Here is a 51,782-nt window from a genome sequence, read left to right as displayed (position 1 = left end):
TAACCGCACACTAAGTAACCCGAACCTTTTTGGGTTTTTTATGATCGTTCGTCTTTCATTATGAACAAATTAGATTTGTCCCAGCCTCTTTTGATATGTTTATAAAACGTCTAGCAAGGTGGTAGTGGATAGACAAATCAATATCAATAAAGCGTCGAAGTTTTTATCCGGCTGTTAAAGGAGCAAAGTAAACTAAAAATAAACGCTGAATAGGAAGTATGTCGTAATAATAAGAGATAACAGTAATTGTAATCAAAAAGAAAAGTGGTAAGTAATATGTTTGATTTATAGAATGATGATACAATTAAGGCATCATAAGATCGGCGGTATCTGAGCTTCATTATAAGGAGGAAATATGTCTGAACTGTATGACACACGTGTAATGCTCTTAAACCGATTATATAGATAAATTGATTTGTAAGGAAGGAGTACACCTCATGAAACATAACCTCGATCAAACTAAAGCAGATCATATCATCCAAATTTGTGCCTGTGCGAACCTTCGAATGGTTTCGGGATCTCTTACGCAGCTGTACAATAAGCTTTTGAAGCCTACGGGATTAAAAATCACTCAATACTACATGCTTGGAAATATTTATCGTTATCCATATATTTCAATAAGTAAGTTGGGGGAAATCATGTTGCTGGATCAAACTACAGTGACTCGCAACTTGAATATTTTAAAGGAGTCTGCTTATGTGGACATCAAGAGGGCCGAGCATGATTCCAGAACAAAAGTTGTTGCGATAACAGAATTAGGTTATGAAAAATTAAATAATGCTACTCCCATATGGTCACAAGTACAAGGTGAAATTGAAGACTCTATCGGTAAAGATGAGTATAGGGATTTATTAAGCAAACTAGAGGAATTGCAGCAAGTAATAGATCAGTATGAAAGCTGAAACAGCGAGAATAGAAGGGAACATCGTAAGAGTTATTTTATAAATTGATTGACAATTCGTGATAAACAGTTACAATACATGTATATACATGCATTGTAAGATTGCTTATACAACGTAGTTGTTTTCAAGGAAATGTACATACGCTGATAAGAGTCAGAGTAAATTGTGAAGAACTCCTGTCATCTTGAAAACAGCTACTATAAAGTTGTTTGAAAGCGCTTACGTGAAAAGGAGAGTTAATATGATGAATTTACAAGAATTGAAGAAAAGTATGAGAATCCCCGTAATTGGATCGCCTATGTTTATTATTAGTAATCCGAAGCTTGTGATTGAGCAATGTAAAGCTGGAATTATCGGCTCTATGCCGGCTCTAAATGCAAGGCCATCCTCTCAATTTGATGAGTGGCTTGCAGAAATCACGGAAGAATTAGCAGAATATAATACGAAAAATCCTGATCGTCCGGCAGCACCTTTTGCAATCAACCAAATTGTTCATCGGTCCAATGAGAGACTGGAAGAGGATATGGAAACTTGTAAAAAGTATAAAGTGCCGATCATTATTACATCGCTCGGTGCAAGAGAAGATGTATACCAGGCAGCACATAGTTACGGTGGTGTCGTGTTACATGATGTGATCAATAATATGTTTGCGAAAAAAGCGATTGAAAAAGGGGCAGATGGTTTAATTGCAGTAGCGGCAGGCGCAGGAGGGCATGCGGGACCAAAAAGTCCATTTGCACTTATTCAAGAAATTCGTGATTGGTTCGATGGTCCGCTGGCACTTGCAGGTTCAATTGCAACCGGAGGCAGCATTTTAGCGGCAGAAGCGATGGGTGCTGATTTTGCATACATCGGCTCACCATTTATTGCTACTGAAGAAGCGAGAGCTGTTGAAGAATATAAGCAAGCGATTGTAAAGGCGAATTCCGATGACATTGTTTACAGCAACTATTTCACAGGAGTGCACGGGAATTATTTAGCACCGTCCATTCGAGCTTCAGGATTGGATCCAGATAACTTGCCTGAAAGTGACCCGACCAAGATGAATTTTGGAGGAGACGCTGGACAAAAAGCATGGAAAGATATTTGGGGCTGCGGACAAGGAATCGGTGTGATTGACCAAGTGCAGTCGACAAAGGATTATGTTGCACAATTAGAAGAACAATATAACGAAGCCAAAGAAAGGCTAGTAAGATAATAGATTAAAAAGAAAGTACTAAAATCATAGAGGAGTGAAACAATGCAACCTATGTTATTTAGTGATCCAATTAAATTGAATGCAGCGCGGTACCAAGACAGAGAAGCTATAACATTTAAAGGACTGCAATTTACTTACCGGGATTTCAACGAGAGAATTAATCAACTGGCTCATGCACTGCAAGATATCGGAGTTGATAAAGGAGATAAAGTGGCATTCATGCTGATGAATTGCCACCAATTATTTGAAGTGATATTTGCTTGCGGGAAAATAGGCGCTGTTTATGTACCGATCAACTCTCGATTTGTCGGTCCAGAAATTCAACATGTCCTGGATGACTCTGAATCTGTCGTCCTAGTAGTAGACTCACGCTTTATTAATGAAGTAGTCCCTTTCATTGAAAAGTATAGAACAGCAAAACAATTTATCACGGTAGGAATAGATGAACAAGCTGAGTTTTTGAACTATGAAAATTGGATCTCTGCATTCTCGAAGGAGGAACCTGTACCTTCGTCACCCCTTAATGAATTAGATACTCTCTCCATCATGTATACGGGCGGGACAACCGGTTATCCGAAGGGAGCAGTGCGTTCTCATCGCACCATGTACTTAGTCAGTTTATTGTTCAGTATTGAATTTAACATAGGTAGACTTGGAAAAGGGTTAGCAACTGGCCCTTTATATGGCGCGGCCGCTTTAAGTATTTCGCTACCTAATCTATTCGTAGGAAACAGCGTTCACATTTTGGAGAAATTCCATCCGGTAGAAGTATTGAAGGCTATTGAGCAAGAGAAGACGACTACTACATTTTTAGCACCACCTATGTTAGAAGCAATCTTTTCATTGCCTGAAGAGATCTTGCATCAATTTGACGTCACTTCATTAAAATCATTAATTTCAGTTGGCGCACCTTTACATACGAGCACGAAGGAAAAGGTGTTTGAGTATTTTCGTACAGTTGAATTGAATGAATTTTATGGAGCCACCGAGTTAGGCGGTGCCGCTAATTTATTCCCGGAAATGCAGATGGAAAAGGATCGATCGGTTGGAGTGCCGATGTTAGGAATGGAAATTGAATTACTTAATGACGAGGGGGAACAGGTGCAAGTGAATGAAGCAGGGGAATTCTTTGTCAAAGGAATTACTTTATGCGATGAATACTATCAAAGACCAGAAGCGAACAAAGAGTCGTTTAAGGGTGATTGGCTCAGTTTAGGCGATGTAGGGCTTCAAGACGAAGATGGATATTACTATATCGTGGACCGAAAACAAGATATGATCTTATCCGGTGCAATCAATGTCTATCCCGCGGAGATTGAAGGTGTACTGCATGAACATCCTAAAGTGGAAGACGCTGCAGTGATCGGGATTCCGGATGAAAAATGGGGAGAAGTACCATTGGCAGCAATTGTGCTGCGCAAGGGTGAACAAGCCGAGAAAGAAGAAATTATTGAATTTTGTAATGGCAGATTAGCGAAGTTTAAAATACCGTATCACATTGATTTTGTAGAGGAATTACCGCGAAGTTTGCAAGGGAAATTATTAAAGTTCCAAATACGGAAAAAGTATGAGTGAAACAGAGCCACTCATACAGAAATATGCAAACAAAAAGAAGTGCTATTTCGTACTCTGGTTTTCATACGTCTTAACTAGTTTTTTAAAGGTCTAAATAAAGTGAAAAAACTGAGTTTGCCGATAATGTGCAAACTCAGTTTTTTATTAGAGAAGCCATTCTTCGAGATACAATAGATGGTATTTATATGCCTGTGCTCATGAAGGGAGAATTTTGGGGATTTTTTATAAAGAAAAAGATAGAATCGTATTACTGAATATTGAAATAATGATATGATGTTAATAGAACAGGACGGTAAATGATAGTGGTCGGTGATTAGAATATTATCCTCGGCTCAATTCGTTAATTCAAAGTGTTTTCATCTTGTATTGAATTAAAGATGGGTCCATTTCGGGATTAATTGGCACTATCTTATCATAGAAGGAGAGGAATCAGATGTCTGTAGTTATCAATGAATGTACAATTGAGGATATACATACTCTTCAAGAAATCAGTTATAACACCTTTTATGAGACTTTTTCTCATATGAACTCGGAAAAAAACATGAAAACCTATTTGGAAAAAGCCTTTAATACAAAGAGGTTAGAAAAAGAAGTTTTAACTCCCTTTTCAAAATTTTATTTTCTATATTGGGATGAGAAGCTCGCAGGTTATTTGAAAATAAATGTCAATGAAGCTCAAACAGAAGAAATGGGTAAAGAAGCGTTGGAAATTGAACGGATTTATATTAATAAAGAATTTCAAAAAAAGGGACTTGGAAAATTTCTTTTAAATAAGGGAATTGAACTTGCGAAGGACCAAGGTAAAAAGAATGTATGGTTAGGTGTGTGGGAAAACAATCTAGGGGCAATTCAGTTTTATCAAAAGATGGGGTTTGTTAAAACAGGCGCTCACTCTTTCTATATGGGAGATGAACAACAAACAGACTTTATTATGATGAAAACAATTGAGTGACCAACGCGAATGATGCGGTCTGGCTAGTATGTTTTTCTTGAAAATTAATAAACGATTGCTGTGCGAAAATAATGCTTAGTGTAAAATTTGGTAAAAGAGTAAGTATGGAACAAAGCTTATTTTCTTACCGGAATTATTTCAATCTAAATACGAGCGACATACAAATGATTACAGTTGAAATGGTAAAGCGAATCAAACAAGTTACCATGGAACTGAATAACCTTCGCATGTATTCCTTCCAGTGACTCCACAAGAGAATACGATAAAAGAGCAAACCAATATGAATTGGTTTGCTCTTTTAAAGTTACATCTGAACTTAACAGCGTATTTGGAACAAGTCTTGTAAAACAAACGCCTTTTCTTTGGCTGAAAACGTCGAGGTTCTTCGGTTTCCATCTGCCATAACAATAGGTCGCGCCCACATCAGATTGCTATGTGTCCCGCATTAGTCCTTCACGTTTTTCACATAACTCCACTTTTCATTGTCGGTTAATATGTTCATTTTCACTTCTAGATTGCCACCTAAATAAACATTCTGCCCTTTTATGGAAACAACCATTGCTTGCATGACAGGATCACTATCATTTCTTTGATATACATCGCCGATTTTAGGTATATATGTTTCCGGTAAATCGGTTTCTGCCTGTTGTGATTCCTGGTTCTCAATCATTTCGCTATCTGGATTTTGAAAGTCGATAATCGTCGCGCCCTCCTCAAGTCCAGGCACCATTACCCAGTATTCATCATGTCTGATTCCATTTGACTGATTACTAATCACGCCATTTCTTTCAACTGACGATACGATTTCGATGGCGTTGAGATAGTGATGATCCATCGAATCAGGTTTTGGATTGATCACTAAAATGTAATCACCCACTTTCGCTTTGACATTTTTATCTAGTGTATAACGTTTATGAGTGTAAACGAAACTATCTAAGTGTTTAGGTTTATAAAAATCAATATCTTTCGCTGTAGAAAGTTGTTGTTCAAAATCTTGCAGGCGAATGAGGTGAATGGACCGTTTGAAAAATGTCTTTACAGAATACACTTTATGCAATTGATTTTGATAATAAACAAATTGGCCTTTACGAACGTTTACTAACTTCATTTATAATCCCGCCTTACTAAAAGTATTGTTAAGCCGTTCCCAATCACTCGGTACGTTTGATTGTTTTGTAAAACGATATGACCATTAGAATGAGAATAATGGAAAAAGGGAGTGCTGCAATAATGAGCATGTTTTGAAAACCGTCAAGTCCGCCAGAGTACATGACAATTGCAGCCATCGCTGAAAGTATCAGTCCCCAAATAATTTTCACAAAATTTGATGGGTTAAGTTGTCCACCTGTACTAAACATACCGAGTACAAATGTAGCTGAATCGGCAGATGTAATAAAAAATATCGCAATTACAATTATCGTCAAAAAAGATAGTATCATGCCTATTGGATAATATTCAAACATTCCGAATGTCACGGTTTCCGTAGCCAATTTGGAGAGTTTAGCAATGCCGTGTTGTTCTAAATTCAATGCGGACCCACCAAAAACAGCGAAAAAAATAAATGTCACGAGTGTAGGGGCGATTAATACACCAATAATAAATTGTTTGATTGTACGCCCTTTTGATACACGAGCAATAAACATCCCGACAAATGGTGCCCATGATATCCACCATGCCCAATAGAAGATAGTCCAGTCGTTAATCCATTCCCTCTGACCTTCGTTTATCGGTTTTAATTCGAAACTCATTTGAATAAAGTTATTTATATAATTTCCAATTGTCGTTACAAACATGTTTATAATATACATTGTTGGTCCTACGATAAATAATGCGCACAATAGTATGATCGCGAGCCACATATTAATCGAACTTAAGTATTTGATGCCGTTGCCAATACCTGACCATGCAGATATGATGAAAATGACAGTGGCTACAACTAATATAATGAGTTGAAACCAAAAAGCTTTTGGCGCGTTGAATAAAAATGTTAACCCACTGTTGATTTGAGCCGAGCCAAAACCAAGCGTGGATGCAACACCCACAACTGTTGCAAAAATAGCAAGTGTATCGACTAATTGTCCGGTTGAACCACGCATCACTTTCTTTCCGAATAACGGTTCTAGTGTTGCGCTAATTAACCCCGGAGCACCGACACGAAATTTAAAATAAGCGAAGACAAGTGCGACTACAGCATATAATCCCCAACCGTGGAATCCCCAATGTAGGGAAGTATATTGAAGAGATTCTAAAATTGCTTGCTCTGAACCTGGCACCACATTTGGTGATTTAATGAAAGCATGCGAGATAGTTTCTGCTGTCGAAAAGAACATAAGCCCAATTCCCATGCCAGCACTAAATAACATCGCAAACCAAGCAGGCAAACTGAAATCGGGTTCATCATCATCTTTCCCCAGCTTAATATTACCAAAACGTGAGAACATCATATAAATACAAAAACTAATCATTGCAATGATGACAACCATATAAAACCAACCAAATTGATTGTAAATAAAACCAGTAACAGACGCGGTTAATTCATTTAAATGGTCAGGGGCAAGAGATCCCCAAAGTACAATTGCAATACATATGACAACGGCATACCAGAATACGTTTGTAATATGCAATAAGATCCCCCCATTCTTTCCTATGAATAGGATGGGCATTTTTATCGGTGGCCATTCATTTAGATTTAAATGAACTTGTCCACGTATTCTTAAGTGTTGCGACTGCCACATTTATATAAATCGACAAACTCAAAAAAAATCGGCTTACCTGTCAAACTGTTTAAAGTGAATTTCTCGGTTACAATTGCAGAGTGATCCTCTGTATGAAGTATGTCCTAATCATATAAAAAGTCTGTGAAAGTTGAGTTAATTAAATAGGTTAGGAAGGCAAAATCGATCAAAAAGAAAATAAGGTCCACGAAATTAGTTAAGTAGTTTTTCAATCAATTTTACATCTCCATCTGAAGGAACATATTAAGAACACAAAAAATCCGAAGCGCTTGATAAAAGCACTTCGGATTTTCTTCCTTATATTATCTTTCAGTTTCATCAGTCGCCGCAATTTCACTCGTTTTCGATTCAATAGGGTCTGGCTTTGTACGAATCACTTCATTCGTCAGCTCCTCAATACTTGAACGAATATTTCCTTTGCCTGAATAATTTTCCAGCATCTCTTTCACGTCGATACCAGAAGAAGCTTTAAGTGTCTCTTGCAACGTAGACATTAGATCTGTCGCATAGGAAGTGACTTTATTGGCACCGCCGCCTTCACCGCCACCTGTATCCACAACAGTGATTTTGTCGATATTGCCTAGTGGACTTGCGACTTCTCTTGCGTATTCAGGCAGCATTCTGACAATCATATCAAGCACAGCAGCTTGCCCGTACTGTTCAAAGGCTTCTGCAATTTTGCGTTTTGCTTCGGCCTCTGCAAGACCTTTCAGTCGGATGATGTCGGCTTCTGATTCACCTTGCGCACGTTGGGAATCTGCTTTAGCCATACCATCGAGTCGAACTTTTTCGGCATCGGCTTTGGCACGTGCTTCAATACGGTACTTTTCTGCATCTGCCTCCGCTAATTGTCTTGATTTTTCAGCTTCGGCATTTTGCTCGATTGCGTAGCGGTCCGCGTCCGCTTTTTTCTTCACTTCGGAGTCATATTGCTTCTCACGACGTAAAATTTCTTTTTCTTCCAATTCGATTTGTTTCTGACGTTCAATAATTTGAATTTGCATTTCTTGCTCCGTTACTTCTTGTTTGGAGCGAGCGGTTTGCAATTCATACGCTTGGTCAGCACGTGCTTTTGCGACGTCTTGCTCACGGCGGTATTCTGCAACTTTTAATTGGTTTTCTTTTTCAGCTTCGGCAATTTCCGTCGCACGTTCAATTTCCGCTTTTTGTGCTTCTTTAGATGCTTCAGCGTTTTTAATGCGTGTTTCCTTTTCTGCTTCAACCGTTGCAATGTCTGCATCACGTCTGACTTGCGCAATACGCGGCTTACCGAGTGAATCAAGATAGCCGTTTTTATCACGCACGTCTTTAATGGTGAAGGAAACAATAACAAGGCCCATCTTGGCAAGGTCTTGAGAAGCGACACGTTGAACTTCTTGTGAGAACTTATCGCGATTCTTGTAAATTTCCTCTACTGTCATAGAACCTAAGATGGAACGAAGATGACCTTCCAATACTTCCTTTGCTTCATTCTCACGATCGGCTTTTGATTTTCCTAAAAACTGCTCTGCAGCCGTCGCAATTTCAGATATGGAACCACCGATTTTAATGATTGCCGTTCCGTCCGCCATAACCGGAACGCCTTGTTCGGTATAGACTTCAGGTGTGGTGACTTCCAGCTTGCTTGATAATAAACTAAGCGGTTCGGCTTGTTGGAAAACCGGGAAGACAAATGTACCTCCACCCCGAATAATCTTAATTCGATTTCCTGATTCATCTGTATGCACATTTTTCGAACCTAAATAACTTCCTGTCACAATCAATGCTTCGTCTGGTCCAACTGTACGGTATTTCAGAACATATACACCAATGACAGCTAGTAACACAAACGCTACGATTCCTATTGCAATTAATCCAAAACCCATTCTGATTTCCCCCTTTACTTATTTGAAGCGGAATGGCTCATACTCTTTTACGAAAAATGTTCCATTTTCCACTTCGATTAATAATACTTCTTTTCCATACTCAATGGCTTCATTCTCATAGCCGGCAGCACGTTTCGCTAAATTGCCATTCACCGTTTCGATAATGATCTCGCCATATCCGTCTACTGGGATCGGAACAATGACTTTGCCAACAAGACCTGTAAGTGATTGATCTGTGTAGGCAAGCGAAACTTCGGCGGATCTGAGCGGAACTAAAACGAAGAAATAGAGTAAGAAGTCTAAAACAATAGCAACGACTGCCGCAATGAGTAAGATGCTCCCACTATTTAATGATGTCATAAGTTCTAATAGATATGCGGTAGCCGAAGTAAATGTTATGAACGCAAGAATGACAGCTGGATCGAGAAATGGGCTTAGTTCACCAACTCCATCAGCTAAATCACTGATCAATACATACACAAGGCTTATGATACCTGCGATGATTAAGATATATAAATATAGCTGTTGAACTTCGATTCCGAACAGCTCCATATCCATCCCTCCATTTCTATATTCTTTCGTTTCTTATTCTACGGATAGGTAAATGAAAGGTTTCAATTTTATCAAATTGGTGACTGATAAATTCTATGGCAGGACCTGAAGGGAAGTGGGAGAGGTGAAACGTGCATAAACAAAAACAGACTTTCTCTTACAGCGCAGTTCTTTGATACGTACATTCTACACCGGCAGCCCTAAAAATATGAAAACCGATTAGTTGACCGTATACGGCTAGGGGTATATACTATAGATATTAACAAATGAAAAGGGGTTTTTAATTATGACTGCAAAAGCAACGGTTTATGTTTCGTCGACTTGTCCTTACTGTACGATGATGACAAATTATTTAGATGAAATTCATGTGCCTTATGAAACGATCAATGTGACGATAGATCCGGCAGCTGGTCAGCGCCTGGTGGAAATGACAGGGCAAATGGGTGTGCCGCAAACGCAGTTAAACGGTAAATGGATATTAGGGTATGATCCGGCAAGTGTTCATGCTGCATTAGACGCATGAAACGAATGAAGCAACTCTTCACATGCAAAACATGTACGGTTCAAACAGCGGAAGAAATGGAAAAGAAATTTTTTCCTCGATTTTGCATTGGTCATGTAGCGTTCGTCGTGATGGGTGTAATTCTAGTCATTGTGGAATTGACCAACTAAGCAGCGGGGGGAGGAAATTATATTGGGATGGATCATCGCCGTCGCAATTGTCGTATTTTTCATTTGGCGAATGAAGCCCGCTAAAGATATCAGCACCATTTCGACAGATGAATTGAAAGTAATCTTGGGAGATAAAAAAATTCAGTTCATTGACGTGCGCACACCGGCAGAATATAAAGGTAAACATATTAAGGAATTTCAAAATATTCCACTGCACGTATTAAATAGTAAGGTCGCCAGTTTGAAAAAAGAACAGGAAGTTGTAGTCATTTGTCAAAGCGGAATGCGCAGCTCAAAAGCAGTCAGTCAATTGAAAAAGGCAGGATTCACTGTCACCAACGTACGTGGCGGAATGAGCGCATGGCGTGGCTAACTATAACAAACGTTTCGGGCATAAAACCCGGAACGTTTTTTTATGGTTAGAAAATTGCATATGAGCGCTTGCTGCATGTGAAGACCGATAGATTCAAAGTAACGTTTTTTCCGAAAATACATAAGGTATGATACACTATTCTAAAGATTGAAGGAGGGGACTTTCCATGATACACATCGGCTTGACGGGATGGGGAGATCACCCGAGCCTATATAATGAAAAGACGGCAGCAAATAAAAAGCTCCTTGATTATAGTCAACATTTTCCGATTGTGGAGTTGGATTCGACGTTTTATGCAATCCAGTCTGAAAAGATGATGCGAAAGTGGACGGATGAAACGCCCGCTGATTTTCAGTTTATCGTCAAAGCCTATCAAGGGATCACAGGTCATCAGCGTGGTAAGATTCCTTATGATTCAGAGGAAGAGATGTTCTCGTTATTCAAACTATCGATGAGTGCGTTTGTGGAAGCAGGGAAGCTCGCAATGGTGCTCGTACAATTTCCACCTTGGTTTGATTGTCAAAAAGAAAATGTAGAGCGGATTCGCTTCGTGCATGAGCAGTTGCAACCTTTACCGATAGCGGTGGAGTTTCGCCATCAATCTTGGTATTCACCAGCCTATCGCGAGAAGACTCTAGAATTTCTGCGTGGTCTGAATATTATCCATGGCGTCTGCGATGAGCCGCAAGTAGGTGATGGCAGTGTGCCGCTCGTTCCGGTTGCGACGGACTCCAAGGTATTATTGCGTCTTCACGGACGTAACGACAAAGGATGGGTCAATACAACGGGAGACAGCAAGGCGTGGAGGAAGGTTCGTTATTTATACGACTATAATGAAGCAGAGCTAGAGGGGTTGCGAAAAGTTGTCCAGACATTGGAGCAGCAAGCGCAAGATGTATATATCATTTTTAATAACAACTCGGGTCAGCATGCAGCAAAGAACGCGAAACAGTTCGCAAACCTTTTCAACATAGAGTATGGTCAGCCGCCCACCAAGCAGTTGGATTTGTTTGAGGAGGATCACTAATGGAATATGCAATCCTGGCATTAATCGGCTTGGCTTCAGGTGTCATCGGCTCCATAGCGGGTCTAGGCGGCGGTACGATTCTTGTGCCTATCACATTGTTCGTCGGTCTGAATCTCGGAATGATTCCAGACATCACACCGCAAAGCGTAGTTGGTTTGTCCGTCATTATGATGATCGCGAACGGGCTTGGTTCGACGCTTTCTTATATGAAAGTGAAAACGATTGACTATCGCAGTGCCTTTTTATTTTTCATAGCGAGTATACCCGGCATCGTAGTAGGGGCTTGGATCAACAAGAGCTTAAGCATTCAATCATTTAATTTATATTTCGGTATTTTACTGATCGTATTGTCCACCCTGCTACTGACTAGGAAGTACTTGAAGCCAATTCGTTGGTTTGTCGATAACGGCAAAAAGATTTCATTTACCGATCCGCAAGGTGAGACACATCTGTATGGCTATCCAATTTGGTTTGCTGTCTTATTGTCGCTGTTCATCGGTCTGACATCTGGTTTATTCGGAATCGGCGGAGGTACGATGATCGTACCTGCAATGATATTATTGTTCTTATTCCCGCCGCATGTAGCGGTAGCAACGTCGATGCTGATGGTGTTCTTGTCGGCAGTCGTCAATTCGATTTCGCATATTTCACTTGGAAATGTGCCGTGGCTTTACACCATACCAGTTGTCCCGGGAGCATATCTCGGTGGAATGCTAGGCGCTTATTTAAATGGCAAAATGAAATCAGATACATTGGTTTTAGTCATACGTATCATTTTACTCGTCTTTGGATTGCATTCAATCTATGAGGGGATTTGGGGATGACCTATATGAAAGAAACGGTAGCTACGATTCACATTTATCATACCAACGACATACATAGCCATTTCGAAAATTGGCCGCAGATCAGACGTTTTCTGAAGCAACGTAAAGAGCAGGCGGAAGAGGCAGGCGAGGCTTGTTTCATTTTTGATATTGGTGATCATGTTGACCGATCCCATCCTTTTACAGAAGGAACGGACGGCAAGGGCAACGTGAAGTTATTGAATGAAGTAGGATATGATGCCGTGACAATCGGCAATAATGAAGGGATCACCATGTCTAAACAGACGCTTGAAACGTTATATGAAGATGCTCTGTTTGATGTATTGATCTGTAATTTGAAAGAGCTAAATGGAGAGCAGCCAGTTTGGGCAAAGTCTTCTGAAATATTTGAAACGACAGATGGCGTGAGGGTTGGAGTGATCGGAGCCACTGCACCGTACTATGCTTTTTATCGACAGCTTGGCTGGAAAGTGACAGAGCCGCGTAAAGAAATCCGGGAACAGTTAGTTCGTATTCGACAACAAGCAGATCTCGTGGTTTGCTTATCACATTTAGGCATCAATGAAGATCGCCTTCTGGCGGCGGAATATCCGGCATTAGATATTATTTTAGGAGGACATACCCACCATTTATTGAAGGACGGAGAATGGATTGAGGATACATTGCTTGGTGCGGCAGAGAAGTTTGGTCATTACATCGGCCATATCCAAGTCGAGATCGATCGCATGACGAATCAGGTTGTCCATATGGAGGCCGGTGTGTTTCCTACCAATACGATGGAGCAAACAGCAGAAGATGTTGAACAGGTGAATGCCTATCTTTCTGAAGGAGAGGAAGCTTTGCAAGTGCCTGTCTTCTATAACCCTTCCCCGCTGGCTCAGAAGCTGACAGCAGAAAGCCCGCTTTCATCCTTTTTCGGACGTGCGCTTTTAGCTTATACGCATGCGGAATGTGCACTTTTTAACGCCGGGATTTTCCTTGGAAGTCTAGACGAGGGTTGGGTGACAAGAGGTGATTTACATTCGTTGTTGCCGCATCCGATCAATCCTTGCATCGTACACTTGGACGGTTCGGAATTACTTCAGGTTTATGAACAATCACTTGATCCGAAGTGGACGGAATTGGAAATCAAAGGTTTGGGATTCCGGGGAACATTCATGGGAAGCATGGTTCATGAAAGATTATTCCGCAATCAGGACGGACAATTATTTGCAGGCAACCGGGCAGTGGAGCCTGGCGAAACGTATAGGCTCGCTACATTGGATATGTTTACATTCGGATTTTTCTTTCCTCTATTAAAGGATGTTCCTAAAGAATATATCATGCCTGAGATGATTCGCGATGTCCTAGGCTGGTATGGAAAAAAATATTTTAATGAGAGCTAGTATGTCCGCCTCCTGATTCGCATAATGTGAAGCAGGAGGCGTCGTTTTGCGGTTTTATACGAATCAAAAAAGACCGAGAAAAAGAAGTTATGCGAGAAATTGGCTGAGGTTGATCATTCCGACGATTTTCATAGCAGTCGCCTTATTTTTTTACTCAGTCAATAAACAGCTGACCCCAATCTATACGCAATATGCTGAAAAACAAACGCAGAAAATAGCCAGCCATGTAATCAGCCAAGCGATCAATGCACGATCTACGAGCGTGTATGATATCAATGAAATAATTGAAAATGTGCCGGATGAGACACGAGATACCGTCACGACGAAATTTAATACGGAAATCATCAGTCAGGTTATGGCGGAAGTTCATCAATTGGTTGAAGATCACCTTGAACGTGCAGAAGGTGGCGATCTAGACATGCTGCCGCCGTTAGGTGATTTGGAGTATAATCCTGAAATGATGGCGAAAGAGCAAGGCGTCGTTTTCTTTGTCCCGCTCGGGCAAGCGACCAATATTCCGTTGCTCGGCAACTTGGGTCCGAAAATTCCGATCCGTTTTCATGTCATGGGAAACGTCCACACCGATGTGGAAACGGATATACAGGAATTCGGGATAAATAATGCCTATGTAGAAGTGACCTTGCTGGTGAACGTGAATGTTCAGATTATCGTTCCGCTTGCAACGAGTAAGAGCGTAGTAACGCAGAGAATGCCTGTCGCGATGGGCTTGATCAGAGGAAAAGTTCCGCAAATTTATTCGAAAGGAGAGCAGACGCCGGCACAAATAGAGGTCCCGTTGCAAGAACCGGAATAAAAGGCTATTGTGAACAATGTCGATTATTGCTACACTGTTAAAAGAAGAATATCGAGACTTACGTAGAGGTTGCATTGTTTATAAGTATTTTGCGAGAGAGTGACGTCGATGACCGCAATTGAAAGGAGACAATGCCGAAGTTTGAGAAGGGTCAACTTCTCAGGTTGGGGTCATTTCGAAGAGGAATGATCTTGTCATACAGCGGTAATGTATGGAGCGCTACAACAGCCGGATGATCCGTATCCATTTATCTTGTACATGATGATTGATTCGCAGATGAACTGTTAAGCCGACTCCTACACGTTTGTAACATGTTGGAGTCGGCTTTTTCTCTGTAATAGGCTTTCCCTTCTTCGACTGACCATCTACTTTTCGATACAATCTACCGACTAGAAAGAGGAGGAATTAATATGATTGGAACATGGGTATCCATTTTGCCTCCTGTTATCGCTATCGTGATGGTATTGGTGACGAGGAGAGTATTACTATCGTTAGGAGCTGGGATTGTCACAGCCGCTTTACTCATCGCGGAATTTTCCCCAATGGAAACATTGAAAAATGTTTGGACAGCTATGACGATTTCATTTTGGGATGACGGATTGAATACGTATAATATATTTATTATGTTGTTTTTATTATTGCTTGGTGTCATTACGGCATTTGTCAGCCTGTCCGGCGGCAGTGCGGCCTTTGCGAGATGGGCGGTCACACGAATTCGTACGCAGCGTGGAGCGAAACTGTTGACGATGATTTTGGGAATCGCAATTTTTGTAGATGACTACTTTAACTCTTTAGCGGTTGGACAAATTGCAAGACCGATTACGGATCAGCATAAAATATCTCGTGCAAAACTAGCTTATTTCATTGATTCTACGTCTGCACCGATTTGCGTAGTATCTCCAATTTCAAGTTGGGGGGCATTCTTGATCGGGCAGCTTGCTCTTATACTTGGGACGACAGCCGCTGTTAGCTATTCGCCGTTAACTGCCTTTATTCTGATGGCGCCGATGAATTTCTATGTAATCGCCACATTGTCCATGGTCTTTTTCTTCGCTTGGACGAATAATGATTTCTTTGAAATGAAGAAACATGAAGATCGGGCAGTAAATGAAGGTTTGCTGTATGATCCGGAAAAAGAGATACCAGGTGAGCTGAAAGAAGAGTTTCCTGAACACTCTTATGGGAAAGTTCGCGATCTGGTTGCACCTATCGTGACGTTAATTGTCGTGACGCTTGGAATGATGGTCTATACTGGCTATCAAGAAGCGGGTGTCTTCGATATTTGGGCTATATTCGAAAATACAGATGTGCCGAAATCATTAGTAGTTGGTGGCGTTACAGCTACACTGTTGGCTATGTTCTTATATGTTCTGCAAATGAAAGTGAATAAAACAGCAAGTGTTTCTTGGATGGGCCGTGCATTCATCAGCGGTTTGAAAGCGATGATGCCAGCGATTCTGATTTTGATTTTCGCTTGGGGCTTAACTGAGTTAATTGCTACACTTGATACAGGTCTTTTCCTGTCAACAATGGTAGATCAATTGAATATTCCAGTAGCTTTCTTGCCGGTATTGATATTCATTCTGGCGGGACTGATGGCATTTTCAACGGGAACTTCATGGGGATCGTTTGGAATTCTATTGCCGATTGCCGGCACAATTATGGTCAACGCAGAACCCGAATTATTATTGCCAGCGTTATCTGCAGTTCTTGCTGGGGCGGTTTTCGGAGATCACTGTTCGCCGATTTCCGATACGACAATCCTTTCTTCAACGGGTGCAGGCTGTAATCATATGGATCACGTAGCAACACAATTGCCGTACGCATTGGTGGCTGCTGGCGTGTCAGCACTTGGTTATTTTGTTCTAGGCATGACTGGTTCCGTTTGGATTGGTTTAGTAGCTGTTATTATAGCATTGATAGTATTATTCACGTACTGGACGGCTAAAGGTAAAAAGCGTCAAGCGCAAGTGGCTTAAAAACTTTAGACTAAGAGTGTCAGCAAGATTCACACTCTTAGTCTAAAATTGTTTTGACATCTTTTACTGTCCTGTTTATACTAAATATACAAAACTTAAATTATCGGAAAATAGTGAATGGTGGTAAGTTTTGAACAACAATACACTAAAAGGAGGAAGTAGTATGGAAAATCGTTCGCAGTGGGGAACGAGAGCTGGTTTTATATTAGCGGCAGTGGGTTCGGCAGTCGGGCTTGGTAATATTTGGCGCTTTCCTTATGTCGCATATGAAAATGGCGGCGGGGCATTTTTTATCCCCTATTTGTTCGCGCTATTGACCGCTGGTATTCCGATTTTAATCTTGGAATTCACGATCGGTCATAAATATCGTGGATCGGCACCATTATCTTTTTTCCGTTTGAATGGAAAAAAGACAGAATTTCTAGGTTGGTGGGGGATATTTGTATCCTTTGTCATATCCACTTATTACGCCGTGATTATTGCATGGGCCATGAAGTACACGATTTATTCGTTTAGTTTATCTTGGGGAAAAGACCCTGAGGCTTTCTTCTTTGGGGACGTCTTAAAAATAGCGGATAACCCGGGAGAAGTTGGAGGTTTGGTTGGAGGAGTAGCATTGCCGCTGTTGCTCGTCTGGGCGATTTGTTTTATCATCTTGCTGGGCGGAGTCAAGAAAGGGATCGAGTTGGCGAATCGGATATTTATTCCTGTCCTATTTATACTCTTTTTATTCGTCGTCATTCGTGCGATTACTCTTGACGGAGCGATGGTAGGTTTGGATGCTTTCTTCAAACCGGATATTGATAAGTTATTAAGTCCGCGTGTGTGGGTCGCGGCATATGGACATATTTTCTTTAGTTTATCGATTGCGTTCGCCATCATGATAACATACTCCAGTTATTTGCCGAAGAAATCGGATATTACAAATAACGCATTCATCACGGGGTTTGCAAACTCTTCAGTTGAATTGCTTGCAGGAATCGGGGTCTTCGCAGTGCTGGGATTCATGGCGACTTCACAGGGTGTGGATGTGGGAGACGTTGCTTCGGCTGGAGTAGGTCTCGCCTTCGTCGTGTTCCCGGAAATCATCAATCAAATGCCAGGAATGAACGGGATATTCGGTGCATTCTTCTTCCTGTCACTTGTGCTCGCCGGTCTGACCTCTCTCATTTCGATATGTGAAACATATATCGCAGGAATGGCGGATAAATTCAATATTTCGAGAAGACGTTCTGTGTTCATTGGTGTCGGACTTTCGGGATTAATCTCTATGCTATATGCGACGAAAGGCGGTTTATACTTCCTCGATGTAGCAGACTACTTTATCAACCAATTCGGAATTGCAGTCATCGGACTTGTAGAAGTCATCTTGCTGGCTTGGGTTTTCAGAAAACTCGGTGTTTTCGAACAACATGCCAATGCGGTGTCTGATATTCGTTTGGGCTGGTGGTGGAAAGTTTCATTGACATTCATTACACCGGTTGTACTTGGAACGATGCTGTTCTTCCTGATTAAAGACAATATCGCTGAAAACTATGAAGGCTATCCTACTTCATTCTTATGGACAATGGGTTGGCCGGTTGCTATCGGTGCATTCGTGATGTCGATTGTTTTCACTTCACTGAAATGGAAAAACAACACGCGTGTTGCTACTGATTACGAAGAAGACAAAGGAGGGCTTTAAATGGATACAGGAATGAGCGGCTCTGCTATTCTTATGATGTTAGTCGGTGTGATCATCATCTGGGGTGGTCTGTTTTTAAGCATCTTCTATGCCTCTGTTCTGACTAAATTCAAGAAAAAGTTTAAGGTTGAATAAAAAATACGAAACGTCTGCAGCCAAAATTGCTGCAGACGTTTTTTGGTCTGGCGCGCTTCTTGCCAAACTGTCAGGAGGGCAATCCCAATTGAAGATTTTCAGAATTTATGTTACATTGGCATGAGTAGAATCTATGATCAGAATGGAGTCGGTAGCGTTGTCCTGTAGACCTGAAACCGGAAGAAAATCAGAGCATATTAAGAAGCCCGATTGGCTGAAGATTAAGCTGAACACCAATGAGAACTATACAGGTTTAAAGAAGTTAATGCGCGAGAAAAATCTACATACAGTTTGCGAAGAAGCTCGTTGTCCGAATATTCATGAGTGTTGGGGCGAGCGTCGAACTGCTACATTTATGATTTTGGGCGCTGTATGTACAAGGGCTTGTCGTTTCTGTGCAGTTAAAACAGGCTTGCCAAATGAATTGGACACTGCCGAGCCAGAGCGCGTGGCAGATTCAGTTGAGTTGATGAATTTGAAACATGTTGTCGTGACTGCAGTTGCACGTGATGATTTGAAAGATGGCGGTTCTGCTATTTTTGCAGAGACGATCCGTGCCATTCGCCGTAAAAATCCATTCACAACAATCGAAGTCCTGCCATCTGATATGGGAGGAGATCGTGATAATTTACAGCGTCTGATGGATGCGAAGCCAGATATATTAAATCACAATATTGAAACCGTGCGCCGGTTAACGCCTAGAATCCGAGCGCGTGCCACGTATGATCGCTCATTGGAACTATTGGCTCGTGCTAAAGAGATGTACCCAGTAATTCCAACTAAGTCGTCATTAATGGTGGGACTCGGTGAGACTGTTGAAGAGATTATTGAAACAATGGATGATCTCCGCGCACATGATGTGGATATCATGACAATCGGTCAATATTTGCAGCCGACCAAAAAGCATGCGAAAGTGGTAAAATACTATTCACCAGACGAGTTTGGTGAATTACGCAAAATTGCAATGGAAAAAGGGTTCTCCCATTGTGAGGCAGGACCACTTGTGCGCTCAAGCTATCATGCGGATGAGCAGGTCAATGCTGCTGCTAAAGAAAAGCAACGTCAAGGTGACAAGCAGCTTGAGTTAGAACAGCAAGCGAGCAGTTAATATGGAAGTGAAGAATCGAATGGTTATTTTAGAGAATGTACAATATGAGCTAGCAGAAGAGTTTCGGGACGGCTTTGATGAAGAGGCACTGAACGAACGATTCAGTGAAGTATTGTTGAAGTATGATTACATCCTTGGCGATTGGGGATACGGTCAATTGCGATTGAAAGGTTTTTTTGAAGACCGCAATGCAAAATCGACTTATGAAACAAAGATCAGCACCGTTCAGGATTATATTTATGAATACTGCAATTTTGGCTGTGCGTATTTCATTTTGAAGAAGATTGGTAAAGTAAAAACCGAACCACAAGAAACTGAGTAAAATAAAGTGAGAGCTGCGAGCAATTGCCCGCAGCTTTTATTTGTTTGGATGAAAATATGATAAGATAGAAAGAGAAAAATGATGAGGAGGAATACAGATCATGTATTTTGTCGATCAAAAACAAATCAGAAAGACACTTGCTTATATGGAAAAATTAATTCAACTTTTCGAAAAGGAAAACAGCTGGCAACAAAGCGAAATAAATAAACTTGCACTTGAGCGTATTGCGCACGGTTTAATAGAAGGAATTATCGATGTAGGGAACTCGATGATTGATGGATTCATTATGAGAGATCCGGGAAGTTACGATGACATCATCGATATTTTAGAGGATGAAAAAGTGATTAAGCCGGAACAAGCGGATCCTTTGAAAGCATTAATTTCCTTACGACCTATGATTGTACGTCAATTTGTTGAAGTAGAAACAGCAGAAGTAGAAACGGCTATCCGAGAAACGTCAAACGAACTAAAACAATTTCCGAAGCAAGTACGGGATTATTTGACGAATGAACTAGGACCAGTTTCTGCGTTTCTGCCGACGGAGTAATGGGTATGGGAGAGTATAAGGCATATTGTCTCGATTTGGATGGCACAATGTATCGTGGTAAAGAACCTATTGTTGAGGCGGTCGATTTCGTAACTGACTGTCAGGCAGAAGGCGCAGAAACATATTTCATTACGAATAATGCGGCTTTGACACGGGCCGCACAGCAAAAGAAATTAGCTGAATTTGGTGTGCTGACAGATATTGATCATATTATGAATTCAGCCATAGCACTTGCTAGATATTGTAAACAATATTATGCAGGGGCAAGTGTCATGATGATAGGCGAGGAAGGGCTGGAAGAGGCATTAGAGGCGGAACAAATTACGCTTACAACGAAAAACCCAGACGTTGTAATGATGGGGCTTGACCGTCAAATTACTTACAGCAAATTAGCGGAAGCTTGTCTTGCGATTCGAAATGGCGCTCGCTTTTTAGGGACCAATCAAGACGTGAAATTTCCGACTGAAAAAGGTCTCGTACCAGGAAATGGTTCGTTTCTTCATTTGATGGAGGTCGCTAGCGGCGAAAAACCTATCGTTGTAGGAAAACCAGAGCCGCATATGCTGCAGTTTATTCAGCAGCAAGGTGCATATGAAAAGGAAGAAATGGTAATGATCGGGGATAATTACGATACGGACATTTTAGCAGGGATACGCTATGGAATAGACACGGCGTATGTAGCGACAGGTGTGACTCCGCTGGATGAGGTGCTGATAAAAGAGTTGCTGCCGACCTATGTACTGTCTTCACTAGGGGATTGGCCAAAAAAATAAGCATAGTGCCCGTAGAGAACTATGCTATTTGCTATATGATTAAAAAAGCGGATTTTCTTCAATGAATTGATAAATGCGTGCTGTCAATTCGTCAGCAGTATCCGCTTCGACAAGTTCGCCGTTGACGATTGCGTATAAAGTATCTGTACATTTTGTACAGTAGCTCAAGCATCCGTATTCTAGTACATCAATGTTCGGGTCTCTTTCTAATGTCTCAAATACCGGATAAGAACCACTCGCCAAATTACTGATGCAAAACTCTACGATAGGGTTCATCATTCTCACCTCGCTACTAGAAATGGTACTCTTTTTTTAGAGAGGCGTCAATGAACATGGCATATTGTGAAAAGTATCACAAACTGCTATAATAACAAATGAGCTTTGAGCGGAAAATAGACATAGAAGGAGAACATTATGAGGAAATTATTGTTACTAGGTGCCGGTTATGGAAATATGCGAATTCTACTTCGTCTCCTAAATAAGGATTTGCCGAAAGATATAGAAATCACACTTGTCGACAGGACACCATTTCATAGTTTGAAAACGGAATTTTATGCGTTGGCTGCAGGAACAGTGCCTGATTCTGAAATTCGGGTAGCTATTCCTAACCATGAACAATTGAAAGTAGTAGAGGGCGAGATTAAAGAAATTAAGCCTGGTGAAAAAGAAGTGTTGCTAGTTGACGGCCAAACACTTACGTATGACGATTTAGTGATCGGCTTAGGTTGCGTAGATAACTTCCACAACGTCCCTGGCGCGGAAGAAAATACGCTGAGCATTCAGACAATCGGCAAGTCAAGAACAACGTATCAAACGCTTCTAGGTTTAAGTGGTGGAGCAACTGTAGGTATTGTAGGGGCAGGTTTAAGCGGAATCGAGCTGGCGAGCGAATTGCGTGAGAGTCGTCCTGATCTGAAGATTAAACTATTTGACCGCAGCCCTCGGATTCTGCGCGATTTTCCAGAACGTTTGAGTAAATATGTAAAGGATTGGTTTGACAAGCACGAAGTAGAAGTGGTCGCCAATTCGAATATCACGAAGGTAGATCAAACCGTCCTTTATAATCATGAAGAGACGATTGACGTGGATGCGGTCGTTTGGACTGCAGGTATTAAACCGAGTCAAATAATTGAAGCAATGGACGTTCAAAAGGATCGTTCAGGACGAGTTGTACTCAACCAATATCACCAGATACCAAACCACACGAACGTTTATGTCGTTGGTGATGTTGCTGCTCTTCCTCATGCACCAAGTGCACAGTTGGCCGAGGTTCAAGCAGAGCAGATAGTACAAGTGTTGCGTCTACTCTGGAAAAATGAGCCGCTCATGGAGGAAATGCCGGAGTTGAAATTAAAAGGGTTCATGGGTTCATTAGGAAAGAAACAAGGATTTGCATACTTGGCCGATCGTACAGTCACGGGTCGAATTGCTCGTCTGATGAAATCAGGTTTACTGTGGATGTATAAGTGGCACAATGGATAATACTAAAAAGGTCACTCATGGAGCGTAAAACTCTGTCGGTGGCTTTTTTATTATCTTGAATCGCGGAGGAAATAGCGTTGTTTTTTTGCTTGAAGAAAAAGAGTGGAGAAGTAATGACAGGGCCGCCTTTGGTAGATAATTATCTATATCGTTTGTGGGGAAGAACGTTTCATAACAGAGGAAGCTACAGGACAAGCTGCCGAAATGTTGCGAGAGAAATATGGCTGGACTATCTATGTCAGAGTGGCATAAAGTATGAAGGAGCTGCTCAGACAGCTCCCTTTTGCTATTTGATTTGGCGCGTTTTTAAAGTCAGTCTACATTGTATAGATCGTGTAGCAGATCGAAACATTCTCGTAATGGTTCTCAATTATTCAGTCCCATTATCAATTTATCCTGCATGATAACCGTGCGTTTCCATTGCTTTAAAAACTGGTTTTAACTGGATATATCCTTCGCCGATCACCTCGTCTTCAATTAGGACGAGTGGATAAAAATACTCGTCATCTCGGACTTTTTCTGCAATTTCTCTCTGCCGGTCATCAGATAGTTCATTGTCGATATCAATGTACGTGATGGTGAAAGGTTGGTCAGGATACTTCCTTGCAATTGCGGCTTCAAGCCATTCGTACGTGTCTTTTGAAGAAGGAGCGTTCACACAGCTGGCACAGATTATATCTGCACCAAACACTTCAATTGTAACGGGTGTTTGTGACATATTCATCAATCCTCCGAATCATTATTGGATTTTTTCTGCTCGGCAGTTTATAATAAGTATTATAAGGAAAGGAGAGAGTGATTACAATGACAACAGATACTCAACTATACGAACCGGTTAAAGAAGTTTTAGATAAATTACGGCCATTCCTCTTGAGAGATGGAGGAGACTGTGAACTTGTAGATATCGATGAAGGAATCGTCAAGCTGCGCTTACTAGGTGCATGTGGTACGTGCCCAAGTTCTACAATCACACTTAAAGCAGGCATCGAGCGCGCTTTGCTTGAAGAAGTGCCAGGCGTCGTGGAAGTCGAACAGGTCTTTTAAATTAATTATGAAAGCCGTGCAGGGAAGTCAATACTTCTCAGCACGGCTTTTTTTAGCTAATCAATCATTGCTTTCAGATTCTTCCCCGCGAATTTCCTGCCACCGATCCTTCGCGAGCTCGATAAGATGGGGCTCGGTCGATCTTTTCTGACTTTCGATTACACGTGAGAAATTGCGAATTGCTTCTTCCCGATCGCGTATACGCCAAGATAATTCGGCTATCATATACTGTACGCGTGTCTCCGACATTTGGGTACCAACATGATCGCCTTCTGAAAATGCTTGTATATAGAGGTCACGTGAAATTCTTAAATAGCGTTTTTCGTTGGCATCATCTTCTGCTTCTCGATAGATCCAGGCAATTCTCAACATCATACCAGCCATTGTCAAATACTTTTCTTTCTTAAAGTTCGCACTTAAATACGCAAGTTTATACGACTCGATGGCTTCTTCTTTAGTACGGATACTGCCGAATGAACGACTATGCCATTTTGACGTAATGTTTTTTTCAATCATCTCTTTTGTGCCTGGAGCAAAATAAGGGGAAAAGTCTTCAGTAGATGCAAAGCCGCAGTGAGGACAAACGGCAACATTATATAAAAGAGGATTAATTTCCTCATTGACGTATATAGGTCTAAAATCGCTATCATGCTCTGCTACCCTAACTTGACGCGAACGGATTCTAGTAGTTGGAAAATGCTCTTTGCACAATAAACACTGCATTTTCTTTTCGTAAAAAGGGCTAACCTCCAATATACTCATTCCTTTCATTCATAAGTCTTAGTATACAGCAAAATAGACCTATAGCGGGGACTATTTGTTTGCATTCTAATGAAAAAGATTGATATGATAGAACAAAACGTGGAAAGTGAGTGTGAATAATGAATAATCCAGTTGAAATTACAGAAGCAGCAGCATTTCACGTGAAGAAGATGATGACTCATAATGAAGAAGAAGGCTCTTATCTGCGCGTTTCCGTCAATGGCGGAGGGTGCAGCGGATTAACATACGGTCTAGGCTTTGCGCAGGAAAAGGAAGAAGATGACGTGTCGTATACACAGCACGAAATCCCAGTTCTTGTAAAAGGTGAAGATGCAGCGATTTTAGAAGGAACTAAAGTGGACTACAAAGAATCCCTAATGGGCGGCGGTTTCACCATCGATAACCCGAACGCCATTGCAAACTGTGGATGTGGTACGTCTTTCCGAACAGCTAAGAAAGCAGGAACTCCTGCTGAATGTGATTGATGAACCGTTTTGTAAATGTTGGGTGCGGATTGTAATTGGCGGTTAGAATTGATGTGTACACAATCCCGGAAAAGTGTAAACACAACCCTAAAGTAATGTGTTTAGGGTTGTGAATATCGAGCCTTTTTGATTTGTATGTTGCTAAAACAATACAAATTAAGGAGGCTTTTTTATGTCGTTGAATAAAGGTATCCAAGTATTAACTTTGAGCAAGTGATTGACCTTGTCATATCTGCTAAGAGTGCAGAGGGTCTTAGACCATGGATATTGAAGGATTATAAAATGTATTTAAATTTAATTTGGTCTTTTTGACTACAAACCCCACTTTACTATATAAACTTATTTTTTTAGACTAAATACCGAAAGTACATTTTTGATTTAAAATAAGGGGTTAAAAACTATATTCCAAGATGTAGAAAACGAGTTATGGAAAGTTATTCAAAATGTAAATGATGAGATGAAATATTAATGTTATAAAAATGTGGTAAATTTCCTTTATGAGAAATCTTAGAATGAATAGAGAAAAATTTATATAATTCTTGCTTTGAAACGAAAAAATAAAAAACGGGGTTGTGAAGTTTAATGGATGTGGATAAAAGTCAATACATTGATCAATGTATTATAAAATATGAATCAATTATAAATAATGCAAAAGAAGGAACGGCACAAGATAATGAAGTATTAACAGCAATTACTAAATCGATGTCATTTGGTCTGTTAAAAACCAACTACGATATATGGTTAGATGAGTGCTTTTTACATCAAGACTGGCAAAAGTGGAATAATTTAATTTTCCAGCAAATGCGTTATCAATTACTTCCGGGATGTAGCGGAGGGTATGACCATTGTCAAAATTCCTTACATATTTTAGAGGCATTCGCTTGCGGGGATAACAAAATAATTGAGCGCATTCTCCCATCCGAACTGGGGTTAACTAAAAATGGTTACCCGTTTTATGTTGTGATGAGCAATCTCTTGAGGGCAATTTGGTATAGGGATGAAATACTTTTGCTAAAAGCGCTCTATGCTGCCGAAAAATTTGTTGGCACAAAGAAACCACAATGGGAGCGTTCAGTAGTTGCATTTCTGCTTTCATTACATAAAGAAAATGTCGAGGCAATGGGGAATCATTTACAAAATTTGTGTTCAGGATACATGCGTGCAGATTTCAGTAAAGCGATGAAACAACTATGTGTGCCTGCACATGGTCTTTATTGTTTGGCACAAAACTTATTGCCCGCAGAAATATTTCAACAGATAAAAATGCCTGAACACAAGAACTTTTCTCAAGGATTTGCAAAATGGAGAAATGAAAATCCGCACCCTGTTTTAAATTTATACTTTGAATATCCTGCGCCTCTGGAAATCCTCAATCAAATTTATGTGGCCCCAGTTGCTAAAAGCATTATTTCACAACCATATCTTCATAGCGATAATCCTTATCATTCTCCGCAATTAAAGAAAAAATGGTTTCTTGATGAGGAGGCAATGCTAATAGCCTTTGTTGAAAATGTATAAACTTTCTTTTTTAACTCATGTTATAGAATTATGTGAAATTGTCTGTTTTAGGTATATTAAACAAAATAACTGAAGAAAAATGGAAATGACATGTTGTACTTACACGAATTGAAAATTTCAATGAAGCGTCTAAACATCCTCGAGAATGGCTTTTCCACATTAGTTAGGCTACAATAGAATCAAATCATACAGGCAAGGAATACACAATCCGGACTGTGATTGAAACCTATAAATTGTTTATAATAGCCTGAAAATGCATGTGGCTCACTAGTCGAAATTGATTATTTGCACAATAAGAATCCTATTGAAAAGCATGCGCAAAAAGGCTACTATAAATAGGGAAAGCAAAATCATATCAAATCTAAATGCCAGCACTTCGTAAAACTATGTATTGCCTATTTTACACGTACTCGGCATTTAATAAATTTAAAGGTGGTTTCGATTTACGTGAAAAGACCGACAATCTTAGTTTTGGGTGCAGGATACGGTGGTTTGATGACCGTTGTCAATTTACAAAAATCATTAGGTGCAGATGAAGCTGATGTCATCCTCATCAATAAAAACGACTATCACTACGAGTCTACTTGGTTGCATGAAGCGGCTGCAGGAACGTTGGCTCCTGAGCAAGTGCGTTACGATATTGCAAGCGTCATTAATAGCAACAAAGTGCAATTCGTCAAAGCTGAAGTGACGGGAATTGACGTAAAGAACAAGAATGTGACGACAAACATTGGTTCACATACATATGATTATCTTGTGATTGCACTTGGTTTCGAGGGTGAAACGTTTGGTATTCCAGGGCTTGATAAATATGCTCTATCGATTGCAAACGTAAAAGCAGCTCGCCAAATCCGTGATCATATGGAATACCAATTTGCGACTTGGTCTCTTGAAGAAGAGAAAGACGACAGCCGTCTAACGATTGTTGTGGGCGGGGCTGGCTTCACAGGTATTGAATATCTTGGTGAATTAGGTAACCGTGTCCCTGAATTATGTAAAGAATACGATGTGCCTGCTGAGAAGGTACGCATTCTATGTGTAGAGGCTGCGCCAATGGTCTTACCGGGCTTTGATCCGGAACTTGTTGAATATGCAGTACGTCAATTAGAATCTAAAGGGGTAGAATTCTCTATCGGAACTCCGGTTGTGGAAGCGACTCCTGAAGGCGTTAAGATAAAAAAAGGCGAAGATGAATTTGAGTTCATCAAAGCTGGTACAGTTGTATGGGCTGCAGGTGTTCGCGGAAACCGTATGATTGAAGAATCGGGTATTGAAAACATGCGTGCTCGAGTAAAAGTAGACAAAGATTTGCGGGCACCTGGCTTCGAAGACGTCTTCGTAATCGGCGACTGTTCTCTAATGATCAATGAAGCGATCAATCGTCCATATCCACCGACTGCTCAAATTGCGATGCAGCAAGGTGATATGTGTGCGAATAATATCATTGCTCTGATTCAAGGCAAGCAAACCGCTGAATTTGTACCGGATCTAAAGGGAAGCGTATGTTCACTTGGCGATTCCGATGCAATCGGTGTTGTGTTCGATAAGAAAATCACAGGCACAAAAGCATCATTCATGAAGAAAATGATTGATAACCGAGCGCTCTTTATGGTCGGCGGAGTCGGCTTGACGATAAAAAAAGGGAAGTTCAACTTCCTGAAATAAAAAAATGGAAAAGCACTCGCAGCTGCGGGTGCTTTTGACTTGTAGATGAAAATACTATCAAGCGGTAAAGATACCGTTGACCTACCTTCCAGGCGGACGCCTTGCGGTGAGCTAATCCCGCTGGAAAAGCGAAGCGTTACGAGCATATCTAAGCTCTAAATTCCGGAACCCTAAACCCTGTATATCATTCCTGCATTATAAAACACACGCTTTTAAAAGTGCTTTTTTATAAGTATGATATAAAGTCAACTCTGATGAGTGATTTAGCAATCAAATCATTTTGTTGTTTTTTAAGATTTAATGACAACTGAAAAAATTGTCTCCATACTCTGTCTCATTCTATTGAAAGCATTCATCCTATCCTGTAAAATGTGGAGTGATGAACTGGAGGTAAACGACAATGCAAACGATATCTATAGCACAAGTGATGCTATCGATCTTGATATTTATTGTTATGTTTTTCGGCATCGGCTTTTTGTTGAATATGCTGTTGCGCATGACATGGCTTATGGCAATCATTTATCCGATCGTGGTCATTTTCATTATTGATGATGTACCGATGTATCAATACATCACGAAACCTGGCTTTGCGTTTGGTGAGCTGGGAAGTAATATTATGTCCCTTCATGTGGTAGATATCGTGATTCTATCAAGCGGACTGGTAGGGGCGATCATTGCGGGATTCGTCATTAAAATATTACGCAAGCAAGGGTATCAGATGTTTTGATGGATGAATCGTTACATATCTAAAACCCCCAAACCTATAGTGGTTTGGGGGTTTTTATGATGATTGACACTCATAAAATCACGGTATACGTGAAAATTGAAATCGCGATACCTGTTAAGGCGCCAAAGAACACTTCGCTCGGTTTATGGCCGAGTAAGGTCTTCAACTCCTTCATTTTTGTCTCATTGTCCTTCTTAGGCCAGTCTTTTATATCCTCTACAAATATTTGAAAATCTGCCCGCATTTGATTAATAATAATGGCCTGCTGCCCCGCTTGATAGCGGATTCCTGTCGCATCAAACATGACTATGACTGCGAAAATTGCGGACACAGCAAACAATGGAGATTCGAGACCAGTTTCAAACGCAATGGCAGTGGTCAAGGCAGTGACCGCGGCGGAGTGCGAGCTGGGCATCCCTCCTGTAGATGTCATTAAGCCGATATCGAGTTTACGTGTTAATAAAAAATGAATGGGAATTTTTACAAATTGAGCAAAAAGAATGGCGAATAACGCTGCGAGGAGCGGTATGTTTTCAAAAATGGCCAAATGATTCCACTCCCTTTCGGTCGGTATATTGAGAACAAGTATACCATAATCTTTCTGAATCGATGCAAAAAACAATAAACCTTGTCATTGGTACAGTGAATCTGACTAGTCTATACTAATAAAGTGTAGCTGTATAAAGAGAGGGGATATCATCATATGATTACAGTTGAAACCGCATTAACAATTGACCAGCAAGAGGTTGATGTACTGATTATTGGAGTGCCCGACCACCCGGAAAATATAGAAGGCTGGGATGCATTCGTGAAAGCGTTTCATCCATCTGTACCGGATTGGATAAAATCACATGATATTCAACAAGATTTTAAGCAACTAACGAAAATGCCTGCTCTTTCTGAGAAGAAATACAAGCGTGTATATTTTATGGGAGTCGGCAAGCAGAAAGAATTGGCGGAACAACCGCTTCGTGAATTATTCGCTGCCGTAGGAAAGCAGTTGCGCAAGGATCGAGTAAAAACAGCAGCAGTGTGGACGGCTCCTTTTTGTAATGACGACATTACCTGTGAAGATGTTGTCTACTTGGCATCTGAAGGTATCAGCCTAGGTGCATATGAGTATGAAGGTTTTCAAACGACTTCCAATGAAATAGATGTGGCACTCTCTGCCGTGACATTCATCACGACAGCGGATGAACAAAGTGTTAAAGCAGCAGGCGAAGTGGGCATGATTTATGCGCATGCTGTGAATGAAGCGCGGACACTTGTCAATGTCCCACCTAATTTATTGACGCCGACTAAAATGGCCGACTATGCCCGCGAATTGGCAGATAGCTATGACCTGGAGATTGATGTCCTTGGCAAAGCGGAGATGGAGGAGCTTGGTATGGGTGCAATACTGGCCGTTAACCAGGGATCCGTAGAAGAACCCCAGCTTATCGTCTTAAAATATCAGGCGACCGAACAATGGGAGGATGTCATTGGATTGGTCGGTAAAGGCATCACATACGACACGGGCGGATATTCGTTGAAGCCCCGTGAAGGCATGGTAGGTATGAAAGGGGATATGGGCGGCGCTGCGGCTGTTCTTGGTGCAATGTGCATCATTGGGGAGTCGCGACCGAAGAAAAACGTCATCGCGGTCATCGCATCGACTGATAATATGATTTCTGGTGCTGCATTTAAACCGGATGACGTTATTACTTCATTGAGCGGTAAAACGATTGAAGTATTGAATACAGATGCAGAAGGCCGTCTCGTGCTTGCGGATGCAGTGACCTATGCCAAGCAAGCCGGTGCTAAATACTTGATTGATGTAGCGACGCTGACAGGCGGTGTCATTGTGGCGCTAGGTAACGACAAGACAGGCACATTGACGAATAACGAAGACTTTTATACTCAATTTGCCGAAGCGGCAGAGGAGACAGACGAATTCATTTGGCGTCTTCCACTTACGGAAAATGATAAGAAACGTATTCGCAAAAGTGATGTTGCAGATTTGAATAACTCACCTGGTCGCGACGGCCATATGATTTTCGGAGGCGGGTTCGTAGGCGAATTTGCAGAAGAAACGCCGTGGATTCACTTGGATATCGCTGGTACGTCTGACGCAGCAAGTCCTCATGCGTTAGGACCTAAAGGAGCAACAGGTGTCATGGTGCGCACGCTTGCGACCTTTATAGAACGTCTTGCGGCAGAACAAGAGGAATAACTTTAATTAGGCATTTGACCCAAACCCTTTTTTATCTTGGGCATAGGATACAGGGAAAGGGGGAGCATGTTATGTCAAGAGGTCATTACAGAGGCGGTTATGGATCAGGTGGAGGTGGATTTGGCGGAGGCTATGGATTCGGTGGTCCATTTCTCGGCGGCTTGGTCGGCGGATTTTTAGGAAATGTCATTTCTCCAGGCTATGGATATGGGGGCTATGGCGGTGGCTACGGCGGTTATGGTGGCGGCTATTATCCACAGCCTTATCCTTTTTATCCTCCTTTTTATCAGCCATTCTATCCATACTTTTAAAGAAAAAACACGCATGGAGGATCAATCCTCCTGCGTGTTTTTTGCTATTTCCGCTCTTTTCTTTTCAACCTCGTCCTTCAAATCATCTCCAACTGTCAATTCGGTAGGTTTCACGCCTGACATATAGGCAGCGCGTGCCATCAAATGACCGCCGATCGGAGAGGTGATGAACAAAAACGCAATCCCTAATAATAACGAGATACTGAAATGTCCTTCATTCCACCAAAAATGAAAGAAGACACCGAGCAACAGACTCATGACACCGAGCGTGGCGCTTTTCGAAGCAGCATGCGCACGAGTATAAGCATCAGGAAGCCGCAAGACTCCAATGACCGTGACAATCGTAAAGATGATTCCCACAACGACGAGTGACACAATAATAATATCAGCTATCAGATCCACGTTCGATAATCTCTCCTCTCTCAATAAATTTAGAGAAGGACACAGTACCAATAAACGACATGATGGCAATTAATAATATCACGTCGATAAAGAATGGCGTGTCGAATAGGATAGACAATAGCGCGATTGAAGAGATCAGCATGACACCAATCGCATCGAGCGCGATGAGCCGGTCAGGAACAGAAGGGCCCCGCCATACACGGTATAACAACCCGACCATCGATAAGATGACCAATACTAAACAGACTGTATAAAAAATAATCATCCCCGACTCACCTCCATAATCGCTTTCTCAAATGTGTTTTTAATGGAATCAATCGCTTCATCGACATCGTCCACATCAATTGCATGAATATATAGCGTCCGCTGATCATCCGAAACATGAATGACAATCGTTCCAGGTGTTAACGTAATCAGACTGGACAAAAGTGTGATTTCCCAATCTTGCTCCAGTTCAGTAGGCAAGGCAAAAATCATAGGCTGAATCGATGACAAGTCCGGTTTAATGACCAACAGTAAAACCGAGATATTAGACAACACCAATTCCCTTAGGAAGATAGCGGTCAATTTAAGCGCTGACCACAGACGCCAAATATATAGGCGACCTGGGAAAAAGCGTCGAGTCATAATGATGAGAAGCAGACCAATGATATATCCAATAACGAATGTAGAAGGTGTCAATGAACTTGTCATGAACATCCAAACGACTGCAATGAAGAAATTTAAAAGTATCTGAAAAGCCATTGACCTCTACTCCTTTAACACCGCATTTATATAAATGGAAGGATCACGTAATACATCAGACGCATCCGATATATAGGGCATGAGCCATTCCGTACCGACACCATACGCTACCGTAACAAGCACGAGCAATACTGCTGGCGCCATCAATTGGCGGTATGTTCGCTTACTCGTAACAGGCAGCGGATAATCGGGATTTTGAGGACCCCAGAAAGCATATATGAAAATCCGGATGACAGACAGCAAAACAACTAAACTGGAAACCAAGAGAACGATGCTACCAAATGCATTGTCTGCTTCAAAGCCCCCTTTGACGATCAATAATTTCCCAATGAACCCGCTCAGAGGGGGAATACCCGCTAAACCAAACGCTGCAATCAAATAAAACCATCCTAGTGCAGCGTGCGACTTAATCAGCCCGCCCATCTCCCGCAAATTCGAAGTACCGGTCACGTAAATGATGATTCCGATTAAGACAAACAAAGCGGCCTTAATCAACATATCGTGAATCAAATAATAGACAGCGCCTTCTAAACCGGATGTATTCATTTGCGCTACACCGAATAAAATGACACCGACTGCTATAACGATGTTGTAAATGATAATTTGTTTTAAATCAAAATAGGCAAGAGCCCCGATACAACCCGCCACAATCGTCAGCAATGACAGGACGAGCAAAAATTGATGCGTAAATCCGATATCATGGACGAAAAACAACGTATATGTACGCGTGATGGCATACACACCGACTTTTGTCAGAAGTGCGCCGAATAATGTCAAGACAGGAATCGGCGGAGCGGCATACGATCCAGGTAACCAGAAATAAAGGGGAAAGATCGCACCTTTGATTCCGAATACAATTAAAAACAAAATTGCGAGGACGGAGATGATCCCCGGCTGGTTTATCTCTGCTATTTTCACCGAAATATCCGCCATGTTCAACGTACCGACAATAGAATATAAATAAGCAACGGCGATGACAAATAGCGCTGAAGATATGACATTAACCAAAATGTATTTAATGGACTCCCGAAGCTGTCTCTTTTCGCCGCCTAATACGATGAGTAAGTAAGAAGCGATGAGCAAGACTTCAAAGAATACAAACATATTGAAAATATCACCTGTCGTAAAAGCACCGTTAATCCCTGTGATCATGAACAATATCGCAGGGTAATAGAAAAAACGTTCTCTCTCGATTCCGATGGATTGGAAACTATACAACACTACAAAGAATGTTATCAAAATCGTAGTGGTAACGAGCAACGCGGAAAACATATCCGAGACCATCGTAATTCCGAACGGTGCAGGCCAGCTTCCAAGTGTCACGGTTTGGATTCCTTCTGCTTTTACTGTTACAAGCAGCCAAATCGAAGCAACGAGACTAAGAGTCAATCCGATCACTGTCAAAACTCTCTGGATGACTACCTGCTCTTTGAAAAACAATAAAATCATCGCGAAAAAGAAAGGAATAATGATCGGAAATAAAAGAAGATTAATCATGTTCATCATTCCCTCTCAATTCATTCATATTATCTGTTTTATGGACCGAATACATCCGGTACGCCATGACGAGGATGACGGCGGTCACACCGAAGCTGATAACAATCGCTGTTAAGATCAGCGCTTGCGGCAAGGGGTCTGCAAAATCAGTCACCCCATCAATCAATACAGGAGGCGCTGAGCCGCCGAGTCCTCCCATCGTCAAGATGAGCAAGTGCGCACCATGACTGAGAAGGCTGGTACCTAAAATAACTTTCAATAAACTTCTTGAAAGTATTAAATAGACGGCTGCCGTAAACAAGATACCAATGAGGATTGCAAGCAATAGTTCCATCAGTCGTCGCCTCCAATCGATTGGATAATCGTAATGGCAGACCCGACTACTACTAAATAGACACCGCTATCAAACAACATCGCTGTATGAAGTGACGTTTCACCAAAAAGCGGTAAGGTGAAGTCGTCGAATGCATGTGTGAAAAACGGAACATTGAAGAAAATTGATCCGGCAGCAGTACCTAATGCCAGCAATAAACCGATCCCCGTAACTATAGTGAAGTTGAAAGGCAAAATTTGTTGAATCGTCTTCAAGTCAAATGCCAGAAGCAACAGCACGATAGCACCCGTTGTCAATAGGCCGCCTACGAATCCTCCGCCGGGCGTATAATGTCCCGCGAAGAAAATATGAATAGAGAACAGGAAGATGATGAAAAACACTACTTTGGTTGTGGTCTGCAAAATGACGTCATTTGTTTTCATCTGTTGTCTCCTTTCTCGATACACGCAGGCGAATCATGCCAAGAACCGCAATCCCTGCAATCGCAAGTACTGCGATTTCAAACAATGTATCAAAACCACGGTAATCCACGAGAATGACGTTGACGATATTACCGCCGCCCGCCTCAGTCGCTACCGTATCCTTATAATACTGAGAAATCGAAGGTATCAATTTTTGAGAGTGGCTGGAAAGGGCAACCAACGTCACCATTACACCGACACTTAAAGAAATAATCAAATTGACAACTTTGGTTTTCTTCGTTTCACCATGCTCATTTAAAGCAGGTAAATGTTTGAATGCCAACAAGAATAACGCGACCGAAACGGTTTCGATCACCAGTTGCGTCAATGCCAAGTCTGGTGCTTTGAAAATGACGAAGAATAGCGCAACAGAATAGCCGACACCGCCAAGTGCGATGATCGCAGCCAAGCGTGACTTTGCGAACACAACAAACCCGATAGATAACAAGAGAATGACCGCATTCAACGCACCATATAGCGTGATCGCCGCAAAGCTATTCATATCGACGACAAATGCATCTTTAATGAACAGTACAGCAATGACCGTGACAGATAAAAACGCAAACATATAAAGTAAATACGTGCGTATAAGACCTGTCATATAGGCACGGGACAAGCGGTTCATCCCTTTTTCGCTGCCGCGCATCAAGGCATCATAGCCTTCATTCAGAGACAGCTTGGCAGGCTGAAGCTTATAGAGCGGCTGCCATTTTGGAATGGTCAAATAAAGTAATGAGCCGACAATGACAATGGCAACTGTCAACCATAGCCCAACCGATCCGAAACCATGCCATGCCAAAACGTGGATATCAATATCAGCAGGACTGCCGTACAAAGTAGGCTGTACTGCCATTACAGCAGGTTTAATGACCCATTTTCCAAGTACATTTGGAATGAAGAAAATAATGATCACCAAGCTTGCTAAAATCATCGGTGCAACGAGCATGCCAATCGGCGCTTCGTGCGGACGTTTCGGCAGCTGATCCACTTTACCTTGACCCAAGAACGTCTTCAAGACGAAGTATAGGCTATATGTAAAGGTGAATACGCTTGCAACCCAAGCGACAATCGGGAACAAAATACCCCACGTATCAAACTGGAACAATTCAAAATGTCGAAGAGCTACCATTGATTCTAAAAACATTTCTTTACTTAGAAACCCATTAAACGGTGGCAATCCAGCCATCGATAATGAACCGATCAAGGCAACGGTAAAACTTAACGGCATAATACTCATCAATCCACCGAGCTTCCGAATATCCCGCGTGCCGGTTTCATGATCGATAATCCCTGCAATCATGAAGAGACCGCCTTTAAACGTCGCATGGTTAATCAAATGGAAAATTGCCGCGTATGTAGCAAAAGCGAACATGGCTTCCGTCGTATGATAGGAGATGGCTCCTGCACCGAGCAACGACATGATCAAACCGAGCTGACTGACCGTCGAAAAGGCTAGAATCGCTTTCAAATCGGTCTGCTTTACAGCGAAAAACGAGCCCCAGAACAACGTCAGTAAACCAATTCCGGTTACGAGCCAAATCCAAGTGGAGGAAGTCCCGAAAATCGGTGTGAAACGCGCCACCAAGTAAATTCCTGCTTTAACCATTGTGGCGGAGTGTAAGTACGCACTGACAGGGGTAGGTGCTTCCATTGCATCGGGTAACCAAATGTAAAAAGGAAATTGTGCTGACTTCGTAAAAGCGCCAAGTAAAATCAGTATCAGAGCCGACGTGAAATACGGATGACTCACTAAGTCAGGTGCTTGTGCTATTAACTCTCGAATAGAGAATGTTTCCCCCATTATACTAAGTAGGATAAAGCCCCCAAGCATCATCAATCCACCAAAAACTGTAATCATCATGGATTTCAATGCACCAAACCGAGATTTATCACGCGTATACCAATAACCGATTAATAAAAATGAGGAAATGGACGTTAATTCCCAAAATAAATAAAGCGTCATCGTGTTGTCTGACTGTACAACCCCCAGCATGGCTGTCATGAAAAGGAGCAAGTAAACATAAAAGCTGCCCAGGTTTTCTTTTTTCTTATCCATATAAAAAATGGAGTACAATACAACTAACGAACCGATGCCAGTAATTAATAATGTGAATAATAAGCTGAGACCATCTATGTATGAAGTAAACGCGATTCCAAGCGTGGGAATCCATTTTATTTCAGAAATAGCATGACCGCCATCCATCGTCAAAGGGATGAAGCTCAGGTAGTATCCGAACAACACTAGAGGAACGAGTAAAACGAACCAACCGGTATGTATACCTTTAATGTATTTGTAAGCAAAAGGAACAAGTATTGCGAATACAAAAGGTAAAAAAATCAATAACACGAATTCCAAGAGAATCCTCCTTCCATCCATATTTTTTAAAGTATAAAAGTCCAGTAACCTATACGTGGACGTAATTGTAAGTATAGCGCAAAACATTTCAAATTGCATAGACAACATCTGACCAATTATTGCTTTATTCGACTTCCTTCTTATATTATTAAGAGGGCAAAAAAAATTTTTGAGGTGTCTAATGAAAAATCCGTATTTGTTTGGTTACTTACCATTTGTAACCGTTGTTCTGTTCAGTTTAACTTTCGGTGTATACAGTGTGGGCGAATCAATTATCTTTTTTAAGGAAATCGGTCTCTACCAAGGAATGCGAGAGTTCTTGTCTGATTTTCAACTCCGTATTTTCTTATTGACGATGTATACATTATTATTCTTTATGGTATTTGCAGCGCTGAAGTTGATCGCGACGACGATTCACGAGACAGCGCTACTGTTTTTCTTAAAAGAAGAGTCGGAAGGTTCTTACAGTGCGTCGAAATCCGGAGCTGTTATTTATTTTGTTGGGGCACTTGTTTCCGCGTTTGGCATTCAGTCTTGGAAAGCCTTAGTGTTGATTTTTATCGTGACATCCTTCGTTTATTTCATATATGTCGTCTATAAATTAAGTCCATTCATGTCGCTGACTCATACTGTCGGCTTAATTTTCTTCCAGATTGTGATTTGGAGTGTCTTATTGGCAGTCCTCATCTACATCGTCATCCGTCTGTACAATGGGTTGCTGGCAAGTATTCCATTATCAAATCCGGTTAAATGAAAAAACAAGGCTGTTAGAAAATCAATGTACTATGATTTTCTAACAGCCTATATTTCATTGTCAGCTACTAATACATCATCTCTAAATGATCATATCCTGCCCTCTAATCTTGCATAGTAGAGGAGAACGCACGCAGATGAAGTTTTTGATCGCGCAGGCGAGGAATAGGGGTTGGTGTGTCATAACCAATCCAAACTGCGGATGTATACCGATCATTCATGCCGATTACCCATAAGTCTTTAAATGAATCGGTCGTTCCTGTTTTTGCCCCCGTGTAACCGGTCGTGTAGGAAATACCTCTCGCTGTACCGTTCAACACTGCTTCCTGCATAAGAGAACGGATGCTCTTGACAGTAGAAGGCGACCATACGACTTTCGAAGATTCCTTCCACTTGTACAGTACATTGCCTTTAATATCCTTTACAGCCCGTATAGCATGGGGGGGTTCGTAAGTGCCGTCCAAAAAGCTGGTCGTCGCCCCGGCCATTTCAAGAGGTGTTACGCCTTTGGAGAATCCGCCAAGAGCAGCAGGGTAGGTATGATCTGCTTCCGTGACATGCTGGAAATGAAAAGGTTCCAGATGGGCGAAAGCATTATCAATCCCGACTCGTTGCAGCAGGCGGACGGCTGTCGTATTATAACTGTTACGGAAAGCTTCCCGAACAGAAGTCGTCCCAAATTGATAGCCTCCGTAATTTCGTGGGCAATAGCCATAAATGCAAATACTGCTACTGTTGACAGGTGTGTCGGCATGATACGGACCGCTCTCGAAAAACGGAGCATAGACGAGCAGCGGCTTGATGGCAGAGCCGGGCTGACGGACCGCTTGGTATGCCCGGTTGAAATCCGTTTTTTTATAGCCTGCTCCTGCATAGAGACTGACGATTTCACGCTGCTCATTGTCTATCACTGCAGCACCCGCTTGCACGCCTCGGTTCCCAAGGAGGGCAGATAATCTATTTTCATCATGCTGTTGTTTCGTTGGATTCAATGCTGTTTCGATCATTAAACCTTGTCGGATGACCTCTCCGGCACGTCGATTGATTTCATTTTGCCAGTGCTGTCGTTCTTCAGGCGTCTTGGCTTTGAGCAATGATGCATCTAGCCCTTCGGAACGAGCAATCAGCTGTTTTAATTCTTCTAGAACATAGGAGCTGTACATTGGAAAGTCCTGTTCTTTTTTCTTTATATTCAGTTGAATAGGGAATTGGCGATAGTCTTCAAATTGTTCTGCTGTGATCACTTGCTGTTTAACGAGAACATCGAGCAATCGTTCTTGCCGCTCTTTTGTCCGATCGAAATGACGCAATGGATCATAGAGTGAAGGATTATTCGGAATCGCCGCTAAAAATGCAATTTCTGCTTCATTTAATTTATCCAGCGGTCTGTTGAAATAGAATGTAGCGGCACCACCGATCCCGTAGACCCGGTTACCGAAATACATTTCATTTAAGTACATTTCTAAAATTTCATCTTTGGATGATTGTTTCTCCAATTCAGCAGCAAGGAACAGTTCCTTGAATTTCCTCTCGTACGTCTTCTCGGTCGTTAAATAGCGCATACGTACGACTTGCTGTGTGATGGTAGAAGCCCCTTGACGCACATCATCAGTAGCGGCATTAATCGTGAACGCACGAATGATTGCTGCAATGTCATAACCGCGGTGTTCATAAAACGTGCGGTCTTCACTTTTCAAAAAAACTTGCCGTGTAAAATACGTCATATCTTTTAAATCCACTGGTCGTCGCCACTCCACATACTCCTCCGCAAACATTTGTCCATTCCGATCCTTCATCTGAACCGGGGTTTCAATTACTGGCGCTTCCAATTGCACAGCTTCTTGAATAGACTCTTGCAAAGCTTCAGTCTGTACTGCTTCAGCCTGAATCTGATCTTGTATGAACAGCAACAACGGAATACAAGCCAACGTAATGACCAAACCAACCAACTGCTTCAAACCTTTCAGCCCCTCTACACGTTCGCAAATCGAAACTCACTCTTTAGAAAAATATAACATAAATTAATTGGAAGAGATGGAGTACAGAATAATGCGAACTTAAGTGAAAACACAAAAAGTCTCGTACATCACAAAGGATATACGAGACCGGTACTATATTTTGTCGTTCGCTTCTACTTGTCGATCTTCCAAAAAGTGTTCGAAGTCTTGAGTTGGTCGTCGAATCGCAAATGTCAAAAAGGCATAGCCTATCACAAATAGCACTCCTGTGACGATAAACACAGCTGGAATTCCGATGTAGCCACTGACAATACCGCCAAACATCGGACCGATAATATTACCGAGGAAACGGAAGCTTGTGTTATAGCCCATCACCTCGCCCTGCACTTCAAGAGGGGCTTCCCTTCGGACAAGTGCTGTTGTAATTGGAATCATACCGCCTGTTGAAATCCCGAATAAAAATCGCAGCAAGACCAGTTGCCAAAGGGACGTGACGAACGCTTGCGGGATAATAAATACAAAGGACAGAATCAGTAAGACCCCAAGCACTTTTTCGTATCCAATGTCATCTCCAATTTTGCCCCACATTCGAGCAAAAAGTAAATTTCCGAGCCCGGTCGCACTGAATGTCAAGCCTGCCAAGAATGCCACATTGGTCGCAGCGTGTGTTAAATCCGCCACGTACAGTGAAAGCAACGGTTGGATACTGAAGTTGCCCACTTGAATCAATGTCGTCACAATCATCACATTAAACATCAAACGGTGCTTAAACAGTCCGCCAATAATGACTTTTCGAGAATACGCAACTACTTTTCGGGCCTTCACACGGTGTTCCTCTATAATTCCGAATAAAACGAGCAACGCGGCGATGACCACGGATACTGACGTAATGATGAATGTATAGCTGAAACCGAAACTATCGGCCATCATCCCGCCTAATACCGGGCCGAACAGCATCCCTGCGACACCGCCCATCTGCAGCGTCCCGAGCATCTTACCTGCTTGTTCACGAGGTGTCTGAGAAGAGATGAAAGCCAATGAAGTCGGCAGAAAGCCTGTCACCAAACCATTTACTAACCGTAATAGAAAAAAGACCTCCACGGAATTAACGAACCCCATTAAAAAGACGGAAATCGCAATCCCGAATCCATTGATCAGCAATATAGGCTTAAATCCAAAACGATCGGCAAAACGACCCCAAATAGGCGACATGATCAGTGCAGTAATGAATGTTGCCCCAAAAATCAATCCTGCCCATTTCTGAACATACTCCTCCGAGTAATCTCCAAATGTTTCAATGTATAACGAAAGAAAAGGCATGATCATCGTCATCGTGCCGGCAACTAGAAAGTTGGTCACCCAGATGATTATAAAATTTTTCTTATGTCTGCTCAAAATTGGACCACCTTTTATGGAAAACTTTATAATATACAGTATAAAACAATTCGGTAGGCGAAGGAAATATCTAGCTTGAACCAAAAGCGGAAGGCGTCTGAAGCTGGGTGTCATCAAAAAACTGGTACTGTCAACTAACTGTCACAAGTTCAATTATCGAAATTTCCACCTAACTATGGTAGACTGTTTTCATATACGAAGCAGTACCAGGCAAGCAAATTAGAGGAGGAATTCCATGTACGCACAATTAAACCATGAAGTAGCAGAAAACGAAGCACTTGTTGTCATGAATACAACGATGGGTCCAATAAAAATTAAGCTTTTCAAAGAGCAAGTACCTAAAACAGTAGAGAACTTTCTGACACATGCTGAAAATGGCTACTATGATGGAATTATTTTCCACCGTGTAATCCCTGATTTCATGATTCAAGGCGGAGACCCGACCGGCACTGGTATGGGTGGAGAGAGCATCTATGGCGATTCATTTGAAGATGAATTCACAATGGACCTATTTAACTTGCGTGGAGCGCTATCCATGGCAAATGCAGGTCCAAATACGAATGGCAGTCAATTCTTCATTGTCCAAGCTTCAGAACTAGCTGGCGCATCTGCAGATCAGTTGAAAAAAGGTGGGTGGCCTGATGAAATCGCGGAAGCTTACGCAGAAAACGGAGGCACGCCGCATCTTGATCAACGCCACACAGTATTTGGCCAAGTGATTGAAGGAATGGACGTTGTCGACAAAATTGCAGGCGTGAAACGTGATCGCCAGGACAAGCCAAAAGAGGAAATCAAAATCGAATCGATTGAAATCGTTCAAAAATAATCTTGATTTACCTATAGGGGGAAACTAGCATGAATTTTGTTTTATTGATGCCGTTCCTTTACTTTCCAGAAGATAAGGCAGAATATATCCCTGCAGCCATTTCATTCTTCATTTTCATGGTCTTGATGCTGTTGACATTCCGCTGGATTTTACGGAAGTCCAAAAGGCAGGAAGAAGAAACGAAAGAACTCGAGCAGCGTATTTTGAAAGAACGCCAACTCAATCAAAACAAAGAACACCCCGTCGATTGATGGGGTGTTTTTAATAGATAAAGAATAGATGGGCTAGTGGGAGCTGCATCGTTGGTCTGCGTTCCAGGCGGACGCTTGCGGGGCACGGATGAACCGCTTCCTCCGATTCGCTCCGTCCAGGGTCTCACCATTCGCGTTAAACGCCGTAACGTAGAACGACTTTTGCGAGCATAAGCGAAGCGTTGGGAACACATTTTTGCCTTTCGCCGCCTTCCACTACGAGCAACTGGCATAATGTCCTAACTTTAGTGAGTTGAAGGTCGATGCAGGCGGGAGGGCAAGAACACGGGCTAGCGTCTCAGAAGGAATAGAGACTTCTTTGTTTAAGGAGGCAAACACACTTACTTTATACAGTGAACTCACTATTTACTACAGCGAACAATCCCCGGGCCACAAGCCCGTGTTTCTGTTCAGCGCTTTTTTGGTTCTACTCATAAACTCAAAATGTTAAAGTTTGTTGAAATTGTGGCGTCTCTCTTTTTTCTTTTAAGGCGCTATGCTATGATAGAAAGAAAACATAAATAAGGTGACGAATCGTGCAAACCATGGAAATGAAGAAACGTGCTGTCGCACTCCTGAAAGAATGGGATCCTTTCTCAGCAGGCGAGGATGCGTATGATTTAGAAATTGCGGATGTCGTGGCGGGACTCCATCATATCGACCATCCGACAGACTTGGCCAAGTGTATTCGTAATGTATATGAGCAATCCTATCAAATTTGGATACCTTTAGAAAAATGCATGGAAATTTCATATAAACTGTTAGCTGTCAAATACGAAGCCAAGTGCATTGTTTGATGCTTTACAGAGCTTTATCACCGCCTTGCTGAAAGGCGGTTTTTTGTTCAACTCTTCAGAATATGGTATACTATGAGCGGCCGCAATGGCAGACTAGATACTACTATAGATTGGGAGCTGTTTTGCATGTCTCACAAATTTGCAGTAGGAGATGAGCTAACCGGTAAAGTTACCGGAATACAGCCGTACGGTGCGTTTGTCGCGCTAAATGCTTCAACGCAAGGGTTAGTGCATATCTCTGAAATCACCTATGGATTTGTCAAGGATATCCATGAACATTTGGAAGTGGGTCAAGAAGTTCGTGTGAAGGTGTTGGAAGTGGATGACGAGGCTAGCAAAATTAGCTTATCGATTCGCGCACTGCAAGAACCGCCCAGCTCCTATCAGAACCATCCCCGTACTCGTCAATCCTTACAAGAACGTGTGGATCAGCAAGACGCAGATGGATTCAACTCACTTAAAGACAAGTTAAAGGACTGGATCGAACAATCTGGTCATTAAAAAATCACGAAAGCAGCGATCTGCTTTCGTGATTTTTTAAATTATCAAAGTTGAGTGATTGCTCTTTGACATCCTCTGAAACTTCTTGCATGATTATATATGTAAGCGTTATCAAGCGCAGATAGTTGCGTCTTATCTATAAAGGAGGAGTAGACTGATGATTCCATACAAACATGAACCTTTTACAGATTTTACGGTCGAAGAAAATCGCAAAGCGTATGAAGAAGGCCTGAAGACAGTAGAAAGCTATGTAGGTAAGGAATATCCCTTGATTATTGGCGGCGAACGGATCATAACGGATAAAAAATTAGCATCGAACAACCCTTCGAATAAAGACGAAGTCATCGGCAATGTATCGCAAGCTGGCCGTGAACTTGCAGAGAAAGCGATGATAACAGCCAAAGAAACATTTGAGAATTGGAGAAAAGTGAAGCCAGAGTTCCGTGCGGATGTCTTATTCAAGGCAGCAGCAATCATTCGCCGCCGCAAATTTGAGTTTTCTGCGTTGCTGACAAAAGAAGCGGGGAAGCCTTGGAATGAAGCGGATGCTGACGTGGCGGAAGGTATCGATTTTATGGAATACTATGGACGCCAGATGCTGAAGCTAAAGGACGGAATGCCGGTTGAGAGCAGACCTGGCGAATATAATCGTTTTGAATATGTTCCGCTCGGCGTGGGTGTTGTCATATCCCCATGGAACTTCGCTTTTGCGATCATGGCAGGAACAACTGTGGCGGCGCTCGTTACCGGCAATACGGTATTATTGAAGCCGGCATCAACTGCCACAGTAGTCGCCTATAAATTCATTGAAGTATTAGAGAAAGCGGGTATGCCAAAAGGCGTCGTCAACTATATTCCAGGGTCTGGTTCAGACATTGGAGACTTTTTAGTAGATCATCCTGCTACTCGCTTTATCTCATTCACAGGCTCGCGCAAAGTGGGAACGCGTATATTTGAACGCGCGGCGAAAGTTCAGGATGGTCAGATTTGGCTGAAACGCGTCATTGCAGAAATGGGCGGGAAGGATACGATTGTAGTGGACAATGAAGCAGATTTGGAGCTGGCTGCGCAGTCGATCGTCAAATCTGCATTTGGCTTTAGTGGACAAAAATGCTCGGCTTGTTCACGCGCGATCATCCATGAAGAGGTTTACGATGAAGTGGTCACCCGAGTAGAAGCGTTAGCGAAAACGTTCAACTGGGGCGATCCAGTCGATGGGAAAAACTTAGCCGGTCCGGTCATCGATCAAGCCGCATACGATAAAATAATGGAGTATATTGAAATTGGTAAACAAGAAGGACGTCTTGTGGCGGGTGGAACAGGTGACGATTCCAAAGGGTATTTTGTGGCGCCGACAGTCTTTGCAGACGTTACTCCAAACGCACGTATTTCACAGGAAGAAATCTTCGGACCGGTCGTCGCATTATCGAAGGCTTCATCTTTTACGGAAGCGATTCAATTTGCCAATGATACAGACTACGGATTAACAGGCGCCGTTATCACGACGAACCGTCATCATATCGAACAGGCGCGGGAGGATTTCCATGTCGGCAATTTGTATTTTAACCGAGGCTGTACGGGTGCCATCGTAGGATACCAGCCATTTGGCGGATTTAATATGTCAGGCACAGATTCAAAAGCAGGCGGTCCGGATTACCTGCAGCTTCATATGCAAGGAAAGACCACATCGGAAATGCTATGAGTGGGTTATGAGGAGGGTATGGGTATGTCTAAAACAGATCGCATTATAGAACAAACGAAAAAATATGGAGCGAATAATTACCACCCGCTTCCGATTGTCATTGCAGAAGCGGAAGGTGTCTGGGTGAAAGATCCGGAGGGCAATAAATATATGGATATGCTAGCCGCATATTCTGCAGTCAATCAAGGCCATCGCCACCCTAAAATCATTCAGGCACTGAAGGATCAAGCGGACCGTGTCACCCTTACTTCACGTGCGTTCCATAACGATCAATTGGGCCCGTGGTACGAAAAAATGTCTGCTCTTACCGGAAAAAATATGATTCTTCCAATGAACACGGGAGCAGAAGCTGTGGAAACCGCTTTGAAAGCTGCGAGGCGCTGGGCATATGACGTGAAAGGTATAGAAGATAACCAAGCGGAAATTATTGCGTGTGTCGGAAACTTCCATGGCCGAACGTTGGGCGCGATTTCATTGTCGTCTGATGAAGAATACAAAAAGGGATTCGGCCCTTTACTGCCGGGCATTAAGTTGGTGGAATACGGCAATTTGGAAGCGTTGAAAGAAGCGATCACACCGAATACCGCTGCTTTCCTAATCGAGCCGATACAGGGAGAAGCCGGAATCATCATTCCTCCTGAAGGCTTCTTAAAAGAGGCGGCGACTCTCTGCAAGAAAGAAAACATCCTCTTCATCGCGGATGAAATTCAAGCAGGACTTTGCCGTACAGGTAAAATGTTCGCATGCGAATGGGAAGGTGTCACGCCCGATATGTATATTTTAGGAAAAGCGTTAGGAGGTGGCGTATTTCCAATTTCCTGTGTGGTAGCGAACGATGATGTGCTCGGTGTCTTTAATCCAGGCTCGCATGGATCGACGTTTGGTGGGAATCCTATGGCATGTGCTGTATCGATTGCGGCGTTAGAAGTGCTGGAAGAGCAAGAGTTGGCAAAACAAGCGAGAGAGCTTGGCGATTATTTTATGGAGGAACTGAAGAAGATTTCGCATCCGTCCATTCAAGAAATACGCGGACGCGGCCTATTCATCGGGATGGAATTGACGGAAGCTGCCCGCCCGTTTTGTGAGAAATTCAAAGAACTGGGTCTATTGTGTAAAGAAACCCATGACACGGTAATCCGCTTTGCGCCGCCTCTCACCATTTCAAAGGATGAACTGGACTGGGCGCTTGGGAAAATTCGTGCAGTATTTGAGAGCTGATGAGAAGCTCACTTTGGATCGCCATTTATGACGAATGAAATAATTCGAAAAAGGTTTGGATTCCATGGGTGGAAGTTTCATTATCCTCATGTTATAATGTGTCCGTGAAAGACAATACCAAACAAAGAGGCGAACCATACAATGACAGAAAACCTGAATCTATTTACGTCTACGCAAGTCGTGATCAAAGAAGCACTTGAAAAGTTAGGCTATGATGAAGGAATGTATGAACTACTGAAAGAACCACTCCGTATGGTGGAAGTACGAATTCCAGTCCGCATGGATGATGGGAAAGTAAAAGTATTTACGGGTTTCCGCGGTCAGCATAATGACGCGGTCGGACCTACGAAAGGCGGCGTGCGTTACCACCCGGGTGTTACAGCTGATGAAGTGAAAGCACTTTCTATGTGGATGACGTTGAAAGCCGGCATCGTTGACTTGCCGTATGGCGGCGGTAAGGGAGGAATTATCTGTGATCCGCGTGAAATGTCGATGGGCGAACTAGAACGCTTGTCTCGCGGATATGTGCGGGCTCTAAGTCAAGTAATGGGACCGGCAAAAGATATTCCAGCGCCAGACGTCTTTACAAACTCCCAAATTATGGCTTGGATGATGGATGAGTACAGCAAAATTGACGAATTCAACTCACCAGGCTTCATTACGGGTAAGCCAATTGCTCTTGGTGGATCTCACGGACGTGACCGTGCGACTGCTGAAGGTGTAACAATCATTATTAACGAAGCGGCAAAACGTCGCAATATCGATATGAAGGGCGCACGTGTCATCGTGCAAGGTTTCGGTAACGCAGGAAGTTTCCTATCCAAGTTCCTTCATGATGCAGGAGCGAAAGTAATCGGTATCTCTGATGCGTATGGCGCATTGCATGATCCAGATGGTTTAGATATCGACTATCTGCTTGATCGTCGTGATAGCTTCGGAACAGTCACTACGTTATTTGATAACACGCTGACTAATGCTGAATTGCTAGAATTGGATTGCGATATCTTAGTTCCAGCAGCAATCGAGAACCAAATTACTGAAAAGAACGCTCATAACATTAAAGCAAGTATCGTTGTGGAAGCAGCGAATGGTCCAACTACGTCTGAAGCGACTAAAATCCTGACAGACCGTGGAATTCTATTGGTTCCTGACGTATTAGCGAGTGCGGGCGGTGTAACCGTTTCCTACTTCGAGTGGGTTCAGAACAATATGGGTTACTACTGGACAGAAGAAGAAGTACGTGAAAAGATGACTGAAAAAATGGTTACAGCATTCGAAAACGTTTATAATGTTGCGACTACACGTAACATGGATATGCGTCTTGCTGCTTACATGATCGGTGTGCGTAGAACAGCAGAAGCCAGCCGCTTCCGTGGTTGGGTATAAGTTGTAAATCAGTAAAGGCATCTCCTCTTGTTGAGGAGATGCCTTTTATGCATTTTCTGTGGATGGCGCAGGTGTCGGCTCTTCATCTGTCTGTTGCCAATAATTAAATAACACTCCAAGCGTCATCAATCCGGATAATCCGATGACCACGTATAAAAATCTTGCTAACGGCTGATAAGCACCTTCCGTCAATTGTGCAATGACATCAAATCGGAAAATGCCAACGACTCCCCAATTCAAAGCCCCGATAATCGTAATGGCCAGTGCTAATTTTTTTAGTGTTTCCATACGATCGCCTCCTTTAGTAAAGTATATCCCGTTTCGAGAACACTATACTTGCATCCCAAATACATCTTTTTCATAATGGAGAGAGGAAAAAGGAGGCAGAAGAATGAATAAATTTGTTTTTCAAAACCCGACAAAACTGATTTTTGGTAAAGACCAACTTCAAAGATTGCCTAAAGAACTTGCTGGTTACGGAAAAAAAGTACTATTAGTGTATGGTGGCGGTAGTATTAAACGTAACGGCTTATATGATTCATTAATGAAACTTTTAAATGAAAATGATTTTGAAGTAGTGGAAATGGGGGGAGTCGAACCCAATCCACGTTTATCTACTGCTAAAAGAGGAGCTGATCTCTGCAAACAGCACGATGTCGATGTTATTCTGGCGGCTGGCGGCGGTTCTGTAATCGATTGCACAAAATTGATCGCTTCTGCTGCAAAGTATGATGGAGATCCATGGGACCTCGTAACAGGAAAAGCCAGACCGAAAGAAGCATTGCCTTTTGGCACAATATTGACGCTTACGGCAACCAGCTCTGAGATGAATGCGGGTTCCGTTATCACGAATGAAGAAACTCAAGAGAAGTATGGTTGGGGTGGACCTTTCAATTACCCTAAATTTTCTATACTTGATCCAACTTATACATTAACGGTCCCGATGGATCAAACAGTCAACGGTATCGTGGATACGATGTCACATATTTTCGAGCAATATTTTCATGTAACAGACAATACGCCTTTTCAAGATGAAATGTGTGAAGCGGCCTTACGTTCCGTAATGGATATTGGAGGTAGACTAGTAGAGGATCCTAATAATCTAGAACTTCGAGAATCGATGATGCTGGCAGGAGTATGGGGATTGAATGGTTTCTTGTCGATGGGGACAAGGGGAGATTGGGGAACTCATGATATCGAGCATGCGGTCTCGGCGGTTTACGATATTCCACATGCAGGCGGCTTGGCGATATTATTCCCGCACTGGATGAAGCAGACATTCCCGCGCAACCCAAAACGCTATGTACGTTTGGCGACCAACGTCTTTGGCGTGGATCCAACCGATAAGTCGGACGAGGAGATTGCAATGGAAGGTATTGATCGATTGAGTGCTTTTTGGAAACAAATCGGTGCGCCGGTTTCGCTTGCCGACTATGAAATTGATGATTCGAAATTAGAGTTAATTGCCCAGAAAGCCGCTGTTAAAGGGCCGCTTGGCGGATATGCGAAGCTCTCAGAAGATGAAGTTTTGACATTATTGAAAGCAAGCTTATAAGAAAAAGCGTCAAGTCCCATCGACTTGACGCTTTTTACGGATAAATAACGAGCTCCACTGATTCTACATAAGGAAGGGTGGTTAACTCTACATAGAGAGAAGACGTAGATTTTTTTGGAAGTGCAGTGAGTTTGAATTGCAACTCATGCTGGTACTGATGCTGAGTGGTTTCGAACTGTCTAATGCGCATATGGTCAATTTCCATGCTTTCTTTTCGCAAGTATTGGACAAGATCTTCGATTTTGTCCTTGTCAGTGATGATGACGATGCAAGTTGCTTCTTTCATCCGAAGGCGTCTTGGACCAAATCTGCTTAAGAATGGAGCGACCACCTCGATGACAAGCATTACACTAATGACCGCAAAGAAAGATTCGATGTAAAATCCGGCTCCAACGGCAATCCCAATTCCTGCAGACCCCCAAATCATGGCAGCCGTAGTGAGCCCGGTTATGTTATCATTGTCTCTTCGAAGAATTGCTCCTGCGCCTAAAAATCCGATGCCGCTGACGATCTGTGCAGATAAACGTAAAGGGTCCATCGTGATGTTGATATCGTCTCGTGCGGGGACTAAGTAGGCAGCCTCAATTGAAATGATGGTTAACAAGCAACTGAAGGTGGCAATAACTGCACTCGTTTTTAATCCAATCGGTTTCTTTTTAATTTCTCGCTCGACACCGATTACCAAACTAAGGAAAAGTGCAATGCCGATTTTCATAACTGCTTCCATATTTAATGATTCAGTAAGTAAGGGTAGCAAGGTAAATCCTCCTTTGCTGCTAAAGTGGGGAGATAGCCGGGAAGGCTTTAAAATCCAAAATAGTTTTTTAGATCTCTTATCACCTATTGTAAAGGGTAAAGAGATAGAAAGAGAAGTGATTCATTTTGAATAAACCGATAATTCATCCATACATACCTATTGCAATCGGCGTTTTGACTGTTGGTTTATCCGCAATTTTTGTGAAACTGACGACAGCGGATGCAGGAGTGATCGCCTTCTATCGTATGTTTTTTTCAGTAGTCATTATGCTTCCATTCTTTTTGCAATCCTATAGAAAGGAGTTATATCGTTTATCAAAGAGGGATTGGCTGCTTTCCTCGATAGCAGGTATATTTCTTGCTATCCATTTTATACTTTGGTTTGAATCTCTTAATTACACTTCAGTTGCAAGTTCCACGGTCCTTGTAACCCTGCAACCTATTTTCGCATTAACAGGAACTGCCCTCATCTTTAAAGAAATCATCAGTGGGAAAATGCTGACCGCTGTCATAGTTGCACTTACCGGGAGTATTATTATAAGCTGGGGAGATTTTCGAGTAAGTGGAGCTGCGTTATTCGGTGATGTGCTGGCATTATTGGCTTGTGGTTTTATCACAGCTTACTTATTGGTAGGACAAGACGTAAGAAAGAGAGTATCACTTGTAACCTATACTTTTCTTGTCTACTTAGTTAGTTCGATCGCTTTGTTTCTATATGTTATTACGATACAGCAACCTTTATTTAGTTACCCGGCTTCTGACTGGGGTTGGTTTCTTGCTTTGGCTTTACTTCCGAATCTATTAGGTCACACATTATTTAACTGGGCAATAAAATGGGTTAGCACGAATGTGATCTCGATTACAATCTTATTTGAACCTGTGGTTGCTTCCATTGCAGCATATTATATTTTGCAAGAAAGTATTTCTGTTTCGCAAATGATAGGCGGAATCGTTATTCTGACAGGGATCTTGCTGTTTGTGCTCGACTTCAAAGCAATAAAGAAAAAACTTTTTTTTAAAAAGGCTTGATTTCTTTATCGAATCTATTGTATATTAGTTCTTGTCGCTTGAGGCAGTCACAAAAACAATAAAACTTCTTTTAAAAAAGTTGTTGACTTGAAGTGGTGCCTAGTGTAATATAGAGAAGTCGCTTTTACAACAAGCACACAACATGAACCTTGAAAACTGAACAGCAAAACGTTAACGAATTATACGTTTGTGCATCGGCTTTGCCGGTGACATAAACAAAATGAGTATCTTAA

54 protein-coding genes and 1 riboswitch are annotated in these 51,782 nt (G+C 42.0%); of the genes, 35 read left to right on the top strand and 19 right to left on the bottom strand.

The window, feature by feature from the left end; genetic code table 11:
• The first annotated feature begins 437 nt into the window (after window positions 1-437).
• The 4 genes from H7J92_RS01615 to paiA all read left to right on the top strand — a co-directional run bounded on the left by H7J92_RS01615 (window position 438) and on the right by paiA (window position 4,627).
• Entirely contained in the window at window positions 438-902 is a 465-nt protein-coding gene (locus H7J92_RS01615; RefSeq protein ID WP_078818037.1) for a MarR family winged helix-turn-helix transcriptional regulator, read from the top strand.
• Between the two features lie 241 nt (window positions 903-1,143).
• Window positions 1,144-2,100, top strand: coding sequence for an NAD(P)H-dependent flavin oxidoreductase (locus tag H7J92_RS01610; protein WP_221835112.1), 957 nt, complete (start codon window positions 1,144-1,146; stop codon window positions 2,098-2,100).
• A gap of 42 nt (window positions 2,101-2,142) precedes the next feature.
• Window positions 2,143-3,675 (top strand): AMP-binding protein, encoded by a 1,533-nt coding sequence (locus H7J92_RS01605; RefSeq protein ID WP_221835110.1) that lies wholly within the window; start codon window positions 2,143-2,145, stop codon window positions 3,673-3,675.
• A gap of 433 nt (window positions 3,676-4,108) precedes the next feature.
• Window positions 4,109-4,627 carry a spermidine/spermine N(1)-acetyltransferase gene (paiA, locus tag H7J92_RS01600; RefSeq protein ID WP_078818040.1) on the top strand — a complete coding sequence of 173 codons (519 nt, stop codon included), beginning with the start codon at window positions 4,109-4,111 and terminating at the stop codon, window positions 4,625-4,627.
• A gap of 445 nt (window positions 4,628-5,072) precedes the next feature.
• Here the strand turns inward: paiA and H7J92_RS01595 are convergent, their stop codons facing one another.
• The 4 genes from H7J92_RS01595 to H7J92_RS01580 all read right to left on the bottom strand — a co-directional run bounded on the left by H7J92_RS01595 (window position 5,073) and on the right by H7J92_RS01580 (window position 9,779).
• Window positions 5,073-5,735 (bottom strand): hypothetical protein, encoded by a 663-nt coding sequence (locus H7J92_RS01595; protein ID WP_078818041.1) that lies wholly within the window; start codon window positions 5,733-5,735, stop codon window positions 5,073-5,075.
• A 43-nt stretch (window positions 5,736-5,778) separates the two neighbouring features.
• Entirely contained in the window at window positions 5,779-7,251 is a 1,473-nt protein-coding gene (locus tag H7J92_RS01590; RefSeq protein WP_425516834.1) for a BCCT family transporter, read from the bottom strand.
• 413 nt (window positions 7,252-7,664) lie between these two features.
• Window positions 7,665-9,227, bottom strand: coding sequence for a flotillin lipid rafts scaffold protein FloT (gene floT / locus H7J92_RS01585; RefSeq protein ID WP_078818043.1), 1,563 nt, complete (start codon window positions 9,225-9,227; stop codon window positions 7,665-7,667).
• Window positions 9,228-9,245: 18 nt separating this feature from the next.
• Window positions 9,246-9,779, bottom strand: coding sequence for an NfeD family membrane protein (locus H7J92_RS01580; protein WP_221835108.1), 534 nt, complete (start codon window positions 9,777-9,779; stop codon window positions 9,246-9,248).
• A 286-nt stretch (window positions 9,780-10,065) separates the two neighbouring features.
• Between H7J92_RS01580 and H7J92_RS01575 the strand changes: the two genes are divergently transcribed.
• The 13 genes from H7J92_RS01575 to H7J92_RS01515 all read left to right on the top strand — a co-directional run bounded on the left by H7J92_RS01575 (window position 10,066) and on the right by H7J92_RS01515 (window position 21,422).
• Window positions 10,066-10,302, top strand: a complete 237-nt coding sequence (locus H7J92_RS01575) for a glutaredoxin family protein (RefSeq protein WP_221835107.1) — start codon at window positions 10,066-10,068, stop codon at window positions 10,300-10,302.
• 219 nt (window positions 10,303-10,521) lie between these two features.
• Entirely contained in the window at window positions 10,522-10,824 is a 303-nt protein-coding gene (locus tag H7J92_RS01570) for a rhodanese-like domain-containing protein (protein WP_221835119.1), read from the top strand.
• A 166-nt stretch (window positions 10,825-10,990) separates the two neighbouring features.
• Complete coding sequence (locus H7J92_RS01565; protein ID WP_221835105.1) at window positions 10,991-11,851, top strand: DUF72 domain-containing protein; 861 nt, start codon at window positions 10,991-10,993, stop codon at window positions 11,849-11,851.
• Entirely contained in the window at window positions 11,851-12,675 is an 825-nt protein-coding gene (locus tag H7J92_RS01560; protein WP_009498117.1) for a sulfite exporter TauE/SafE family protein, read from the top strand. Before H7J92_RS01565 ends, H7J92_RS01560 begins: the two co-directional genes overlap by 1 nt.
• Window positions 12,672-14,060, top strand: coding sequence for a bifunctional metallophosphatase/5'-nucleotidase (locus H7J92_RS01555; protein WP_221835103.1), 1,389 nt, complete (start codon window positions 12,672-12,674; stop codon window positions 14,058-14,060). The genes H7J92_RS01560 and H7J92_RS01555 overlap by 4 nt, the downstream gene beginning before the upstream one ends.
• 46 nt (window positions 14,061-14,106) lie before the next feature.
• The gene (gene yunB / locus H7J92_RS01550) at window positions 14,107-14,874 is read left to right on the top strand and encodes a sporulation protein YunB (RefSeq protein WP_009498115.1); all 768 of its coding nucleotides are present in this window, start codon (window positions 14,107-14,109) and stop codon (window positions 14,872-14,874) included.
• 55 nt (window positions 14,875-14,929) lie between these two features.
• A riboswitch (Lysine riboswitch) is annotated at window positions 14,930-15,104 on the top strand.
• 180 nt (window positions 15,105-15,284) lie between these two features.
• Window positions 15,285-16,853 carry a Na+/H+ antiporter NhaC family protein gene (locus H7J92_RS01545; protein WP_078818047.1) on the top strand — a complete coding sequence of 523 codons (1,569 nt, stop codon included), beginning with the start codon at window positions 15,285-15,287 and terminating at the stop codon, window positions 16,851-16,853.
• 163 nt (window positions 16,854-17,016) lie between these two features.
• Window positions 17,017-18,537, top strand: coding sequence for a sodium-dependent transporter (locus H7J92_RS01540; RefSeq protein WP_078818048.1), 1,521 nt, complete (start codon window positions 17,017-17,019; stop codon window positions 18,535-18,537).
• The gene (locus H7J92_RS01535; RefSeq protein WP_246602399.1) at window positions 18,538-18,672 is read left to right on the top strand and encodes a methionine/alanine import family NSS transporter small subunit; all 135 of its coding nucleotides are present in this window, start codon (window positions 18,538-18,540) and stop codon (window positions 18,670-18,672) included.
• Between the two features lie 142 nt (window positions 18,673-18,814).
• Window positions 18,815-19,780, top strand: a complete 966-nt coding sequence (lipA, locus tag H7J92_RS01530) for a lipoyl synthase (protein ID WP_050804709.1) — start codon at window positions 18,815-18,817, stop codon at window positions 19,778-19,780.
• 19 nt (window positions 19,781-19,799) lie between these two features.
• Complete coding sequence (locus tag H7J92_RS01525; RefSeq protein WP_040759712.1) at window positions 19,800-20,102, top strand: YutD family protein; 303 nt, start codon at window positions 19,800-19,802, stop codon at window positions 20,100-20,102.
• Between the two features lie 100 nt (window positions 20,103-20,202).
• Window positions 20,203-20,649: a DUF86 domain-containing protein gene (locus H7J92_RS01520; RefSeq protein WP_221835101.1), complete on the top strand. Its 447-nt coding sequence runs from the start codon at window positions 20,203-20,205 to the stop codon at window positions 20,647-20,649.
• 5 nt (window positions 20,650-20,654) lie between these two features.
• The gene (locus H7J92_RS01515) at window positions 20,655-21,422 is read left to right on the top strand and encodes a TIGR01457 family HAD-type hydrolase (RefSeq protein WP_340759783.1); all 768 of its coding nucleotides are present in this window, start codon (window positions 20,655-20,657) and stop codon (window positions 21,420-21,422) included.
• A gap of 39 nt (window positions 21,423-21,461) precedes the next feature.
• On the opposite strand, the gene H7J92_RS01510 is transcribed toward H7J92_RS01515, so the two are convergent.
• Window positions 21,462-21,698: a YuzB family protein gene (locus H7J92_RS01510; protein ID WP_040759434.1), complete on the bottom strand. Its 237-nt coding sequence runs from the start codon at window positions 21,696-21,698 to the stop codon at window positions 21,462-21,464.
• A 138-nt stretch (window positions 21,699-21,836) separates the two neighbouring features.
• Between H7J92_RS01510 and H7J92_RS01505 the strand changes: the two genes are divergently transcribed.
• Window positions 21,837-22,904, top strand: a complete 1,068-nt coding sequence (locus tag H7J92_RS01505; protein ID WP_009498103.1) for an NAD(P)/FAD-dependent oxidoreductase — start codon at window positions 21,837-21,839, stop codon at window positions 22,902-22,904.
• A gap of 391 nt (window positions 22,905-23,295) precedes the next feature.
• On the opposite strand, the gene H7J92_RS01500 is transcribed toward H7J92_RS01505, so the two are convergent.
• Window positions 23,296-23,622 carry a YuzD family protein gene (locus H7J92_RS01500; protein WP_040759404.1) on the bottom strand — a complete coding sequence of 109 codons (327 nt, stop codon included), beginning with the start codon at window positions 23,620-23,622 and terminating at the stop codon, window positions 23,296-23,298.
• A gap of 86 nt (window positions 23,623-23,708) precedes the next feature.
• On the opposite strand from H7J92_RS01500, the gene H7J92_RS01495 reads away from it, so the two are divergent.
• On the top strand, window positions 23,709-23,948 hold the full coding sequence (locus H7J92_RS01495; RefSeq protein WP_009498020.1) for a NifU family protein: 240 nt from the start codon (window positions 23,709-23,711) through the stop codon (window positions 23,946-23,948).
• 60 nt (window positions 23,949-24,008) lie between these two features.
• On the opposite strand, the gene H7J92_RS01490 is transcribed toward H7J92_RS01495, so the two are convergent.
• Complete coding sequence (locus H7J92_RS01490) at window positions 24,009-24,710, bottom strand: DUF2225 domain-containing protein (RefSeq protein ID WP_245799509.1); 702 nt, start codon at window positions 24,708-24,710, stop codon at window positions 24,009-24,011.
• A 119-nt stretch (window positions 24,711-24,829) separates the two neighbouring features.
• On the opposite strand from H7J92_RS01490, the gene H7J92_RS01485 reads away from it, so the two are divergent.
• The 4 genes from H7J92_RS01485 to H7J92_RS01470 all read left to right on the top strand — a co-directional run bounded on the left by H7J92_RS01485 (window position 24,830) and on the right by H7J92_RS01470 (window position 29,105).
• Window positions 24,830-25,195 (top strand): HesB/IscA family protein, encoded by a 366-nt coding sequence (locus H7J92_RS01485; RefSeq protein ID WP_221835097.1) that lies wholly within the window; start codon window positions 24,830-24,832, stop codon window positions 25,193-25,195.
• Between the two features lie 582 nt (window positions 25,196-25,777).
• Complete coding sequence (locus H7J92_RS01480; RefSeq protein ID WP_221835095.1) at window positions 25,778-26,713, top strand: hypothetical protein; 936 nt, start codon at window positions 25,778-25,780, stop codon at window positions 26,711-26,713.
• 447 nt (window positions 26,714-27,160) lie between these two features.
• On the top strand, window positions 27,161-28,378 hold the full coding sequence (locus H7J92_RS01475; RefSeq protein WP_221835093.1) for an NAD(P)/FAD-dependent oxidoreductase: 1,218 nt from the start codon (window positions 27,161-27,163) through the stop codon (window positions 28,376-28,378).
• A gap of 400 nt (window positions 28,379-28,778) precedes the next feature.
• Window positions 28,779-29,105 (top strand): YuiB family protein, encoded by a 327-nt coding sequence (locus H7J92_RS01470; protein WP_078818054.1) that lies wholly within the window; start codon window positions 28,779-28,781, stop codon window positions 29,103-29,105.
• A gap of 70 nt (window positions 29,106-29,175) precedes the next feature.
• Here the strand turns inward: H7J92_RS01470 and H7J92_RS01465 are convergent, their stop codons facing one another.
• Window positions 29,176-29,652, bottom strand: coding sequence for a divergent PAP2 family protein (locus H7J92_RS01465; protein ID WP_221835091.1), 477 nt, complete (start codon window positions 29,650-29,652; stop codon window positions 29,176-29,178).
• Window positions 29,653-29,808: 156 nt separating this feature from the next.
• Here H7J92_RS01465 and H7J92_RS01460 point away from each other — a divergent pair, with 156 nt between their 5' ends.
• Together H7J92_RS01460 and H7J92_RS01455 are read left to right on the top strand one after the other, a co-directional pair.
• A complete protein-coding gene (locus H7J92_RS01460) occupies window positions 29,809-31,317 on the top strand; it encodes a leucyl aminopeptidase (protein WP_221835090.1) in 1,509 nt (502 codons plus the stop codon).
• Window positions 31,318-31,388: 71 nt separating this feature from the next.
• On the top strand, window positions 31,389-31,628 hold the full coding sequence (locus H7J92_RS01455; RefSeq protein WP_221835089.1) for a hypothetical protein: 240 nt from the start codon (window positions 31,389-31,391) through the stop codon (window positions 31,626-31,628).
• Window positions 31,629-31,649: 21 nt separating this feature from the next.
• Here the strand turns inward: H7J92_RS01455 and mnhG are convergent, their stop codons facing one another.
• Genes mnhG through H7J92_RS01420 form a run of 7 tightly spaced genes read right to left on the bottom strand, consistent with a single transcriptional unit; the run spans window position 31,650 to window position 37,422 of the window.
• Entirely contained in the window at window positions 31,650-32,030 is a 381-nt protein-coding gene (gene mnhG / locus H7J92_RS01450; protein WP_078818058.1) for a monovalent cation/H(+) antiporter subunit G, read from the bottom strand.
• Window positions 32,014-32,295: a Na(+)/H(+) antiporter subunit F1 gene (locus H7J92_RS01445; RefSeq protein ID WP_009498012.1), complete on the bottom strand. Its 282-nt coding sequence runs from the start codon at window positions 32,293-32,295 to the stop codon at window positions 32,014-32,016. The genes mnhG and H7J92_RS01445 overlap by 17 nt, the downstream gene beginning before the upstream one ends.
• Entirely contained in the window at window positions 32,292-32,774 is a 483-nt protein-coding gene (locus H7J92_RS01440; protein ID WP_078818059.1) for a Na+/H+ antiporter subunit E, read from the bottom strand. Before H7J92_RS01440 ends, H7J92_RS01445 begins: the two co-directional genes overlap by 4 nt.
• A 6-nt stretch (window positions 32,775-32,780) precedes the next feature.
• Window positions 32,781-34,271 (bottom strand): Na+/H+ antiporter subunit D, encoded by a 1,491-nt coding sequence (locus H7J92_RS01435; protein WP_281422242.1) that lies wholly within the window; start codon window positions 34,269-34,271, stop codon window positions 32,781-32,783.
• The gene (locus H7J92_RS01430) at window positions 34,264-34,605 is read right to left on the bottom strand and encodes a Na(+)/H(+) antiporter subunit C (RefSeq protein WP_009498009.1); all 342 of its coding nucleotides are present in this window, start codon (window positions 34,603-34,605) and stop codon (window positions 34,264-34,266) included. The genes H7J92_RS01435 and H7J92_RS01430 overlap by 8 nt, the downstream gene beginning before the upstream one ends.
• Window positions 34,605-35,027, bottom strand: coding sequence for a Na(+)/H(+) antiporter subunit B (locus H7J92_RS01425; RefSeq protein WP_078818061.1), 423 nt, complete (start codon window positions 35,025-35,027; stop codon window positions 34,605-34,607). The genes H7J92_RS01430 and H7J92_RS01425 overlap by 1 nt, the downstream gene beginning before the upstream one ends.
• A complete protein-coding gene (locus tag H7J92_RS01420; protein ID WP_281422241.1) occupies window positions 35,014-37,422 on the bottom strand; it encodes a Na+/H+ antiporter subunit A in 2,409 nt (802 codons plus the stop codon). Before H7J92_RS01420 ends, H7J92_RS01425 begins: the two co-directional genes overlap by 14 nt.
• A gap of 181 nt (window positions 37,423-37,603) precedes the next feature.
• On the opposite strand from H7J92_RS01420, the gene H7J92_RS01415 reads away from it, so the two are divergent.
• Window positions 37,604-38,176, top strand: coding sequence for a YufK family protein (locus H7J92_RS01415; protein ID WP_221835087.1), 573 nt, complete (start codon window positions 37,604-37,606; stop codon window positions 38,174-38,176).
• Between the two features lie 103 nt (window positions 38,177-38,279).
• Here H7J92_RS01415 and H7J92_RS01410 read toward each other — a convergent pair whose 3' ends face one another.
• Window positions 38,280-40,133, bottom strand: coding sequence for a transglycosylase domain-containing protein (locus H7J92_RS01410; RefSeq protein WP_221835086.1), 1,854 nt, complete (start codon window positions 40,131-40,133; stop codon window positions 38,280-38,282).
• 153 nt (window positions 40,134-40,286) lie between these two features.
• Entirely contained in the window at window positions 40,287-41,528 is a 1,242-nt protein-coding gene (locus H7J92_RS01405; RefSeq protein WP_221835085.1) for an MFS transporter, read from the bottom strand.
• A gap of 235 nt (window positions 41,529-41,763) precedes the next feature.
• On the opposite strand from H7J92_RS01405, the gene H7J92_RS01400 reads away from it, so the two are divergent.
• The 7 genes from H7J92_RS01400 to H7J92_RS01370 all read left to right on the top strand — a co-directional run bounded on the left by H7J92_RS01400 (window position 41,764) and on the right by H7J92_RS01370 (window position 48,209).
• On the top strand, window positions 41,764-42,354 hold the full coding sequence (locus H7J92_RS01400) for a peptidylprolyl isomerase (RefSeq protein ID WP_078818066.1): 591 nt from the start codon (window positions 41,764-41,766) through the stop codon (window positions 42,352-42,354).
• Between the two features lie 29 nt (window positions 42,355-42,383).
• Window positions 42,384-42,605, top strand: a complete 222-nt coding sequence (locus H7J92_RS01395) for a hypothetical protein (protein ID WP_009498002.1) — start codon at window positions 42,384-42,386, stop codon at window positions 42,603-42,605.
• Window positions 42,606-43,150: 545 nt separating this feature from the next.
• Window positions 43,151-43,402 (top strand): DUF1871 family protein, encoded by a 252-nt coding sequence (locus tag H7J92_RS01390; protein WP_040759692.1) that lies wholly within the window; start codon window positions 43,151-43,153, stop codon window positions 43,400-43,402.
• Window positions 43,403-43,528: 126 nt separating this feature from the next.
• Window positions 43,529-43,903: a S1 domain-containing post-transcriptional regulator GSP13 gene (gene yugI / locus H7J92_RS01385; RefSeq protein WP_040759395.1), complete on the top strand. Its 375-nt coding sequence runs from the start codon at window positions 43,529-43,531 to the stop codon at window positions 43,901-43,903.
• A gap of 154 nt (window positions 43,904-44,057) precedes the next feature.
• Window positions 44,058-45,605: an L-glutamate gamma-semialdehyde dehydrogenase gene (gene pruA / locus H7J92_RS01380; protein WP_221835114.1), complete on the top strand. Its 1,548-nt coding sequence runs from the start codon at window positions 44,058-44,060 to the stop codon at window positions 45,603-45,605.
• Between the two features lie 24 nt (window positions 45,606-45,629).
• Window positions 45,630-46,823, top strand: coding sequence for an ornithine--oxo-acid transaminase (locus tag H7J92_RS01375; protein WP_040759394.1), 1,194 nt, complete (start codon window positions 45,630-45,632; stop codon window positions 46,821-46,823).
• Between the two features lie 141 nt (window positions 46,824-46,964).
• The gene (locus tag H7J92_RS01370; protein WP_009497997.1) at window positions 46,965-48,209 is read left to right on the top strand and encodes a Glu/Leu/Phe/Val family dehydrogenase; all 1,245 of its coding nucleotides are present in this window, start codon (window positions 46,965-46,967) and stop codon (window positions 48,207-48,209) included.
• A 45-nt stretch (window positions 48,210-48,254) separates the two neighbouring features.
• On the opposite strand, the gene H7J92_RS01365 is transcribed toward H7J92_RS01370, so the two are convergent.
• Window positions 48,255-48,497: a DUF378 domain-containing protein gene (locus H7J92_RS01365; RefSeq protein ID WP_009497996.1), complete on the bottom strand. Its 243-nt coding sequence runs from the start codon at window positions 48,495-48,497 to the stop codon at window positions 48,255-48,257.
• Between the two features lie 103 nt (window positions 48,498-48,600).
• Between H7J92_RS01365 and H7J92_RS01360 the strand changes: the two genes are divergently transcribed.
• Window positions 48,601-49,764 (top strand): iron-containing alcohol dehydrogenase, encoded by a 1,164-nt coding sequence (locus H7J92_RS01360; protein WP_221835084.1) that lies wholly within the window; start codon window positions 48,601-48,603, stop codon window positions 49,762-49,764.
• A 34-nt stretch (window positions 49,765-49,798) separates the two neighbouring features.
• On the opposite strand, the gene H7J92_RS01355 is transcribed toward H7J92_RS01360, so the two are convergent.
• Window positions 49,799-50,521: an MgtC/SapB family protein gene (locus H7J92_RS01355; RefSeq protein ID WP_425441349.1), complete on the bottom strand. Its 723-nt coding sequence runs from the start codon at window positions 50,519-50,521 to the stop codon at window positions 49,799-49,801.
• Window positions 50,522-50,646: 125 nt separating this feature from the next.
• Between H7J92_RS01355 and H7J92_RS01350 the strand changes: the two genes are divergently transcribed.
• A complete protein-coding gene (locus H7J92_RS01350; protein ID WP_221835083.1) occupies window positions 50,647-51,549 on the top strand; it encodes a DMT family transporter in 903 nt (300 codons plus the stop codon).
• Window positions 51,550-51,782: the final 233 nt, after the last annotated feature.

It is taken from the genome of Sporosarcina aquimarina (assembly GCF_019748715.1).
GTDB classification, from domain to species: Bacteria; Bacillota; Bacilli; order Bacillales_A; family Planococcaceae; genus Sporosarcina; species Sporosarcina newyorkensis.
This window is presented reverse-complemented; position numbering and strand designations above follow the sequence as displayed.

What these genes read in the sequence shown, in the direction of transcription:
- H7J92_RS01365 (WP_009497996.1), bottom strand. Translation starts at nt 48,497, where the DNA reads ATGGAAACACTAAAAAAATTAGCACTGGCCATTACGATTATCGGGGCT.
- H7J92_RS01435 (WP_281422242.1), bottom strand. Translation starts at nt 34,271, where the DNA reads ATGATTAATCTTCTTTTATTTCCGATCATTATTCCTTTCTTTTTCGCG.
- H7J92_RS01455 (WP_221835089.1), top strand. Translation starts at nt 31,389, where the DNA reads ATGTCAAGAGGTCATTACAGAGGCGGTTATGGATCAGGTGGAGGTGGA.
- H7J92_RS01470 (WP_078818054.1), top strand. Translation starts at nt 28,779, where the DNA reads ATGCAAACGATATCTATAGCACAAGTGATGCTATCGATCTTGATATTT.
- H7J92_RS01370 (WP_009497997.1), top strand. Translation starts at nt 46,965, where the DNA reads ATGACAGAAAACCTGAATCTATTTACGTCTACGCAAGTCGTGATCAAA.
- H7J92_RS01480 (WP_221835095.1), top strand. Translation starts at nt 25,778, where the DNA reads ATGGATGTGGATAAAAGTCAATACATTGATCAATGTATTATAAAATAT.
- H7J92_RS01400 (WP_078818066.1), top strand. Translation starts at nt 41,764, where the DNA reads ATGTACGCACAATTAAACCATGAAGTAGCAGAAAACGAAGCACTTGTT.
- H7J92_RS01500 (WP_040759404.1), bottom strand. Translation starts at nt 23,622, where the DNA reads ATGTCACAAACACCCGTTACAATTGAAGTGTTTGGTGCAGATATAATC.
- H7J92_RS01390 (WP_040759692.1), top strand. Translation starts at nt 43,151, where the DNA reads ATGGAAATGAAGAAACGTGCTGTCGCACTCCTGAAAGAATGGGATCCT.
- H7J92_RS01375 (WP_040759394.1), top strand. Translation starts at nt 45,630, where the DNA reads ATGTCTAAAACAGATCGCATTATAGAACAAACGAAAAAATATGGAGCG.
- H7J92_RS01360 (WP_221835084.1), top strand. Translation starts at nt 48,601, where the DNA reads ATGAATAAATTTGTTTTTCAAAACCCGACAAAACTGATTTTTGGTAAA.
- H7J92_RS01540 (WP_078818048.1), top strand. Translation starts at nt 17,017, where the DNA reads ATGGAAAATCGTTCGCAGTGGGGAACGAGAGCTGGTTTTATATTAGCG.
- H7J92_RS01510 (WP_040759434.1), bottom strand. Translation starts at nt 21,698, where the DNA reads ATGAACCCTATCGTAGAGTTTTGCATCAGTAATTTGGCGAGTGGTTCT.
- H7J92_RS01430 (WP_009498009.1), bottom strand. Translation starts at nt 34,605, where the DNA reads ATGGAACTATTGCTTGCAATCCTCATTGGTATCTTGTTTACGGCAGCC.
- H7J92_RS01525 (WP_040759712.1), top strand. Translation starts at nt 19,800, where the DNA reads ATGGTTATTTTAGAGAATGTACAATATGAGCTAGCAGAAGAGTTTCGG.
- H7J92_RS01520 (WP_221835101.1), top strand. Translation starts at nt 20,203, where the DNA reads ATGTATTTTGTCGATCAAAAACAAATCAGAAAGACACTTGCTTATATG.
- H7J92_RS01575 (WP_221835107.1), top strand. Translation starts at nt 10,066, where the DNA reads ATGACTGCAAAAGCAACGGTTTATGTTTCGTCGACTTGTCCTTACTGT.
- H7J92_RS01605 (WP_221835110.1), top strand. Translation starts at nt 2,143, where the DNA reads ATGCAACCTATGTTATTTAGTGATCCAATTAAATTGAATGCAGCGCGG.
- H7J92_RS01425 (WP_078818061.1), bottom strand. Translation starts at nt 35,027, where the DNA reads ATGAAAACAAATGACGTCATTTTGCAGACCACAACCAAAGTAGTGTTT.
- yugI (WP_040759395.1), top strand. Translation starts at nt 43,529, where the DNA reads ATGTCTCACAAATTTGCAGTAGGAGATGAGCTAACCGGTAAAGTTACC.
- H7J92_RS01610 (WP_221835112.1), top strand. Translation starts at nt 1,144, where the DNA reads ATGATGAATTTACAAGAATTGAAGAAAAGTATGAGAATCCCCGTAATT.
- H7J92_RS01440 (WP_078818059.1), bottom strand. Translation starts at nt 32,774, where the DNA reads ATGGCTTTTCAGATACTTTTAAATTTCTTCATTGCAGTCGTTTGGATG.
- H7J92_RS01580 (WP_221835108.1), bottom strand. Translation starts at nt 9,779, where the DNA reads ATGGAGCTGTTCGGAATCGAAGTTCAACAGCTATATTTATATATCTTA.
- H7J92_RS01560 (WP_009498117.1), top strand. Translation starts at nt 11,851, where the DNA reads ATGGAATATGCAATCCTGGCATTAATCGGCTTGGCTTCAGGTGTCATC.
- H7J92_RS01415 (WP_221835087.1), top strand. Translation starts at nt 37,604, where the DNA reads ATGAAAAATCCGTATTTGTTTGGTTACTTACCATTTGTAACCGTTGTT.
- H7J92_RS01395 (WP_009498002.1), top strand. Translation starts at nt 42,384, where the DNA reads ATGAATTTTGTTTTATTGATGCCGTTCCTTTACTTTCCAGAAGATAAG.
- floT (WP_078818043.1), bottom strand. Translation starts at nt 9,227, where the DNA reads ATGGGTTTTGGATTAATTGCAATAGGAATCGTAGCGTTTGTGTTACTA.
- H7J92_RS01490 (WP_245799509.1), bottom strand. Translation starts at nt 24,710, where the DNA reads ATGAGTATATTGGAGGTTAGCCCTTTTTACGAAAAGAAAATGCAGTGT.
- H7J92_RS01545 (WP_078818047.1), top strand. Translation starts at nt 15,285, where the DNA reads ATGATTGGAACATGGGTATCCATTTTGCCTCCTGTTATCGCTATCGTG.
- H7J92_RS01515 (WP_340759783.1), top strand. Translation starts at nt 20,655, where the DNA reads ATGGGAGAGTATAAGGCATATTGTCTCGATTTGGATGGCACAATGTAT.
- H7J92_RS01535 (WP_246602399.1), top strand. Translation starts at nt 18,538, where the DNA reads ATGGATACAGGAATGAGCGGCTCTGCTATTCTTATGATGTTAGTCGGT.
- H7J92_RS01570 (WP_221835119.1), top strand. Translation starts at nt 10,522, where the DNA reads ATGAAGCCCGCTAAAGATATCAGCACCATTTCGACAGATGAATTGAAA.
- H7J92_RS01495 (WP_009498020.1), top strand. Translation starts at nt 23,709, where the DNA reads ATGACAACAGATACTCAACTATACGAACCGGTTAAAGAAGTTTTAGAT.
- H7J92_RS01505 (WP_009498103.1), top strand. Translation starts at nt 21,837, where the DNA reads ATGAGGAAATTATTGTTACTAGGTGCCGGTTATGGAAATATGCGAATT.
- H7J92_RS01485 (WP_221835097.1), top strand. Translation starts at nt 24,830, where the DNA reads ATGAATAATCCAGTTGAAATTACAGAAGCAGCAGCATTTCACGTGAAG.
- lipA (WP_050804709.1), top strand. Translation starts at nt 18,815, where the DNA reads ATGGAGTCGGTAGCGTTGTCCTGTAGACCTGAAACCGGAAGAAAATCA.
- paiA (WP_078818040.1), top strand. Translation starts at nt 4,109, where the DNA reads ATGTCTGTAGTTATCAATGAATGTACAATTGAGGATATACATACTCTT.
- H7J92_RS01565 (WP_221835105.1), top strand. Translation starts at nt 10,991, where the DNA reads ATGATACACATCGGCTTGACGGGATGGGGAGATCACCCGAGCCTATAT.
- H7J92_RS01460 (WP_221835090.1), top strand. Translation starts at nt 29,809, where the DNA reads ATGATTACAGTTGAAACCGCATTAACAATTGACCAGCAAGAGGTTGAT.
- H7J92_RS01615 (WP_078818037.1), top strand. Translation starts at nt 438, where the DNA reads ATGAAACATAACCTCGATCAAACTAAAGCAGATCATATCATCCAAATT.
- H7J92_RS01445 (WP_009498012.1), bottom strand. Translation starts at nt 32,295, where the DNA reads ATGATTATTTTTTATACAGTCTGTTTAGTATTGGTCATCTTATCGATG.
- H7J92_RS01595 (WP_078818041.1), bottom strand. Translation starts at nt 5,735, where the DNA reads ATGAAGTTAGTAAACGTTCGTAAAGGCCAATTTGTTTATTATCAAAAT.
- H7J92_RS01555 (WP_221835103.1), top strand. Translation starts at nt 12,672, where the DNA reads ATGACCTATATGAAAGAAACGGTAGCTACGATTCACATTTATCATACC.